This is a genomic window from Kineococcus rubinsiae (genome assembly GCF_011839805.1).
GTDB classification, from domain to species: Bacteria; Actinomycetota; Actinomycetes; order Actinomycetales; family Kineococcaceae; genus Kineococcus; species Kineococcus rubinsiae.
Window position 1 is genome coordinate 1 of the sequence record NZ_VWPY01000010.1, and the last position, 57671, is coordinate 57671.

Genomic DNA, 57671 nt, shown 5'->3' on the forward strand with positions numbered 1-57671 from the left:
CCGGTCTGGTGGCCGGGACGGCGCCGCCCCGGCGACCGGCCGCCGCGCGCGAGGCTCGCCGTCCGGTCGCGGCGCTGAGCAGTCGCGAGCATGTCCGGCTGGTGCACGCCGTGGCCCGCGCGGGCTACGAGGCACCCCGGCCCGCGCCCGCGGCCACCCCGGAGCTCGCCGCGCTCACTTCGGCCGTGCGCGCCGCCGTCCCGCCGGGTGAGGACGGGGCGCTGCTGGTGCGGGTCGGGCCGGGGTCCACGAGCCTGCGCACGACCGGTGCCGTGGACGCGCGCACGATCGGCCGTCAGGTGAGCAGGATGCCGAAGGCCCTGTGCGCCGCCGAGTCCGGCGAGTCCGGCCGCTGGACCTTCCTCGCAGTCGTCGTGCGCGGCGACGACCCCGTGCGGGTCTGGCGCGCCTACGACACCGTCCCGCCGTGGTGGCCCGAGGACGACCTTTGGCCGCAGAGCCCCGACCCGGCCGAGGTCGCGGGTCGCCCCGCGGCGTGGCGCCCGCGGTGGGCGGAGCTGGCGCAGGAGGCGTGCCGCACGGACGGGGTCCCCGCCGCGTGGGCCGGTGCGGCGCGGCGGGTGCTGGGGCGCGAGGTGCGCACCGCGCCCTGACCCGGCCGGCGGTGCCCGGTCGTGGGGTCAGGTCCGGAGGTCGACCGGACCCCGGTGCACGGGGAGCCCGGCGGCTATCCAGGCCTCGACCCCGCCGGCCAGGTCGGTCGCGCGGTGCAGGCCGACGGCCCGCAGCGACGCGGCGGCGAGGCTGGAGCTGAACCCGTGGCGGCAGACGACGACGACCAGCCGGTCGGCGTCGACGGCCTCGGGGATGCGCCACGGGCAGGTCGGGTCCAGGCGCCACTCCAGCACGGTCCGGTCGATGACGAGCGCGCCCGGGAACTCGCCCTGCTCCTCGCGGTGGGCGGGGGTGCGGGTGTCCACGACGAGCGCCCCGGCGGCCTGGGCGGCCAGGAGCTCGGCGGGGGAGAGCCGCCCGGACCCCGCGCGGGCCGCGGCCAGGACCTCCTCGATGCCCACGGTCCCAGTCTGGCGACCCCGCTCCCGGCGTCGCGTCAGGGGGTGAGCACCTGGGTGACCCGGCCCGTGGCCGCGTCCAGGCGGAGCTCCCCGCCGGCGAAGACCTGGCGCGTCCCGCCGGGGACACCGACCTCCTCGGCGGTGGGCATCCCGAGCGCCGAGGCCTCCGAGCCGGCGGCCTCCCACGCCGTGCGGAAGGCGCCGCGGACGGTGGCGAGGCGGGCGACCTCACCCGTCGCCGTCGAGGCGGTCGACGCGCAGAGCACACCCCCCGTGAAGCGCTGCAGCAGTGCGGACCTGCCGCCGGAGGTGACGGACACGGCCTCGGTGGTGGGGTAGCCGAGCACGCCCCGCTCCCAGCCGTGCGCCGCCCAGTAGCTGCGCAGCTGCCAGGGGGAGTCGGGACCCACGCCCTGGTCGGCGACGACGTGGGCGCCGGTGGCCTGCGTCCAGTAGATGCTGGCCGCGGCGGCGAAGTGGTTGTAGCGCCCGACGCCGTCGGGGGTCGCGAGCTCGTCGGTGACGGGCAGCCCCAGGCGGTGGACGGTGACCTCGTCGCTCCAGTACGGACCCTGGTAGCGCTCGGCGATCGCCCCGCCCACCAGGCGGGCGGGGCGGCTGCCGTCCATCGGCGCGTAGAGGGTCCCCGCGTCGAAGCGCTGGCGCCACGTGTCGCCCGGCTTCCCCTCCGCCGTGCGGGCCAGGGCGAACGGCTCGGTGTCCGTGCGCGGCCAGCCCAGCGGACCCCGCTCGGCGCCGGAGGAGAACCACCGCTGCGCGACGGCGCTGTCGTAGACGAACGTCCCCGAGACGCCCTGGTAGTACCAGCCCCGCTCGAAGCGCTGACGGATCGTGCCGGGCCCCAGGGGTTCCGGGTCGGCGGTGGGGTAGCCGGGCACGTCGAAGGGCATGAGGCGGCGGGAGTTCTGCAGGTACGCCACCACGGCCAGGTTCCCGCCCACGGCGTGCGTCCCGGTCGTCGACGTCGACCAGACGCGGGCGTTGGCGAAGGTGGTGAACGTCGCGAGGCCGTCCTGCGTGCCGACCGCGCTGCCGGTCGGGCGGCCCAGGCGCCCCGCCGGGCCCCCGGCGGCGGCCCAGTAGTCGGCGACGGGTCCGCGCACGACGTGCCCGAGCGCGTCCGGACCCACCACGAGCCGCCCGAACTCCGCCGCCCAGGTGCGGGTGCCGTCGGGGTCCGTGGTGGGCGTGGCCGCCAGGTCACCGATGGACTGCGGCTGACCCGGGGCGTTCGAGCCGCTCGCCGTGAAGTTCGCGGCGTCCGACCAGCCGTCGCACGGGGTGGTCCGCACCGTGCGCTGCGCCACCTCCGTCCCGGTGGGCCGCTCGAGCAGCCGCACCGTCGTGGTGCCCACGGGCTCCGTGAGGCGCACCGCGGCCTGGACGGTGCCGACCTCACCCACGGGCGTCAGGTACGTCTCGCCGTCGTGGTCGGCGACGACGTCGTAGCGCTCGGCGGTGCCCGGGCGGCGCCAGGACACCGACAGGGTGGCGCCGTCCACACCGCAGACGGCCCGGACCGTCAGGACGGGGGTGCTGCGCTGGGCCCGCTCGACCAGGGGCACCGGCGGAACCGTCGTCGCGGCGCGCGCCGGCGGCCCGGCCAGGGTGAGGGCGAGCGCCGCGGCGAGGCCGCCGGCCACCCGGGCGGCGGTGAGGACGGGACGGCGGGCGCCAGAGCTGCTGATGACGGGGGTGCTGATGACGGGGGTGCTGATGACGGGAGTGCGGGTCACGGTGGTGCTCCGGGTACGGGCCCGGACGCCGGGCGGTGCGCCGGGACGTCCCGGTTCCCCTCAACGGTAACGGTGCGTCGACTCACCGTGACGCTTTTCGCAAGAGGTTGCCGTGCGGGGAGATCCCTCAGTCGAGGACGACGACCTGCCGCACGGCGCGGCCGTCGGCGAGCTCGTCCATCGCCTCGTTGAGGTCGTCCAGGCCGATCCGGCGGGTGATCAGCCGGTCGATCGGCAGCCGACCCGCGCGCCACCACTCGACGAAGGTGGGGACGTCGCGCGCCGGGACGGCGGAGCCGAGGTAGCTGCCGATGACGGTGCGGGCCTCGGCGGTGACGACGGCCGGGGAGATCTCCGCGCGCGCCGCGGGGTCCGGCAGGCCGACGGTCACCGTCCGCCCACCCGGCCGGGTGGCCGCGAACGCGGTCTCGAAGGCGCGGGGGTGCCCGGCGCACTCCAGGGCGTGGTCCCCGCGGATCCCGAGGTCGGCGACCTCCGCGGGCGTGTGCGCCGAGGTGGCGCCCAGCTCCCGGGCGAGCTCGAGCTTGGACTCCAGGGCGTCGACGGCGATCACGGGGCCCGCGCCCAGGGCGACGGCGGCGAGCAGGGCGGACATCCCGACGCCCCCGAGGCCGACGACGACCACGGACTCCCCGGGCTCGGGGCGCACGGCGTTCAGCAGGGCGCCGCCGCCGGTCAGCACGGCGCACCCGAGCACGGCCGCCACCTCGGGCGGCACGTCGTCGTCGACGGGGACGAGGGAGGCCCGGTCGACGACGGCGTGGGTCGCGAACGCGGACACGCCCAGGTGGTGGTGAACGGGGGAACCGTCGCGGGTGAGGGCGCGCGAGCCGTGCAGCAGCGTGCCGGCGGTGTTCGACGCGGTGCCCGCGGAGCACGGCAGCCGGCCGCCGGTCCGGCAGCCGGCGCACGCCCCGCAGCGGGGGAGGAACGTCATGGTGACCCGCTGCCCGGCGCTCAGGTCGTCGGCCTGCGCGCCCGTGCGCACGACCCGTCCCGCGGCCTCGTGCCCGAGCAGCATGGGCACCGGCCGGGTGCGGTGGCCGTTGACGACCGAGAGGTCGGAGTGGCACACGCCGGCGGCCTCGACCCGTACCAGCACCTCGGTCGGGCCCGGCTCGGCCAGCTCGAGCCGGCTGATCGTCAGCGGGCGCGACGTGGCGTAGGGCCGCGGGCGGCCGATCTCCTCGAGCACCGCACCGGTGATCTGCACGACCGCCTCCTCGCCTGTTGCGCCACGTCCGTCCGCCGCCCGCGTCGGCCGCGGAACTCCGGCGACCGTACGCCCGTGGCCCGAGCGCCCCGGCCGAACCTCAGCGCGCCGCGACGGCCGTCCGCTCCAGCGCCGTGCTCCCGGGGGCGCCGATGCGCAGGCTGTTCACGGCGGTCAGCAGCAGCAGCGCGGCGCACACCAGGAGGCTGGTGCGCAGGCCCGGGAGGAAGCCCGCCGGCTCCGCGATCAGCGCGCCGAACACCGCGATGGCCACCGCCCCGCCGATCTGCCGGAACGTGTTTAACACGGCGCTCGCGGTCCCGGCCCGTTCCGGCGCCACGCCTTCGAGGACGACGCCCGTGACCGGCGGCATGGCCAGCGACCCCCCGGCGCCGACGGGGACCAGGGCCAGGGCGACCAGCCACGGCCAGCCGTCGGCGGGGTCGGTGGCCGCGGTCGCCGCGACGAGCGCCACGAGCCCGGCCACCATCGAGAGCTGCCCGGCCACGACGGGCACCCGCGTCCCGAGGCGGTTCGTCACCGGTCCGCTGGCGAGGTTGCCGACGACGGCCAGCAGCGCCGCCGGCACGAAGACGAGCCCGGCGTGCAGCGGGCTCAGGCCCAGCTGCTGCTGCAGGAACAGGCTGACGACGAACACGTGGCCGAGGTTGGCGACCATGAAGGTGAACCCGACCGGCAGGGCCAGCCGCATCCCGCGGGCGGCGAACAGCTCCAGCGGCAGCATCGGGGCCCGGCCCTTCGCCTGAACCCCCACGAACGCGGCGAGTGCAGCGACCGCGACCGCGAGGGCGGCCAGCACCTCGGGTTCCGCGAAGCCGGAGTGACCACCCTCGATGAGCCCGAACACCAGTGCGGACAGCGCCACGACGGCGAGCACCTGCCCGGCGACGTCGAAGCGGGCCGGGCGCACGGGGGAGGGGGCCACCAGCAGCAGCAGGCCGAGCATCAGGACCCCCACGGGGACGTTGATCGTGAAGATCCACCGCCAGTCGACGCTGGTCAGCAACCCGCCGAGGGGCTGCCCCAGCACGGCCGAGACGGCCCCGCCGACCGCCCAGATGCCCAGCGCCCGGGCGCGGCGGCGGGGGTCGGGGAACGCCTCCCGGATGAGGGCCATCGACGCCGGGAGGACGATCGCGGCGCTCGCGCCCTGGGCGCAGCGCGCGGCGACGAGCGCCCCCGCGCCGGGGGCGAGCGCGCAGGCCGCGGAGGTGAGGGTGAAGGCGACGATGCCGACGACGAGGGCCCGGCGCGCGCCGATGCGGTCGGCGAGGTTGCCCGCGAACAGCAGCAGCGCCGCGAACAGCAGCGTGTACCCGTCGATGATCCACTGCTGCCCGCGGACGCCGCCTCCGAGCTGCTCGCGGATGCTGGCCAGGGCGACGTTGACGATGGACACGTCGAGGGTGATGAGGAAGAACCCCAGCGAGGCGACGGCGACGACGACCCGGGCCCGCGGACCGTCCGGGAGGTGCGCGTCCGAGGCCGGTGCGGCCGAGCTCGCGCGAGGGACGCCACCGCACTGCGCCGGGGTGGTCGGGGAGCAGGAGGACTCGGTGCTGGACAGGTCGACCTCACGGGTGCGGCGGCGGGGGAGGCCCCCATCGTCGCAGCCGGGGCCCCGACCGGCCCGGTGGTCAGCTCGCGGGGGCCTCGTCCGGCCAGGTGATGCCGACCTTCCCGCCGGCCGCGGCGTCCGCGACCGCGTAGGCCTCGCCCGCCCGCGCCAGGGGGAAGACGTCGGTGACGACCCTCTCCGGGTGCAGGCCCCAGCGCGCCAGGTTCCGCAGCAGCTCGCCCATCCGCACCGTGGAGGAGACCCACGAGCCGTGGACGGTGAGCTGGCGGTGGATGAGGACCTCGCTCACGTCGACGCTGAGCTGCCCGCCCTCGCCGACGAGCGCCGCCCGGCCCCAGCGGCGGGTGTGGCGCAGCGCGGTGAGCTGCCCGAACCCGTTGCCGGAGCAGTCCACCGACGTCTCGGCGCCGTCGCCGAGGAGGTCGGTGAGCTCGTCGTCGCCGCCCGCGACGGCGGAGTCGACCGCGCCCAGGCGCAGCGCGAGCTCGCGCCGTTGCGGGCTCGGGTCGGTGCCGACCACGAGGGAGGCGCCCATGGCCTTGCCCAGCAACCCCGCGGCGAGGCCGACGGGGCCCAGGCCGACGACGAGCAGGCGGCCGCGGCCGGACACGTCGAGGCGGCACAGCGCCTCGTAGGCCGTCGCGAAGCCGCACGCGACGCACGCGCCGTCGAGGAACGTCAGCTCGTCGGGCAGGACGAGCAGGTCCCGCTCCTCCGCGAGGAGCAGGTCGGCGTGCCCGCCGTCGCGCTGCCAGCCGTAGGCCGCGCGCGTCGGTGCGGTGCAGCTGATCTGGTACCCGCGGCGGCAGTCGTCGCACTGCCCGCAGCCGCTGATGTGGTAGACGACGACGCGGTCGCCCACCCGGATCCGTCCCACGCCCTCGCCGACCGCGCTGACCCGTCCGGCGGGCTCGTGGCCGCCCACCACGCCCTGGTAGGCCTCCGGCCCCTCGCCCAGGTGCTCGCGGTAGATCGCCCGCAGGTCCGACCCGCAGATCGTCGAGGCGCGCATCGCGACGAGCACCTGCCCCGGGCCGGGCGTGGGGTCGGGGACCTCGCGGAGGTCCACCTCGCGGTGGCCGGGCAGGTAGGCGGCGTGCATCGGGACCTCCGGGGACGGCGTGGAGGCGCCAGTCTGCTCATCCGTGCCGCCCGGTGGTGCGGCGGGGTTGTGCGGTGCCGACCTCGGCACCCCGTACCCGGCTGACGACGCGCTCGGCGCGGGAGTCCGGGCGCGAGGGCCGGTGCCGAGACGGTGCGACTGCGTCCGTTCGGGCGGACCTCGGTAGTTCGCTGCGGACATCGCTGACGCACAGTCACACTGCTGACGTGGACGACACCTCTCTGCTGAAGGGCGCCAACCGGCTGCTCTCCGCCGATTCGCTGCTGCTGCGCGCCGTCATCGGCTGGGACGAGGGCGTCGACGGCGCCGCCGACGTGGACGCGTCGGCTCTCCTGCTGGACGCCGACCGGCGGGTCCGCAGCGACGAGGACTTCGTCTTCTACAACCAGACGACGTCCAGTGACGGCTCGGTCGAGCACACGGGGAGGAGCAGCACCGACTCCGGTGCGGAGGAGCGGATCCGCCTCGACCTCGCCCGGCTGCCGTCCGACGTCCACTTCGTGGTCCTGGCGGCCAGCGTCACCGAGGGCACCGTCGCCGACGTCGCGAGCCTGCGCCTGGACGTCACGTCGGGCGACGGCGTCGTCGCGAGCATCGCGGCGACCGGTGGCGGCACGGAGACGGTGCTCGTCCTCGGTGAGCTCTACCGCCGGGGTGAGGACTGGAAGGTGCGCGCCGTCTGCCAGGGCTGGGAGGACGGGTTGTCGGGTCTGGCCACCGACTTCGGGGTCAGCGTCGCCGACAGCACCGGCGAGGACGACGACGAGGTCGGCGCCCTGGAGCCGGAGGAGCCGGCGGCCCTCGTCGAGCAGGACGTCGACCCCCTGACCGTGGAGCTCGCCGACAGCGTCGACGACCTCCCCGGATCGGAGGAACTCGTCGAGGTGGTCGAGGCGGAACCTCCGACGCCCGCCGCCGCGTCGTCGCCGGACGTCCCGTCGACGTCCTACCTGCCCCTGCCTCCGGCGGCCGTAGAGTCCGAGCCGGGTGCGCCTGGGCCGGCGGCGGCGGACGTGCCGCCGTCCCCCGTGGTGGCTGCGGCGGTCGTCCCGGCCTCGTCGACGGCCCGCGTCGCCGGTCGCGCCGGCGGAGTCCGCACCCGCAAGGCCAAGACTCCGCTGCCGGTCCCGCCTCCGCTCCGCCTGCGCCTGAAGGACTCCTGGCAGCCCGCGCGCCTCTTCTCGATCTCCGGCGTCGGTTCCGGCGAGGAGCAGGAGAAGCGGGCCACCTCGGCCCTGCTCGCCACGATGACGGGGGTTCGCCCCTTCGCCCGCAGTCTGACCACGCACTTCGGTGCGCCGGCCGGTCTCGTGGAGACCTACCTGGAGGTTCCGTTCCACCTGGGCGAGAGCACGGTCATCCCGGACGGGGTCATGCGCGTGCAGCGGGCGAACCGGGACTGGACGGGCCTGCTGGAGGTCAAGACCGGCGACGGTCAGCTGCAGCGCCAGCAGGTGGAGAACTACCTCGACGTGGCGCGGGACCAGGGTTTCGACGCCGTCATCACGTTGTCGAACGAGATCTCCCCCGGCGACGGGGAGCACCCGGTCGAGGTCGACCGGCGCAAGCTCCGCGGCAAGGTCGCCCTGTTCCACCTCTCGTGGTCCGAGGTCCTCCACGAAGCCCGGATGACCCTGACGCATCGCGGCGTCGCAGACGCCCACCAGGCCTGGCTGCTCAACGAGCTGATCCGGTACCTGGAGCACCCGCGCTCCGGCACCACGGGCTTCGAGGACATGGGTCCCGCCTGGGTGACGGTGCGGGAAGCGGTCGCCGCCGGGACCCTGCGGGCCGCTGACCGGAAGGCGCCGGCGGTGGCGCAGTCCTGGATCCGCCTCGTCCGCCAGCTCCGTCTGACCCTCACCGCCGAACTCGGCGTGAGCGTCACCCACGTCCTGCCGCGCAGGATCGCGTCCGACCCGGTCGCCCGCCTGCAGGCCACCACCGCTCAGCTCGCGGGGACGGGGCAGCTGGAGGCGACCCTGCGCGTGCCCGGCGCCGTCGGCCCGGTCACCGTCGTCGCCGACGTCCGCACCAGCCAGGTCCGCACGAGCGTGCGGGTCCCCGCGCCCCAGGAGGGCGGCGCGCAGCGGCGGGTGACGTGGCTGCTGCGGCAGCTGAAGGAGGCCCCCGCGGACCTCCTCATCGAGGCGTCGTTCACCGGACGCCCCGAGACCACGTGCGAGCAGTTGCGCGTCGTCCGCGAGAACCCCCTCGTCCTGGTGTCGGACAAGGGTGCGGACATCGCCGCCTTCACCCTCATCCACGGCGCCGCGCTGGGGACCAAGCGCTCCGGCGTGAAGAACGCGTTCGTCCCCTCGGTCACGGGCGCCGTCCAGACGTTCTACCGCGCGGTGGTGCAGCCGCTGCGGCCCTGGGTGGCTGCCGCTCCCAAGCTTCCCGACGAGCTCACCGGCATGGCGCCCGACGATGCGGACGACGTCCCGGAGGCGGACCCGGCCGACGAGGCGGTGGGCTAGGGCACTCCCTCCAGGCACCCGGCCCGCCGTCCCTCAGGTCGTCTGCGTCACCGGGGTGCCGCCGCGACCGAACGGGCGCGGTACTGCGCGGGGCTCAGGCCCGTGTGCCGGCGGAAGCGGGCGCGGAGGTTGGCGCCCGTGCCCAGGCCGCTGCGGGAGGCGACGGCGTCCAGGTTCGTGCCCTGCTCGATCAACCGGCGCGCGAGCTCGACCCGCTCCCCGGTCAGCCAGGTGAGCGGGGTGGTGCCCAGCTCGGTGCGGAAGCGGCGGTGCAGCGTCGTGACGCTCACGTTCGCGTGCCGCGCCAGGTCGGCCATCGCCAGCGGCTGGTCCAGCCGCTGCTGCGCCCAGGCGAGGGTGCTCGTCAGCGGCGGCACCACCGCGGCGGGGACGGGGCGCTCGACGAACTGCCGCTGACCTCCGTCGCGGTAGGCGGCGAACACGAGCCGCCGGCTGACCGAGTTCGCGGCCTCGGCGCCGTGGTCGAGCCGCACGAGGTGCAGCGCGAGGTCGAGGGCGGCGGCGCTGCCGGCGGAGGTCAGCACGTCGCCGTCGTCGACGAAGAGGACGTCGGGCTGGAGCCGGACGGCGGGGAAGCGGCGCCGGAACTCCTCGGCGAGCTGCCAGTGCACGGTGGCCGGGCGGCCGTCGAGGACCCCGGCCTCGGCGAGGGTGAACGCTCCGGTGCACAGCCCGACGAGGCGGGCTCCGCGGTCGGCCGCGCGCCGGACGGCGGCGATCACGTCGGGGTGGTGCGGCGTGTCCACGTCCGGGCGGTTGGGCACCACCACGGTGTGCGCGGCGTCGAGCTCGCCGAGGTCCCCCGCGTCGGTGAAGGTGAAGAGGCCGTCGCGGGCCGTGGCCCGCCCACCCGGAGCGACCACCCGCAGGTCGTAGAGCTCGCGGCCCAGGTCGGCATGCCGGCGCGCGCCGAACACCTCGCAGACGCAGCCCACCTCGAACGGGTTGGAGTTCTCGTCGACCAGCAGCGCCACCCGCAGGGGTTGGTCGGATCGTTGCGGCACGTGGTGATCCTGGCACGCCGCGGGGCGCCGGCCGCTGCGACGCTCGTCCGGTCCCGCCGTCCGGGTGGGGGATCGGAGGAGGACGTGGCGAAGGTGGACCTCGCGGCCGAGGCGGCCGGGCTGACCGAGTTCTGGTCGCAGCGCGTGGTCGCGTCGGCGAACGGCGACCTGTTCAAGGTGGCCAAGGGCGTCGGCTCGACGACGTGGCACACGCACGAGGACCAGGACGAGACGTTCCTCGTGCTCTCGGGGCGCCTGACGGTGCAGCTGCGCACGGGCGACGTGGAACTCCTGCCGGGGGAGCTGCTCGTCGTGCCCCGCGGCACCGAGCACTGCCCGGTGGCGCACGAGGAGGCCCGGTTCCTCCTCGTCGGGCCGGCGGTCACCTCGACCGCGGCGGGGGGCAAGCCCGACTGGAGCCGGGACGGGGGTTCGCCGCCGGCCCGGTGACCGGGCCGGAGGACGGGCGGCGGCCCGTCGGCCGCGTCAGACGCGGTGGGCGTTGCGCGCCTCGCGGTAGCTGGCCAGGACGCGGGCGGTCTCCAGGCCGACGTGCAGGGCCTGCGACCGCCGGCGCGGGGCGACGATGGAGAACTCGGTGGTCGTCTCGACCTGCTCCGTCCAGCGCAGCTTCGCCTGGTTCGGTCCCGTGGAGAGGTTGATCTGGCGGTGGCCCGCCTCCTGGGCGTCCTTGACCGCCAGGGACAGCAGGTAGGTGACGGCGGAGTAGGGCCAGGCGCGCTCGGAGACACCCGACGTCGAGCTGTAGCCCGCGGAGCTGGTGTGCAGGACGAGCTGGCTGGCGGAGACCTCGTCGCCGATGAGCAGCTCGTAGACGCTGGCCCGGCCGCGCTCCCCGGTGCGGCGGACCACGTCGCGCAGGTACTCGCGCACCCGGGGGTCGGCGAAGATGTCGGCGTGCACGGGCCGGCCGTCGCGCAGCCCGGCGCGCTCGCTGTGCAGCGCGGCGAGGCGGTCGTAGGCCGCGGGCACGTCGGCGGCCCCGGTGACCCGGCGCACGGACCAGCCGTCGGCCCCGAACTCGCGGGTGAGGCGGTTGCGGGCGCGGCGCAGGGACTCCTTGAGGTTGCGCCGGCCCGTGTAGACGTCGACCTCACCGCCGAGGTGCAGGACGGCGGCGGCCTTCGTGCGGCGCTGCAGCAGGGTGAAGGAGTGGTCGGGCAGCCACTCGGGTTCCAGCCACGGGGCGGCGGTCCCCAGCACGAGGCGCGAGCAGTCCCAGGCGCCCTCCTCGGCGCACAGGTGCCCGACGACGGCGCGGGCGACGTCGCGGCCGCACTCGGGGGCGGCGAGCAGCGACGGGAGCTCGTACGGCCCGATCCAGGCGCCGCCGGCGCCGATGGACTGCACGATGGTGGCCAGGCCGCGCAGCTCGGACCGGCGGTAGAGCGGGGCGACGCCGACGAGGCGCGCCCCGTCCCGGACCTCCAGGACGAACGGCTCCGAGCGCGGGTCGTCGGTGAAGTGCTCCAGCCAGGTCACGGCCCAGTCGGGGCCGCTGAACGGGTTCGGGTCGCCGGAGGCGTCGTGCAGCGCCTGCCAGTCCGCGACGAGTGCCTGCACCGAGCTCAGGTGGCGGTGCTCGGTGATCTGCAGGTCCATGGGCCAACCGTTCCTCGGGGACGTCGTCCTGACGGGATCGGCGGGCACCGCTCACGCCTTGAGGTCCCGCCCCGGGCGGGCGCACCCGGGCGGGTGAGCCGGGGCCCGCCGGGGCGGTGCGGGCCGCGCGCCGCCTACAGCGGGTGCTCGCCGCACCCGATGGGAGGGCATGAAGATCGCCGTGGTCGGCGCCGGGCCGTCGGGCCTGAGCACCGCAGCCGTCCTGCAGCAGTTCGGTCACGACGTCGTCGTGTTCGAGAAGGCGCCGGACGTCGGGGGCGTGTGGAGCGCGACCCGCGCCTACCCCGACGTGGCGACGCAGGACGACCGGGTCTCCTACGCGTTCTCCGACGTCCCCCACGCGGGCGACGCCCCCGTCCACCCCACCGGCGCGCACGTGCGCGCCTACCTGGAGCGCTACGCGCAGGCGAAGGGGATCGCCGCCCACGTCCGCTGCGGCACGCGCGTGGTCGCCGCCGCGCCCGGGCCGGACGGCGGCTGGCTCGTCGACGTGGTCGACGCGGCCGGGCCGGCGCGCCACGCGGTGGACTGGCTCGTGGTGGCCAGCGGCGTCTTCTCCACCCCGCACGTGCCCGCCTGGCCCGGCCGCGCGGAGTTCGAGGCCGCCGGCGGGCGGGTCGTGGAACCCACCCAGCTCGGCGACGGCGCCGTCCTCGCCGGCCGCGACGTCGTCGTGGTCGGCTGGGGCAAGACGGCCTGCGACGTCGCGGTGGCCACCGCGCGCACGGCGCGCTCGACGACCGTGGTCGCCCGCGCGGTCCGCTGGAAGATCCCCAAGCGCATCGTCGGGGGCCTCACCTTCCGCCACCTCCTGCTGACCCGCCTCGGCGAGCACGTGATGGCGCCGGAGCGGACGTCGCCCGCCGCGCGCCTGCTCGCCGTGGGCAGCCTGCCGCTGCGGCGCGCGTCGCTGTGGTGGCTCGAGCAGGTCATCGCCCGCCGCACGGGCCTGCGCGCGGTCGGGCTGCTGCCCGACGTCCGTCTGCCGCAGTCGGACAGCCTCGTCACCGACGGGTTCTTCGAGGCCGTCGCGCAGGGGCGCGTCGCGGTCCGCCGCGAGCGCTCCGTCGCGGCGCTGGAGGTCGTCGACGGGGTTCCCGGTGTCCGGCTCTCCGACGGCGCCCGCGTGCCCGCCGACGTCGTGGTCGCCGCGACCGGGTTCGACCAGGAGCTGTCCGTGTTCGGCCCCGCGGTGCAGGCGGCCCTGCTGGACGAGGACGGCGTGCTCGCGCTGCACCGCCGCATCCTGCCCCTGGACGTCCCGCAGCTCGCCTTCGCCGGCTGGGGGAACACCTACCGCAGCCCGCTCAGCGCCGAGGTCGGGGCCGTGTGGCTCGCGGGTCACCTCGCCGGCGTCGTCCCCCTGCCGGGGCGCGCGGAGTTCCTGCGCACCGCCGAGCGCTACCACCTGACCCACGCGCAGGCCGCGGCCCACGGGCAGCCGCAGCTGCCGTCGGGCTCGTTCGCCGCGCTGGACCAGCTGCTCGACGACCTCGGGCTGCCGCTGCCCGTCGCGGTGCGGCGCGGGCAGTGGACCCGCCCGCTGCAGCCCGCCAGCTACGCCGACCTCGTCCCGCGGCTGCGCGAGCGTCTCGCGGCGCCGGCCCGCTCGGCGGGCAGCACCCCTGCGCCGCAGCCGGTCCGCTGACGGGACACCGGTGCGCGGGGGCTCCGCGCACCGGTGCGCGGGGGGCTCCGCGCACCGGTGCCCGCCCGTCAGAAGGGGTAGGCGGGCAGGTCGCCCCGCACCGTCACCCACTGCGTCTCGGTGAACGCCTCGATGTTCGCGCCCGGACCGCCGTGGCGGGACCCGGTGCCCGAGGCGCCGACCCCGCCGAACGGGGCGACCGCCTCGTCGTTGACCGTCTGGTCGTTGATGTGGACGAGCCCGGACGGGATGCGCTCGGCCAGCTGCAGCCCCGCGTAGACGTCGCGCGTGAGGATGCCCAGGGAGAGGCCGTAGTCCGTGCCCGCGGCCAGGTCGGCGACCTCGTCGAGGGAGGAGAACGGCGTCACCGGGGCGACGGGGCCGAAGATCTCCTCCTGGTAGGCGGGGTGGTCGACCGTGACGTCGGCGAGCACCGTCGGCCGGTAGAACAACCCCTCGAACGTCCCGCCCGTGCGCACGCTGGCCCCCGCCGCGACGCTCGCGGTCACGAGGCCGTGCACGCGGTCGCGCTGCCCGGCGTCGATGAGGGGGCCCAGGGCGACCTGGTCGCGGAACGGGTCGCCCACCGGCAGGTGCGCGACCTTCTCGGCCAGGACCTGCGTGTACTCCTCCGCGATGGACTCGTGCACCAGGTGGCGCGAGGTGGCCATGCAGATCTGGCCGGAGTGCGAGAACGTCCCCCACGCCCCCACCGACGCGGCCGCCGCCACGTCCACGTCGCCGAGCACGATGAGCGCGGAGTTCCCGCCGAGCTCCAGGTGCGCCCGCTTGAGGTGGCGCCCGGCGAGCTCGCCCACGGCGCGCCCGGCCCGGGTGGAGCCGGTGAACGCGATGACCCGGACGGCGGGCTCCGTCACCAGCGCCGCACCGACGTCCGCGCCGCCGGGCAGCACCTGCAGCACGCCTGCGGGCAGGCCCGCCTCCTCGAACACCCGCGCGAAGAGCGCCCCGCCGCTGACCGCCGTGCGCGGGTCGGGCTTGAGGATCACCGCGTTGCCCAGCGCCAGCGCCGGGGCCACCGCCCGGATCGCGAGGATCGTCGGCACGTTGAACGGGGCGATGACCCCGACGACGCCCACCGGCACCCGGCGCGCGAAGGACAGCCGGGGGGAACCGCTGCGCAGCAGCTCGCCGTAGGGGTGCCCGGGCAGCGCCGACGCCTCGTAGCACTCCTGCGCGCTCGTGTGCACCTGGAAGCCGCCGAAGGGGAGGATCGCCCCCGACTCCCGCGCCAGCCAGCCGGCCACCTCCTCGCCGTGCGCGCTCAGGACGTCCCCGGCCCGGCGCAGCACCGCGGCGCGCTCCTCGAACGACGTCGCCGCCCACGCCCGCTGCGCCGCCACGGCCCGCACGGCCGCGTCGTGCACGTCCTCGGGGGTCGCCGCCCCCACCTCGCCGAGCGTGTCGCCCGTGGCGGGCTCGACGGCGCTGTAGGTGCCGCCCCGCCCCGGCGTCCACGCACCCGTCCAGACCTTGCCCTGCCACGCGCCGTCGTCCAGGAGTGCCACGTCGTTCCTCTCTGCGGGCCGCCTCGCTGGGGCCCTCTCCGCCGGATCACAGCAGGTCCGCGCCCGCCCCGCCAGTGCCCTTGCGCCGGGCGGTGGACGCGGCGCCCCTCAGGAGGTCCGGTAGCGGCTGCTGGCGTAGCCGGGGAACGGCGCGGGCGCCACGACCGCGCGGACCTCCACCTGGCGGTGGGGTTCGACCTGCGGCTTGCGGGAGTTCGGCTCCTCGCCCCACACGACGACGACCTCGCTGCCGTCCGCCAGGTCCGCCGCCACCGTGGCCAGGGACAGGAACGAGCGCTCGTTCGCCACGTAGCCGCAGTCCAGCGACAACCCGGCGTGCGCGCCCTCGTGCCGCACCTCGTCCACGTGGTGCAGGGCGTAGCGGGCCTTCGGCAGCTCGATGAACTTCGCGGGCAGCTCCTCGTCGAACAGCGTCGCCTGCGCGGCCGCCACGTCCCGCCGGTCCCACACCAGGGTGACCTTGCGCCGCCGCGGTGGGGCGGCCGCGACGGCCTCCAGCGCGCTGCGGCCCAGGAAGTCGTGGTCGAAGGCGACGCTGCGCCCGTAGCCCAGGTCGTCCGGGGACAGCGAGTAGTCCTCGATGTCGGGGGAGGCGAAGCTGCCGCCCAGCGACCCCGCCCGGGCCGCCGGCAGCCAGTCCCGGTACGCGGCCGTCGAGGCCGAGGTGAAGACCGCGGGCAGCGGCGCCGGCACCCACCCGGACTCCAGGTTGGCCGTCGAGTACCCCTTGGCGCCCACCTCGACGAGGTCGTGGTCCGCGCCCGCCCGCAGGATCGCGTCGTGGACCGCCTCGCCCTGCGCCCACGGCCCGAACAGCTCGAACCCCGGCTGCCCCGCCATCCCGTGGCGCAGCGCCCGCACCCGGTGCCCCGCGACCTCGAACTCCGCCGTGCGGAAGAACCTCACCTCCGGCACCGGCCCGCCGATCAGCTGCTCCACCACGGCCAGCGCCGTGGGGCCCTGCAGCTCGTAGCGGTACAGCGTCGGCGCGCCGCGGCGCACGATCGAGTTCCCGTCGCGCTGCAGCTGGACCCGGTACCCGCCCGTCTCGGCGTGGAACTGGACCCAGTCGATCACCATCGGGTGCCCCACCAGGTCCAGGTGGTCCTGCTCCAGGTGGAAGAGGATCGCGTCGCCCACCAGGAGGCCCTCCTCCGTCACGGCGACGAACTGCTTGGCCCCGCCGGGTGCGAACCGGGCGAAGCTGTTCACCCCCGTGTCCGCGAGCAGGCGCAGCGCGTCCGGCCCCGTGAGGAACAGGTCCGTCATGTGGTGCGACTGGTCCAGCAGCGCGCACGAGCGCCGCCACGACAGCTGCTCGCTGCGCCAGTTGCTGAACTCCGCCGTCACCGGGAAGACGGTCGGGCGGGCCGGGGAGTGCCGCAGCAGCTGCTCGGCGCTGCCGGCGCGGGCGATGCCCTCCGCGAGCGTCTCGGAGGCCGGCGCGGGCACGGGGGAGGCGGTCACCACGCCACGCTAGGGGCGGCACCCCGCGCCCGGAGGGGACGGACGACCGCCCCCGCCCACCCCCGCGCGGCGCCTGCCGCCACGACGGATGACGTACCCGCCGACGGCGGAGGCCGCTCCCGCGGAACCGGACGGGACGGGTCCCGCTCGCGTAGCGTCGGGGCATGACGCCGGTGCACCCGTGACCCCGGAGGAGCTCGCGACCCTGACGTGCCTGCGCCGCGCGCGCGACCTCATGGACCGCGAGTACGCCCAGCCCCTCGACGTGCCCGCCATGGCCCGCGCCGCCCTCATGTCGCCGGCGCACTTCTCCCGCCGCTTCCGCGCCGCCTACGGCGAGACGCCCTACGCCTACCTCATGACCCGCCGCATCGAGCGGGCCAAGGCCCTGCTGCGCGCCGGGGCCTCGGTCACCGACACGTGCATGGCCGTCGGCTGCACCTCGCTGGGCTCCTTCAGCTCGCGCTTCACCGAGGTCGTCGGATTGACCCCCTCGCAGTACCGGGCCCGCGACCACCGCCACCTCGAGGGCGTCCCGTCCTGCGTGGTCCGCGTCGCGACCCGACCGCGGCGCAGCCGGGTGCCCGCCGGGCGGGCCTGACCCGACGGGGCCCGACCCGACGGGGCCCGACTGGACAGGTCCGGATCGAGCAGGATCGGAGAAGCGCCCGGGCCGTCGCGGCGCCTAGCGTCGACGCCATGCCCGTCACCGTGTCCTCCACCTTCGTCCCCGTCTCCGACCCCGACGCCGCCCTGGGGTTCTACCGCGACACCCTCGGCCTCGAGGTGCGCAACGACGTCGCCTACGGCGGCTTCCGCTGGGTCACCGTCGGGGCCCCCGGCCAGGACGTCGACATCGTCCTGTTCCAGCCGCACGGCGGGCGCTCGCAGACCGAGGGCGACGCGCTGCTGACGCTGGTCGCCCAGGGGTCGCTGCAGGCGGCGATCTTCCGCACCGACGACCTCGACGCGACCTTCGAGAAGGTCCGCGCCTCGGGGGCGGAGGTGCTGCAGGAACCCGCCTCCCAGTCCTGGGGTGCGCGCGACTGCGCGGTCCGCGACCCGTCCGGGAACCTCGTCCGCATCGCCCAGGCGTGAGGCGCCCAGGCATGATGCGCCCAGGCATGATGCGGACAGGCGTGATGCGGCCAGGCCCGCTGCGGCGGAGCGGACGAGCGTGACCGGGGTCCCCGCGGCCCGGGAGGCCGGGCCGCGGCACCCCGCCGACGGCCACGACCTGATCCGCGTGCTCGGGGCGCGCGAGAACAACCTGCGCGACGTCACCGTCGAGATCCCCAAGCGCCGGCTCACGGTGTTCACGGGGGTGTCCGGCTCCGGCAAGAGCTCGCTGGTGTTCGCGACGATCGCCGCGGAGTCGCAGCGGATGGTCAACGAGACCTACAGCGCGTTCGTGCAGGGGTTCATGCCGACGCTCGCGCGCCCCGACGTCGACGTGCTGGAGGGGCTGACGTCCGCGATCGTCGTGGACCAGCGCCGACTGGGGTCGGACCCCCGCTCCACGGTGGGCACGGCCACCGACGCGAACGCGCTGCTGCGCATCCTCTTCAGCCGCCTCGCCACGCCCCACCTGGGCTCCCCGCAGGCGTTCGCCTTCAACGTCGCCTCGGTCAGCGGCGCGGGTGCGGTCACCGTGCAGCGGGGCGGGCGCACGGTGAAGGAGCGCAAGGAGTTCCGCGTCACCGGGGGCATGTGCCCGCGCTGCGAGGGCCGGGGTTCCGTCTCCGACATCGACCTCACGCAGCTCTACGACGCGGAGAAGTCGCTGAGCGAGGGGGCGCTCACGATCCCCGGCTACAGCATGGACGGGTGGTTCGGCCGCATCTTCGCGGGCTCGGGGTACTTCGACATGGACCGGCCGATCGGGCGGTTCACGAAGCGGCAGCTGGAGGACCTCCTGCACCGGCCGCCCACGAAGATCACCGTCGACGGGATCAACCTCACCTACGAGGGGATCATCCCGAAGCTGCAGAAGTCGGTGCTGTCCAAGGACGTCGAGTCGCTGCAGCCGCACGTGCGGGCCTTCGTCGAGCGGGCCGTGACGTTCGCGACCTGCCCGGACTGCGCCGGGACGCGCCTGAACGAGGGCGTCCGCTCCGCCACGATCGCGGGGGTGAGCATCGCCGACGCGTGCGCCTGGCAGGTCAGCGACCTGGCCGCCTGGGTGCACGGCCTCGACGAACCCCCGCTGGCCCCGCTGCTCGCGACGCTCGCCGCGACCCTGGACGCCTTCGTGGGGATCGGGCTCGGCTACCTCTCCCTCGACCGCGCCGCGGGCAGCCTCTCGGGCGGCGAGGGGCAGCGCATCAAGCTGATCCGGCACCTCGGCTCACCCCTGACCGACGTCACCTACGTCTTCGACGAACCCACGACGGGCCTGCACCCGCACGACGTGGCCCGCATGAACGACCTGCTGCTCGCGCTGCGGGACAAGGGCAACACCGTCCTGGTCGTCGAGCACGAACCGGAGACCATCGCGATCGCCGACCACGTCGTCGACCTCGGGCCGGGCGCGGGGACGGCGGGCGGCACCGTGTGCTTCGAGGGCACGTTCGCCGAGCTGCGCGCGAGCGGCACGATCACGGGCCGCCACGTCGACGACCGGACCCCGCTGAAGCCGGCGGTCCGGCGCAGCACCGGCGCGATCGCCGTGCGGGGCGCGAGCACCCACAACCTGCGGGGCGTCGACGTGGACCTGCCGCTCGGGGTGCTGTGCGTGGTGACCGGCGTCGCCGGGTCGGGCAAGAGCTCGCTGGTGCACGGTTCCCTGCCGCCCGGCAGCGACGTCGTCTCCGTCGACCAGACGCCGATCCGCGGGTCGCGGCGCAGCAACCCGGCCACGTACACGGGCCTGCTGGAACCCGTCCGCAAGGCGTTCGCGAAGGCCAACGGCGTGAAGCCCGCGCTGTTCAGCCCGAACTCCGAGGGCGCCTGCCCGACCTGCGGCGGGGTGGGGGTCGTGTTCAGCGACCTGGCGCTCATGGCCGGGGTCGCCACGACGTGCGAGGAGTGCGACGGCAAGCGGTTCTTGGCCGCCGTCCTGGAGCACCACCTCGGCGGGCGCGACATCAGCGAGGTCCTCGCCATGCCCGTGGCCGAGGCCCGGGAGTTCTTCGGGGCGGGGCCGGCGCACACCCCGGCGGCGGCGGCCGTCCTGGACCGCCTCGCCGACGTCGGCCTCGGCTACCTCGGCATCGGCCAGCCGCTCACGTCGCTGTCCGGCGGGGAGCGGCAGCGGCTGAAGCTCGCCACCCACCTGGGCGGGCGGGCCGGCGTCTACGTCCTGGACGAGCCCACCGCGGGCCTGCACCTCGCCGACGTCGAGCAGCTGCTCGCGCTGCTGGACCGGATCGTCGACGGGGGCACGTCGGTGGTGGTCGTCGAGCACCACCTCGCGGTGATGGCCCACGCCGACTGGATCGTCGACCTGGGCCCGGGCGCGGGCCACGACGGCGGCCGCGTCGTGTTCGCGGGGACACCCGCGGACCTGGTCGCGGACGGCTCCACCCTCACGGGCCGCCACCTCGCGGCCTACGTCGGCGGCTGAGGCCCGGCTTCTAGGGACCCGGCTTCCAGGGACCCGGCTTCCAGGGACCCGGCCTCCACGGGAGGCGTCGGCCCGGCGACCTCCGGGCCGGCGTCGGGGGGCCGCGGGCGGTCCTCGGCGTGCAGCCGGACGGCGACGAGCGCGACGTCGTCCTCGGCGCGGGCCGGGATCATCCGGGCCAGGACGCCGTCGCAGAGGTCCTCCAGCGTCGCCCCGGCCAGCTCCGCCACCGCGGCCCGCAACCGGTCCAGGCCCGTGTCGATCGCCTCCCCGCGCCGCTCGACGAGACCGTCGGTGTAGAGCAGGACCGTCGACCCGCTCTCGACGAGCCGCACCGAGTCCGCGCGCCGGTAGCCGGGGTCGATGCCCAGCAGCAGGTCGGGGCGGTCCTCGTCCAGCGTCGAGACGGTCCCGTCCGCGCCGAGCAGCAGCGGCGGCAGGTGCCCCGCGCTGGAGAACCGCAGCTGCCGAAGCCCCTGCTCGTGCTCCGCGGGCGACTGCTCGATGCGGGCCACCAGGGCCGTCGCGGTCGTGTCGACCTGCAGGCCCTGCATCGCCGCGTCCAGGCCGCTGAGCACCTCGGCGGGGGTGCCGCCCGTGGTGTAGGCGATGCCCCGCAGCAGCCCGCGCAGCTGCCCCATCGCCGCGGCCGCGTCGTTGTCGTGGCCCATGACGTCACCGATGACCAGGACGGTCGCGCGGTCGGGCTGCAGGAACGCGTCGTACCAGTCGCCGCCGACCTGCGCGGCCTCGGCCGCGGGCTGGTAGCGCACCGCGACCTGGGTGTGGTCCGGCTCCACGGGGGCCGTGAGCAGGCTGCGCTGCAGGCCCTCCGCCATCCGGTGCTGCTGGGTGAACAGGCGGGCGTTGTCCAGGGCCAGCCCGGCGCGGTCGGCGATCTCCGTGGCCGTCAGCAGGTCCTCGCCGGCCAGCGGGGGGCGGTCCGCGCCCCGGAACAGGGTCACGAGCCCGCACGTGCGCCCGCGGGCCCGCACGGGCAGGACGGCCGCGCTCTCGGGCGCCAGCCGCTGCAGCACCGCGCGGGCCTGCGGGGAGGCCAGGACCTCCGAGATGGCCGGCACCGCACCGGAGGGGATCAGCACCTGCCGGCCCCCGCGCAGCGCCCGGTCGAGGAACGAGCGCGAGCGCAGCGCCCGCATCCGCAGGTCCTGGTAGCCGCCGACCAGCCCGCGCAGGTCCGGGTCCGCGTGCCAGGAGCCGAGGTCGCGCAGCTGGCCGTGGTCGTCGACGAGGCTGACCAGGCACCAGTCCGCCAGGGCGGGCACGAGGTTCTGCGTCAGGCGGGCCACGGCCTCCTCGGCGTCCAGCGTCGACGTCAGGTCCTCGCTGACCCGCGCCAGCAGCTGCAGCCGCTGGGCGGTCGCCTCGGCCGCGTCCTGGTTGGCCCGGGCCCGCTGCAGGGCGGCCTCGAGCTCGGCGCTGGCCGCCTCGGCGGCCTCGCGGGCGGCCTCCGCCTCGGCCTGCGCGCGGCGGCGGGCGGTGACGTCGAGGAAGTACACCGACACCCCGTCGGGGTCCGGCCAGGCCCGCACCTCGTACCAGGCGTCCAGCGGGGGCGGGTAGTACGCCTCGAAGCTGCCGGGTTCACCGCCGGCCGCGACCGCCCGGTAGTGCGTCTCGAAGTCCGAGCCGAGCGCGGCGGGGAACAGCGCCCACACGTCGCCGCCGAGCAGCTCGGCGGCGGGTCGCCCCAGCAGCCGCTCCGCCTCGGCGTTGACGTAGGTGAACCGCCACTCCCGGTCCAGGGAGAAGAACGCCGTGGTCATCGACTCCAGGACCCGCGCCACCCGGGCGTCGGAGTCCCGGGCGGCCGTCGTGTCGTAACCCGCCCCCAGGACGCGGACCGCGCGGCCCGCGGCGTCGGGCACGGCCCGCCCCCGCGCCTGGACCCAGCGGGTCGCCCCGCCGGGCAGCAGGACGCGGTACTCGGCGGCGAACTCCCCGCACCCGTCGATGCACTGCTGGAGGTTCTGCAGGACCCGCGGCAGGTCCTCGGGGTGCAACCGCGCCGTGAACGCCTCGAACGTCGGCTCGAAACCCGCTGCGTCGTAGCCGAACAGCTCGACCATGCGCTCGTCCCAGGTCAGCACCCCGGTCCGCAGGTCCCAGTCGAAGCCGCCGACCCCGGCCGCGGCGATGGCGACCTCCCAGCGCAACCGCCGGGCCCCCTCGTCCGGGGACGCCGGCGCACCGTCGTCCCGGGCCGTTCCGCTCACCACCACGCCGCACCCCGCGCACCCGCGCTGCCGGCGGGCTTGGCTCACCGCCTGCGGCCGCGGCGGGACCGCGACCGACGGCGTCATCCTTCCACGCCCGCGGGCGGGCACGGACCTCCGACGGTCAGCGGTCCCCGACGGTCAGCGCGCCGCGTGCTTGACCGCGTACATGCGGCTGTCCGCGAGCTGCAGCAGCTGCGGCAGGCCGCTGGCGGCCGCGGAGTCGGCGGGGAACGTGCTGACCCCGATGCTGGCGGTCACCTCGACGGGGGTCCCGTCCAGGTCGAACGGCGCCGCGATGGCCTCGGCGAGCTCGCCCGCGACGCGGTGCGCCACGTCGGCGGCGGTGTCGACGTCCAGGCCGGTGAGGGCGACGAGGAACTCGTCGCCGCCCAGGCGGGCCGCGAGGTCGCTGCGGCGCAGGCGGGACTGCAGCCGGCGCGCCACCTGGACCAGGAGGTCGTCGCCGGCCGCGTGCCCGAGGCGGTCGTTGACGGCCTTGAACCCGTCGAGGTCCATGAAGAGCACGGCGAAGGCGTCGTCGCCCGAGGACGCGTTCCACAGCGCCACCTCGACGCGGTCCTCGAACCGGCGCCGGTTCATCAGGCCGGTCAGGGAGTCGGTGAACGCGAGCTGCTCGATGCGGGAGAGGTAGCTGCGCGCCCGGTCGCGCTCCTGCACGAGGGCCTGCTCGGCGTCCACGCGGGCGGTGACGTCGTTCTGGACCCCGATGTACTGCACGACGCGGCCGGCCTCGTCCACGACGGGAGCCATGTGGATCTCGTTCCACCACGGCGTGCGGTCCGCGCCGCGGTAGTTCAGGAGGGTCTCGCGGCACTCGCGCCCTTCCGCGATCGCGGTGCGCAGGCGGCTGATCGCGTCGTGGCCCGTGTCCTGGCCCTGCAGGAAGCGGCAGTTGCGGCCCAGCAGCTCCTCCGAGCGGAACCCGGCGAGCTCCTCGAACGCGCGGTTGACGAACACGAGGGGCTGGTCCGGCTGCGTCATGTCCGCGATGGTGATGCCGCTGGTGGAGGCGGCCAGGGCGCGGTGCAGGACGGGGTCGCCCACCGACGCCGGCCCGTGCGTCGCGGTGGTCGTGGCGACGGGCGCGGACGGGGCCGTGGCCGTGGCCGCGGGGTGCGCTGCGGCGCTGCGGCTCAGGGGCGTGTCGATGGCCGGCGCGACGCGGGAGAGCAGGCTGTGCGCCGCGGCGACCACCGTGTCCCGGCGGTAGGTCAGGGCGTACTCGTAGGTGCGGTCCATGTCGGGGCCGTCGTCGCCGAGGTCCCGCGCGAGCAGGGCCGCGCTGAAGTGGGGGCTGACCACCACGACGTCCCACTCCCCGCGGATCGGGTCGTCGGGGGAGAGCGCCGCGCCCCGCACACCGGGCACGGGTTCCACGGGCAGGTCCTCGCCCAGCGCGCACACGAAGCCCGTGCGGGCCACGAGGTCGCGGTAGCGCAGCGAGGTCGCCGGCGTGAAGTGGCGCGCCTCCTGGAACGTCGAGGCGACCACGCAGGTCTCGCCCAGGCGCATGGCCTGGCGCTCCAGCTGCTTGCTCAGCTCCACGAGCAGGCGCTTGGGGGAGCGGCGCAGCGGCACCGCCGGCGGCAGGCACGCGAACGGCGACGGCGCCGTCTCGCGCGACGGGGGCGCCTCGGGCAGCCGGAGCTCCTGCACGGGGTACTGCGCCGCGGGCCCGGCCGCGGGCCGGCCGAACAGCCAGCCCTGCCCGAGGCTCGCGCCCAGCGCGCGCGCGATCGTCAGGTGCTTCGGCGTCTCGATGCCCTCGGCGAGCACGAGCGCGCCCGTGCGCTCGGCGTAGTCGTTGACGGCGTTCATGATCTCGGCGATGACGGGGGAGGGGCGGTCCTGCACCAGGCGCAGGTCCAGCTTCACCACGTCGGGACGCAGCAGGGGCATGAAGGCCAGCGAGGCGGCGTCGGCCCCGACGTCGTCCAGGGCGACGCCCCAGCCGAGCGCCCGCACGCGCTCGACGGTCCTCAGCAGCTCCGCGGGCCGGGTGGCGAGCGCGCGCTCGGTGATCTCCAGGACGATCCGCAGCTCGCCGGGGGCGCCCTCGGCCAGCGCGAGCAGGTCGTCGACGGGGGCGGTGTCCAGCACCTCGGGCTCGACGTTGACGAACACCGTGAGCGGGGCCAGGAGCCCGTGCTCGATCGCGCCCCGGAAGGCCGCGGCCCGGCAGGCCTGGTCGAGCTCGGCGAGGAGCCCCGCGGCGCGGGCCGCGGCGAACAGCTGGTCCGGGCTCGCGAGCGGTCCCTGCGGGCCGCGCGCCAGCGCTTCGTAGGCCACGACCGCGCCGCTGTCGAGGTCGATGATGGGCTGGAAGACGCTCACGACCGCGTCGGCCGCCAGCACCTGCTCGATGGGGGTGTTCACGTCGACTCCTCAGGCTCCGACCGGGGACGGCGCCGCCCTGTTCGGGCACCGCTCCACGAGACTCCCGTCCCATCGGCAGTCACCCCTGCGGGCTGAAGGAGGTGGCCCGGGGTCCCCACCGCGGGGTGGTCCGCGGCCCTCGCCCGGTCACCGTCGAGGCGGTTCACTCCTGCGCGGCGACGACGACCTTGCCGATGGTGGCCGACGTCTCGACGAGGCGGTGCGCCTTCGCCAGGGTCGCCGCGTCCAGCGGGCTCAGCCGCGTCGTCATCGTGGTGCGCAGCCGCCCGGCGTCCACCAGGCGCGAGATCTCCTCCAGCACCTCGTGCTGGGCCGTGCTCTCCGGCTCGAACAGGGGCCGCGTGAACATGAACTCCCAGTGCCACGTCTGGCTCTTCGCCTTCAGCGGCGCGAGGTCCAGACCCTCCGGGTCGTCGATGGCCACGACGGCGCCGCGCACCTTCAGCACGTCGGCGAACACCTGCGCGTTCCCGTCGGAGTACGCGCTGAGGACGTGGTCGACGCCCTCGGGAGCCAGCGCCAGGACCGCGTCGCGCAGGTCGTGGTGGTCGACGACCTCGTGGGCGCCCATCCCGCGGACCCACTGCGCCGACTCGGGCCGGCTCGCGGTCGCGACGACCCGCATCCGGGTCAGCGCCCGCACCAGCTGCACGAACACCGAGCCGACCCCGCCCGCCGCCCCCACGACGAGGACCGTGCCCTCGGCGTCGCGCTCGACGCCCAGGCGGTCGAACAGCGCCTCCCAGGCCGTGATGGCGGTCAGCGGCAGCGCCGCGGCCTCGGCGAAGTCCAGGCTCTGCGGCTTGTGGCCCACGATCCGCTCGTCGACCAGCTGCAGGCCCGCGTTGCTGCCCGGGCGCTCCAGCGAGCCGGCGTAGAACACGTCGTCGCCGACGGCGAAGGCGCCGACCTCCGCACCCACCGCGACGACGGTGCCCGCGGCGTCGAAGCCCAGCACCGCCGGGCGGCCCTCCGGGTCGCGCGAGGCCCGGACCTTCACGTCGACCGGGTTCACCGACACCGCCCGCACCTCGACCAGGAGGTCGTGCGGGCCGGGGGCGGGGACCTCGAGGTCGACGTCCAGCAGCGCCCCCGGCCCGTCCAGCGGGCCGGCGTTCAGGTGCGCCACCGCCCGGGTCGTGCGCCCGGGGGCGGTGCGGTCGTCGTGCGCGCTCGTGGTCATGGTCGCGACGCTAGAGCGCGCGGTGCGCCGCCGCGGTGGCGGGGCGCCCGAGGTGTGCGGGACGGCGCGATCAGCTGGCCGCGACCACGGCCCCGTCGGTCACGGTCACGGGGTAGGACTCCAGCGGCTCCGTCGCCGGACCCTTCAGCACCGCACCGGTCAGGGCGTCGAAGCGCGAGCCGTGGCACGGGCAGTCCAGCTCGGCGTCGTTCACGGCCACCGCGCACCCGGAGTGCGTGCACTTGTTGGTGAACGCCACCGCCTGGCCCGCCGTCGGCTGCGCCACGATCACCCCGGTGCCGTCGGCCGCCTCGACCGCCAGCGCCGAGCCGACCGGCACGTCGGCGAGCTGCGCCAGCGCCGCGGACGTCCCCCCGCCCGCGGACGAGCTCCCCGACGACGAGCTCCCCGACGACGAGCTCGACGAGGACGAGGTCCCCTCCGCGCTGTCGTCCGCGCCGCACGCCGCGAGCGTCAGCCCACCGCCCACGACGATCGCGCCGCGCGTCGCGAGCGATCGCCTCGTCATGCCACCTGCAGGGTCCACGGTCAGCTCCTCCGTCGGGCCTGCGCGAGCTCCGGTGCCGCGCCTGCTGACCCGACAACGGAGCGCTCCGGGAGATCGTTCACCGGCCCCAGGGACCGCGTCAGCGGGAGCGGGCCCGGGGCACGTCCCCCGGACCCCGCCCCCACCCGCTCACTTGCGGCGCTGGCCCGTCACGCTGTCGGCCACCGCGTCGGCCGCGCTGCGACCGGCGGACTTCGCCTTCTTGTCCACCCGCTTCTCCTTCAGGGACTTGCCGGCGGACTTCTTCGTGCTCGACGGGCGCGGGGACTTGTCCATGGGTCGACTCCTTCTCGTCCGGTCTCCCGGGACGTGCGCGCCGGCGGCGCGCGGGGCACCGCGCGACGTCGGCGGCGGTCGGGGGGACCCCTCTGTCGGACGACCGGGCCGGCGACGGGACCGGCCGGTCCCGTGCGGTGCCGGAACAGTACGCGCCCCCACCCGGCAGCGGGAGGGAGTTCTCCACCGGTGCCCCGCCGCTGCCCGCCCGCCCCGGCCGCACGACCGGCACCGGTGTCGGCACGCCTGCCTAGGGTGGGTCCGCACCCGGAGGGAGCCGACGGGGACGACACGACGACGAGGAGGCCCCACCCGTGCCCACGCTGGTCCTGGAGGTGGCGCTCGCGGTCCTGGCCGCCGCCGTCGGCGCCGCGCTCGCCCTCGAGCGCACCGAGCTGTGGGAACCCCGCCCAGCGGTGACCGTCGCCCTCGTCGTCCTCACGGCCGTCCTCGCCGCGGCCTCGACGACGTCGACGGCCGTGCGGCGCTTCCGGGCCCGCCGCCGCGGCGCGCGCCGCGACCTCCTCGACGACGTCCTGACCGGCACCCTGTGGGCCGTCGCCGACACCACCGCGCTGGACCCCCGCGACCTCTCCGTCGCCGCCTACCGCCTCGACGCCCTGCCCTGGCGGGCCCCGCGCCTGGCCCGGCTGCACCGCGTGCGCGCAGCCCGCCGGCCCGGCGCCACCGGCATCGTCTGGGCGCCCGGCAAGGGCGTCATCGGCGAGTGCGTCGCCAGCGGCCTGGTCGTCGCCCGCGACGTCCGCGCCACCTGGGCCGGCCTCGGGACCCCCGACCGCGCCGCGTGGGACGCCCTGCCCCCGGACACCCGCTCCGGGGTCACCCACGCCGAGTTCCTCGCCGTGCGCGACACCGTCGACGTCGTCGTCGCGCTGCCCGTCGTCGACGACACCGGCCCCACCTCCCGCGTGACCGGGTGCCTCGCCCTCGACGGGCCCACCGGCTCCCTGCAGACCCTGACCACGCCCGCCGTCCTCGGCCTGCTCGAGGCCACCACCCGCGTCCTGCGCGGGCTCGACGTCGCCGCGCCCCAGGCCGTCGCCCGCAGCGCCGGCCCCGGCGCGAGCACCTCCCCGCAGGACGCGCTCACGGCCGCGTGGCGCCGGGCGGGCCTCCCGCCCGAGCGCGTCGAGCGCCTGCTGCACGGGCGCTGACCCCCCGGCTGGCCCGCAGCCGGGCCGCTGGGGGAGGGTGGGCCGGCAGCGGTGCCGGGCGGCACCGCGCCGCCCGGGGGAGACCGCTCCGGGAGGACGAGACGTGGAACAGCCCGAGCGCGACGACCAGCAGGCCCCGGCGCTGCCCCGCCGGTGGCTGGTGATCGCCGCCTACACCTTCGGCGTCACCATGCTCGGCACCACGCTCCCCACCCCCCTCTACGCGATCTACCAGCGCGAGTGGGGGTTCTCCGGCCTCGTCTCCACCGTCGTCTTCGCCACCTACGCCGTCGGCGTCATCGCCGCCCTCGTCCTGCTCGGCCGCAGCTCCGACACCGCCGGGCGACGCCCCCTGCTCGCCGTCGGCCTCGGGTTCTCCGCCGCCAGCGCCCTCTGCTTCCTCCTCGCCGACAGCCTCCCCCTGCTCTTCGCGGGCCGACTGCTGTCCGGGCTGTCCGCGGGCGTGTTCACCGGCACCGCGACCACCGCCGTCGTCGAGCTCGCCGGCCGCGTGCCCCGCGCCCGCGCCGCGCTCGTCGCGACCGCGGTCAACATGCTCGGCCTCGGCGCCGGCCCCCTCCTGGCCGGGGCGCTCGCGGAGTGGGCCCCCGCACCCCTGCGCACCCCCTACCTCGTGCACCTCGCGCTCCTCGTGCCCGCCGCCGTCGGCCTCACCCGGATGCCCGAGACCGTCCGCGACACCGGCCCCCTGCGGGTGCGGCCCCTGCGCCCCACCGTCCCCGAGGCCGTGCGCGCCGCCTTCTGGCCCGCCGCCCTGTCCGGCTTCGCCGGGTTCGCGACCCTCGGCCTCTTCACCGCCGTCGAGCCCCGCTTCCTGTCCGAGGTCCTCGGCGTCACCGACCACCTCGCCGCCGGCGCCGTCGTCTTCGGCGTCTTCGCCGCCTCCACGCTCGCCCAGGTCCTCACCACGCGCGCCGCCCCCGCCCGGGCCCTGCCCCTGGCCTGCGCGGCCCTCGTGCTCGGCATGCTCCTCGTCGTCCTGGCCCTGCGCTCCTCCAGCGCCCCCCTGCTCATCGCCGGCTCGCTCGTCACCGGCGCCGGCCAGGGCACCGCCCTGCGCGCCGGGATCGGCGCCCTCACCCGCCTCAGCCCGCCCGGACGCGGCGGCGAGGTCACCTCCACCCTCTTCGTCGTCCTCTACGTCGCCATCTCCCTGCCCGTCGTCGGCGTCGGCCTGCTCGCCGCGAGCATCGGCATCGTGGATGCTGCCCTGGTGTTCGCCCTCGCCGTGGCCGTCCTCGCCGTCGTCGCGACCCTCCTGCTCTGGCGCCGGCCGGTGACCGCGTGAGCCCGGCGCACGAGCCCCTCGTCGCCCCCGGCCCCGAGCTCACCGCCGACGAGCGCCGCCGCTACGCCCGCCACCTCCTGCTCCCCGAGATCGGCGAGACCGGCCAGCGCCGCCTCAAGAACGCCCGCGTCCTCGTCGTCGGCGCCGGCGGCCTCGGCTCCCCGGCCCTGCTCTACCTCGCCGCCGCCGGCGTCGGCACCCTCGGCGTCGTCGACGACGACGTCGTGGAGGAGTCCAACCTCCAGCGCCAGATCGTCCACACCACCGCCGACGTCGGCCGCCCCAAGGTCGACAGCGCCGCCGAGGCCGTCGCCCGCACCAACCCCCTCGTCACCGTCATCCGCCACCACGAGCGCCTCACCGCCGCCACCGCCACCCGCCTCGTCGCCGGCTACGACCTCGTCCTCGACGGCTCCGACTCCTTCGCCACCCGCTACCTCGTCAACGACGCCTGCGTCCTCGCCGGCCTCCCCTGGGTCTGGGGCGCCGTCCTGCGCTTCGACGGCCACGTCGCCGTCTTCCGCGACGGCTCCGGCCCCACCTACCGCGACCTCTTCCCCACCGCCCCGCCCCCCGGCACCGTCCCCGGCTGCGGGGAGGCCGGGGTCCTCGGCGGCGTCTGCGCGAGCGTCGGCTCCGTCATGGTCACCGAGGCCGTCAAGCTCATCACCGGGGCCGGGCGCACCCTCCTCGGCCGCGTCCTCGTCCTCGACGCCCTCGCCGGCAGCTGGCGCACCCTCGACGTCCGCCCCGACCCCACCCGCGCCCCCGTCACGGCGCTCGCGGACGAGGTGGCTCCCGCCCCCGCCCCGGTGGTCCCGGCCGTCGCGGCGGCCGACCTGCTGCGGGAGCTCGCGTCCGCGGCACCCCCGGTCGTCGTCGACGTGCGCGAACCCGGGGAGCACGCGGCCTCCGCGCTGCCCGGCGCCCGGCTCGCGCCGCTCGCCACGGTGCTGGACGGCACGGCGGACCTCCCGCGCGACCGGCCCCTGGTGCTGCACTGCGCGTCGGGCAACCGGTCCGCCCGGGCCATGCAGGCGCTGCTCGCGGCCGGCTACGGCGACGTCCGGCACCTCGACGGCGGGCTGTCGGCGTGGTTGCGCGCCGGCGGCCCCGTCGTCGCGGGGACCTCCGTCAGCGCCTGACGCGGTCGCGGGCGGCGCGCTCGAGGTCGAGCACGTCGCGGCCGAAGGAGACGACCAGCGCGGCCAGGGCCACCGCGACGACCCCGCGGGCCAGGTCCGGAGGGGTCGGGGGCAGGAGCGCCAGCACGACGGCGACGGCCTGGGCACCCGCCACCACCCGGCGGGCGCGACGGGGCCGCAGGGCGCCGCGCAGCGCGGGCCGGAGCGCACCGGCCACCACGAACGCGTAGCGCAGCGCCCCGATCCCGGCGGCCCACCACCCGACGGTCGGGACCAGCGCGAGGGAGGCGACGGCGAGGAAGGCCGCGTCGGCCTCGACGTCGAAGCGGGCGCCCGCGGGGGAGGCGGTGCCGCTGCGGCGGGCGACCGGCCCGTCCACGGCGTCGAGGACGGCCGCGGCGGCCGCGAGTCCGGCGACCGTCGCCGTCCGCACCGGGGACCCGGTGACCAGCAGGCCCGCGACGTGCCCGGCCAGCACCGCCGTCAGCAGAAGCCGGGTTCCCGTCACGCGGTCGCCGGGGCGCAGCACGCCGGGTGCGCCCAGGGGCCGGAGCAACCGCGGCAGGCCGGGGGCTCTCGGCGGGCGTGGGGCTCGGGGAGGGCCCGAGACACCCGGGAGGACGGCAGCCGTCGCCGCGCCCGGGGTGGTCGAGCCGCTGCCGGGCGGCGGCGAGGGGACGGTGTCCACGGCGGTCCTCCTCGTCGTCGCGTGAGACGGGAACCCGGTGACGCCGTCCCGTGCCGCGGTCAGGATGAGGCCTGTGACGACCTCCCCGCGACCCTCCCTGCCCGGCACCCCGGCGCCGGGTGACCTCGAGCTCACCGCGGGGGACGACCTCGTGCTGCGCCGGCACCGCGCGGACGACGTGCCGGGCATCGTCGCCCAGTGCATCGACCCTGTGTCCGTCGAGTACACGATCGTCCCGACGCCCTACGGGACCGAGCAGGCCGAGGCCTTCGTCGCGATGTGCCGCCGGGACTGGGAGGCGGGGACGGCGGCCGCCTTCGCCGTCGTCGTCGACGGCCGCTTCGCGGGCACCGTGGACCTGCAGCTGCGCGAGGCCGGCTGGGCCGAGGTGGGCTTCGGGCTGGGGCCCTGGGCGCGGGGGAGGGGAGTCGGGGTGCGGGCGGTCCGCCGCGTCCTGCGGTGGGGCTTCGACGACCTCGGCCTCGAGGGCGTGCACTGGCGGGCGCACGTCGGCAACCACGCGACGCGCCGCACGGCCGAGCGGTGCGGCGTCCGCGTCGAGGGCGAGGTGCGCGGGCTCCTGGTCCAGCGGGGGAGGCGGCGCGACGGGTGGATCGGCTCGGTCCGCAGGGGCGACGACCTCGAGCCGGCCGTCTAAGTGGATGGTCCTTGTTATACTATAGCCGTTGGCCGTGCCGGATGGCTTCGGGGCCCTGGGGAGGGGGCGAGACTGCTCAGGACCACGAGGTCACGTCGCCGTGGGGAACCGGTCCGCCGGCCGGTCCGGCAACCGAACCCGCAGTCCAGTCGGCGGTGGGGGAGCGGTTGAGCGCGACGCGGCCGAGCACTGACACCCCGCCCCACGGCTCGCCCCCGGTCCGTGCTCCGCACCTCGAGTCGAGGTCTTCAGCGACCGGCGACGCGGTCCGCCCCGCCGGCGCGAGGCCTGCAGCGGTCGGCTGTCATCTGTAGATCATCAGATACTATAGCCGCCTGCCTTGCAGTTGACGCGACTCACGACTCCGCGTCGGGAACAACCGCCCCCAGAGAGCGGGGTCCGCGACCCAGGGTCCGGCGCCGCACCTGCTCGAGGTGGTTCCGCATCAGCTCGCCTCCGCGGTCGGCGTCCCCGTCGACGAGGGCGTCGAGGATCTGCTGGTGCTCCACGGCGCTGTGGTGGGGGTCAAGCGCGGGGGCCCCGGCGGCGACGCGCACGCGCTGCAGCTGTCCGCCGAGGGCCGCGTAGGCGTCGGCGAGGAACGTGTTGCCGCTGCGGCGGGCGAGGAGGGTGTGGAACGTCTCGTCGGCCGTCCACCACTCGCGGGCCGTGCGGCGGTCCTGGACGGCCGAGGACGCGAGGACGAGGACGTCGACGCTGCGCTGGAGGTCGTGCAGGAAGTCGCCCGAGGCGCGGCGGCCCGCCGCGACGGTCAGCGGGGGTTCCAGGACGAGGCGGGCGTCGAGCAGCTGCCGGACCTCGTCCTCTGAGGGCAGGGGAGCGACGCGGTAGCCCTTGAGGGCCTCCCGCCGCACGAGGCCCGTGTGCTCCAGCCGGGCCAGCGCCTCGCGCAGGGGGGTCTGGCTGACGTCGAGCTCGCGAGAGAGCGTCGCGATGTTCAGGTCGTCGCCGGGGACACGCGTGCCGTCGAGGAACTCCTCGAGCAGGACGCCGTACATCTTGTCCGCCAACGGCAGACGGCCGGACCGCTCGCGGGTCACGCGTCTCCTCCTCGGGCGGCGCGCCGGGTGCGCGCGACCGCCGTCACGCTACCGCGACGGCCGCACGCACCCGGGGAGGTCAGGAGGCCAGCGGCGAGGGGCCGAGGTCCTCGAGCAGCTCGGCCATCTTCTTGTAGGCCTTGTTGCGGTAGTCGATGAGCTCGGCGAGCTTCTCGGGCGCGAGCTCCAGGAACCCGGAACCCGTCTTCGTGCCGTACTTGCCCGCGTTCACGAGCTCGGTGAGGTTGCCCGGCGCGGACATCCGGTCCCCGAAGTGGCCCTCGAGGACGGCGAAGCCCTTGGCGTAGATGTCGAGGCCGGCCATGTCGGCGATCGCGAACGGCCCGAAGAAGGGCAGCCGGAACCCGAAGGTCGTCGAGACGATCGTGTCGACGTCGGTGGGGGTGGCGACACCCTCCTCGACGATCGTCATGGCCTCCTTGAGGAGGATGTACTGCAGGCGGTTCAGGACGAACCCGGGGACGTCCTTGACCTGGGCGCCCTTGCGGCCGGCGCGGGTCAGCAGGTCGTCGATGAGCGGCAGGACGGCGGGGTTCGTCGCCTCGCCCATGACGAGCTCGACGCCCGGGATGAACGGCGCCGGGTTCGAGAAGTGCACCGTGAGGAACAGCGACGGGTCCTCGAACGCCTCGGCCAGGACCTTGACGGGGATCGTCGAGGTGTTGGTGCCGATGATCGTGCCGGGGGTGACGGCCTTCTCGACGCGCGCGAGGACGTCCTTCTTGACCTGCGGGTCCTCGAAGACGGCCTCCTCGACGAGGTGGACGTCGGCGACGGCCTCCTCGATGCTCTGCGCCGGGTGCAGGCGCTGCTCGAGGATCTCGGTGCTGCCCGGGGCGAACAGGCCCTGGCCCTCGAAGAGCTTCGACTCCTTCAGGAGCCGCTCGTAGTTGCGCTGCGTCGACTCGGCGTCGGCGTCGGCGAGCCAGACGTCGGCGCCGGCCAGGGCGAGGGACTGGGCGATGCCGCCGCCCATGTACCCGGTGCCGACCTGGGCGACCTTGGTGATCTTGTCCGTGCGGGGTGTGGCCACGAGGGTGTCTCCGGTTCTCAGTCGAGGGGGGTTCTGCCGTGCCGCGGAGGGTCAGGCGTCGTGCGTGCCGGGACCGGTGCCGCGGGTGGCGCCGATCTCGGAGATGACGGTGCGGAAGTTCGCCACGTCGTGGGCGAACCGGCCGAGGAAGAGGCCGTCGACACCGTCGGCGACCTGGGCGAAGAGCCCGGGGCCGGCGCTGCCGCCGTAGAGGATGCGGGTGGTGCCGGTGCGGTGCGCGACCGCCTCGCGCAGGCGCGTGGTGACGCCGACGACGTGCTCGGCGGAGGCGGGCTCGGACGCCCCGATGGCCCAGTTCGGCTCGTAGCCGAGGACGACCTCCGCCTCCGGCGGGACGTCCTCGAGGGCCGCGAGGACCTGGGCGATCGTGACGCGGGCGGCGTCCTCGACGTCGACGCGGGTGTTCTCGCCGAAGCAGATGAGCGGGACGAGCCCGTTGCGGGCCACCGCCGCGGCCTTGCGGGCCGTGACGATGTCGTCCTCGGCGAACATGCGCCGGCGCTCCGCGTGGCCCAGCTCGACGTAGCGCACCCCCGCCTCCGCGAGCGCCGCGGGGGACACCTCGCCCGTGAGGGCGCCGAAGTCCTCCCACGACGCGTCCTGGGCGCCGACGGCGATGCCCGTGCCGCGCAGCAGGTCGATCCCGGTGGTGATGGACAGGAAGTCCGGGATCACGAAGGCGTCGACGCCGCAGGCCTCGGCGTGCGCGCCCAGCGCGGCCACCTCGGTGAGGTAGCTGCGCGTGCGTGCCAGCCCGAAGTACATCTTCAGGCTGACGCCGACGAGGGGGCGCTGGCGGGAGGTCATGGTCGTGCAGTGTCCTCGGTGCTCAGGAGCGGGGCGGCGGCGGGGTTCGCGCCGGTGCGGTCGGGGTCGCGCTCAGGTGGCGGAGGCCGCCGCGGTGTCCGCGTCCTCGTTCGCGTCCGCCGTGCCGTTCTCGTAGCTGGTGATGGCGTCGACCTTGGCGGCGGAGGCGCTGGAGGTGTCGAACGTGTAGCCGAGGAACTCCTTGGCCAGGCGGCGCGCCAGCTCCAGGCCGATGACGCGCGCACCCAGGGCGAGGACCTGGGCGTTGTTCGACAGGACGAGGCGCTCGACCGAGAACCCGTCGTGGGCCACGGAGGCCCGGATGCCGGGGACCTTGTTCGCCGAGATGGCGACGCCCATGCCGGTGCCGCACACGAAGATGCCGCGGTCGGCCTCGCCGGCGGCGATCTTGCGGGCACCCGCGACGGCCACGTGCGGGTAGGCGGTGTCGTCGTCGCCGTTCACGCCGACGTCGATGACCTCGCTGACGCGGGAGTCCTTGAGCAGGTCGGCCTTGATGGCGTCCTTGTACTGGACGCCGGCCTCGTCGGCGGCGAGCACGATGCGCAGCTGGGTGTCGGTCACGTGGTCCTCCTGGGGTGGGTCGGGAGCGGGTGGCTCAGGTGAGGGAGCCGGCGACGGTGCGCGTCACCAGCGCGAGGGAGACGGCGCCCGCGTCGGGGTGGCCGAGGGAGCGCTCCGCGAGCGGGCGGGCGCGCCCGATCTGCGGACGCAGGTCCTTGGTCGCCTCGGCGGCGGCCGTGGCGGCCTCCGCGGCGGCCTGCCAGGCGGCGGCCAGGTCGTCGCCGGCCTCCACGCGGGCCGCGAGGGTCTCGGCGAAGGGGACCTGCGCGTCGAGCATGGTCTTGTTGCCGACGCGGGCCCCGGCGAGGCGCATGACGGCCTCGACGGAGGCCGTGGCGCCCGCGGCGACCGCGGCGGCGTCCGGGGTGCCCTCGTCGCCGAGGGCCTCGGCGAAGGCGCGCAGCAGCACGCCCCAGATGACGCCGGAGGTGCCGCCCGCGCGGTCCGCCCAGGCGTCGCCCGCGGCGGCCAGGGTGGAGGCCGCGCCCGCACCGGCGTCGGACGCCTTGCGGGCGGCCTCCGCGGCGGCGGTGGACCCGCGGGCCATGCCGACGCCGTGGTCGCCGTCGCCGGCGACGGCGTCGATGCGGCCCAGCTCGTCCTCGGCCTCGTGCAGCGCGTCGCGGACGAGCTCGATGAGCCCCGCGATGCGGGCGCCGGACGCGGCGGCGTCGGCGGACGTCCCGTCGTAGCTGACGGTCGCCTCCTCGGGCACCACGTAGGGCTCGGCCGGGGTGGTCTCGATGATCGCGCCGGTCGAGAACGCCGGGGTCTGGGCCGGCGCGGTCCAGAGGGTCTCCAGCTCCTCGTCCAGCCAGGTCACGGTGAGCGAGGCGCCGGCCATGTCGAGGGAGGTGACGAGCTCGCCGACCTGCGGGGCGACGATCTCGTAGCCCGCGGCGCGCAGCTTCGCGGCGATGGGCGCGTAGAGGAGGAACAGCTCCTCGTACTTGGTGGAGCCGAGGCCGTTGACCAGCACGGTGATGCGACCGGAGTCGGGCGCCTCGTCGGGCTTGCCGCCGAGGACGCGGTCCACGAGCAGGTCCGCGATCTCCTGCGGGGTGCCGATGGGCTCCTCGGAGATGCCGGGCTCGCCGTGGATGCCGAGGCCGACCCCCATGTGGCCCTTGGTGACGGTGAACAGGGGCTCGGTCTCGCCGGGCAGCGTGCAGCCCTCGAACGCGATGCCCATGGAGCGCGTCACGTCGTTGCAGAAGCGCGAGACGCGCACGACGTCGTCGAAGGAGTAGCCCGCCTCGGCGGCCGCCCCGGCGATCTTGAACGCGACCACGTCGCCCGCGATGCCGCGGCGCTGGTTGTTCGCGCCCTGGCCCTCGCTGGCCACGTCGTCGGTGACGACGAGCAGCTCGGCGGGGATCCCCTCGGCGCGCAGCCGCTCGGCGGCGAGGCCGAAGTTGAGGATGTCGCCGGCGTAGTTGCCGAAGCCGAGCAGGACGCCGCCGCCGTGGTCGGCGGCCTTCGCGACGTCGTAGGCCCAGCGGGTCGACGGGGACGCGAACACGTCACCGCACACCGCGCCGTCCGCGAGCCCCGGGCCGACGTACCCGGCGAAGGCCGGGTAGTGGCCCGACCCGCCGCCGACCACGACCGCGACCTTGCCCTGCGGGCTGGTGGTCGAGCGGACGACGCCGTGCGGCACGGTCTGGACGTAGGACGAGTACAGGTCCACGAACCCCTCGAGCGCGTCCGGGACGAACGACGACGGGTCCCCGAAGATCCGGGTCATGGAGTGATCTCCCTCGATCGGTAGGGCGGCTGGTGCGGTGGGCGGAAGGGTCTCAGACCGCGAGCGGCGTGCTGCGGGGCAGGACCCTGCGGATGTACTCGCGGTTCGTGGCGCCGACGCTGATGCTGTCGCCGCCGTAGTGCTCGACGCAGAAGGCGCCGCGGAAGCCGGAGTCCAGGGCGACCTGGATCGCCTTGCGGTAGTTGATGGTGCCGAACTCGAGCGGCGCGGGGTGGGTGCGCACGGAGCCGGTGCTCGGCTCCTCGTCCCGGTAGTAGTTCTTCAGGTGCCAGTAGTTCGTGTGCGGCAGCATCTTCTCGGCGATCTCGAGCCAGGGCTCGACCTCCCGGTGCAGGCGCAGGATGTTGCCGAAGTCGGGGTTGAGCCCGACGTTGTCCATGCCCACCTCGTGGATGAACTGCACGGCGGAGTCCGCGGTGCCGAGGTAGGTGTCCTCGTACATCTCCAGCGCGATCTGCACGCCGACGCCCTGGGCGTGCTCGGCGAGCTCCTTGATCCGCGAGACCGCGAGCGCCCGCGCCTCGGGGCCGAGGTCGTCGCTGTAGCCGGGCTCCAGCCAGAACCACAGGGCCTTGGCCTGCGCCGGCGTGAAGCCGCGCATGAAGCCGAAGTTCACGAGCGGGATGCCGATCGCGGCGCAGGCGTCGATCGCGCGGTGGGAGTAGGCGAGGTTGTCCTGCCAGTGCTCCGGGTCCATCACGCTGCGGCGGGAGGTGGAGAAGGCGGGGATGCTCAGCCCGGCGCCGCGGACGGTGCGGGCGAACTCCTGCAGCCGCTCGGGGGAGAGGTCCGCGATGCGGATCCAGGTGTCGGTCGGGTCGATGCTCGTGTAGCCGGCGTCGACCATGACGTCGAGGGTGGCGGCCCACCCCTCGGCGGACTGCTCCTGCACCGTCGTGCCGTCCTTCAGGACGTGCGGGTGCGGCATCATCGGGACGGTGATCGGCCAGTTCTCCCGCGTCAGGACGTCGGGGTAGCCGTCGAAGACCGTGGTGGCGGGCGCGGTGGCGTCGTCGCTCGTGCTCAAGATCGCTCCATCGGTGGGGTCTTGGTCGGTCAGATTCTATAGAAAATCATGTTCCGCTCGCCGGTAAGGGTGCATCACCGTCCGGGCGGGTGTCAACGCCGACACCCGGCGGGCTGCCGGGGGAGGGCGCGGGCCCAGCCTGCCCGCCTCAGCCCGGCGCCGCGCGTCGCAGCACCCGTTCGAGGTGCAGGCGCATCGCCTCGCCGGCGGCCTCGGGGTCGCGCGCCTCGAAGGCCCGCACGATCGCCTCGTGCTCGGCGACGCTCTCGGCCGCGTCCGGCACCTCGTCCTCGACCTGGTGCAGGCGCTGCACGAAGCCGCGGAAGGAGTCCAGCGTCCGCACGATGAAGGGGTTGCCGGTGCCCTCGGCCACGAGCTCGTGGAAGGACCAGTCGGCCTGCAGGTAGTCCTTGAAGCCCGCGTAGCCCGGGCCGGTCGGGGCCGTGCGCTGCGCCTCGACCGCGGCCCACAGGCGCCGCACGAACGCGTCGTCGGAGCGGCGGCAGGCGCGGTCGGCGTTGCCCGGCTCGACCAGCAGCCGCACGTCCACCAGCTGGCCCAGCTCCTCCGGCGTCAGCAGCGGGGCCGCGCGGTAGCCGCGGCGGGCGGAGCGGACCACGAGCCCCGTCGCCTCGAGGCGGGCCAGCGCCTCGCGCACGGGCGTCGCGGAGACGCCCAGGCGGTCCGCGAGCGCCTGCGTGCGCAGCGCGGCGCCCGGTTCCACCCCGCGGGCCATGAGGAGCTCCAGCAGCGCCTCGTGGACGCTGTCGGACAGCCCGCGGTGCTCGCCCGGCGAGGGGGCGGTGGCGGCGTCGGCGCGTCCGGTGTCCGTGGAGTGGTCCATCGCGTCCGGACGCTACCGCTCCACCCCGCCGCACGTGCCGGTCGGCGCCCAGTGACTACCGTGGCGGCGTGAGCGAGGACACCGGAGCAGCTGCAGGCGGAACGGCCGAGCGGGAGGTCGTGGACATCTGCCGCGACCTGCTGCGCATCGACACGTCGAACTACGGCGACGGGTCGGGCCCGGGAGAGCGGGTGGCGGGCGAGCACGTCATGGGCCTGCTGCACGAGGTCGGGCTCCAGCCCGAGTACCTCGAGGGCTTCGACCGGCGCGGCAACGTCGTGGTCCGGATCCCCGGGGACGAGCGCGGCACGGCGGAGCGCGGGGCGCTGCTGCTGCACGGGCACCTGGACGTGGTGCCGGCCCAGGCCTCGGACTGGAAGGTCGACCCGTTCTCGGGCGAGATCGCCGACGGCTGCCTGTGGGGCCGCGGCGCGGTCGACATGAAGGACATGGACGCGATGCTGCTGGCGGTCGCGCGCGACCTGGCCCGCACCGGCACGCGCCCGCCGCGGGACCTCGTGTTCGCGTTCATGGCCGACGAGGAGGCCGGCGGCGTCCAGGGGGCGAGCTGGCTGGTGGACGAGCGCCCGGACCTGTTCGAGGGGGTCACCGAGGCCGTCAGCGAGGTCGGCGGGTTCTCCGTCGACATCGACGGCCAGCGCGCGTACCTGCTGCAGACGGCGGAGAAGGGCATCGCGTGGCTGCGGCTGGTGGCGCACGGGCGCGCCGGTCACGGCTCGCAGGTCGGCACCGACAACGCGGTGACGCGGCTGTGCGCCGCCGTGGCCCGCATCGGGGCCTACGGCTGGCCGCTGGAGTACACGGCGACCGTGCGCCAGTTCCTCGAGGGCGTCTCGGAGATCACCGGGATCGCCTTCGACGAGACCGACCCGTCGCTGCTGCTGGCCAAGCTGGGCACCACCGCGCGCTGGGTGGGGGCGACGCTGCAGAACACGTCGAACCCGACGGCGCTGGACGCGGGCTACAAGCACAACGTGATCCCCGGGACCGCGACCGCCCTGATCGACACCCGGTTCCTGCCGGGTCGCCAGGAGGAGCTGCTGTCCACGATCCGCGAGCTCGCGGGCGAGCGCGTGGACGTGGAGGAGGTCCACGTCGACCGCGCGCTGGAGACGGAGTTCGGCGCGCCCCTGGTGGACCGCATGAAGAACGCGCTGGCCGCGGAGGACCCGGACGCGGTCGTGCTGCCGTACTGCCTGGCGGGCGGCACGGACAACAAGTCCTTCGCGCGCCTCGGCATCCGCGGCTACGGATTCGCGCCGCTGCGGCTGCCCGCGGGCCTGGACTTCGCGGGGATGTTCCACGGCATCGACGAGCGCGTGCCGGTCGACGCGCTGGAGTTCGGCGTCCGGGTCCTGCAGCGCTTCGTCGCGGACTGCTGAGCGGACGCCCGGCCGGCGTCCGCCGGCCGGGCGCCCCGGTCAGGCCGTGAACTCCCGCACGAGCGGCGGGAGCGCGGGGGAGTCGAGCACGTCGTGGTGGGTGCGTCCGGGCAGCACGGCCAGGCGGTGGCGCGGGCGCCCGGAACCGTCCCACCCGCCGTCGCGCAGGCCCCCGCCGAGGAGGCCGAAGAACTCCGCGGCGTGGGTCACGGGGACGCTGTCGCCGTCGGCGTAGACGAGCAGCGTGTCGGGCACCAGGTCCGCGACCTCGGCGGTCCAGTCGTAGTCCGAGCCCAGCAGGACGCCGAGGGCGTCCATGAGACGGGGGAAGTCGTCGACCACGGGGGCGACGGCCGCGTAGGCGTCGTAGAGCGGGGTGCGCCGCATCATCTCGAACGCAGCGCGGCTCACCCCGCCCATGCCCTCGGCGATCTCCGGGTACCAGCCGGTGCGCCGGCAGGGCACCGCCACGAGGACGAGGCGCCGCACGAGGCCGGGGTGGAGCAGCGCCGTGCGCAGGCTCGTCAGGCCGCCCAGGGAGTAGCCCAGGACGTCGGCGGGCTGCCGCACGACCTCCCGGACCACCGCGGCGACCTGGTCGCCCAGGGCGTCGAAGCTCAGGGGAGCCGTGCCCAGCGCCGTGTGCCCGTGACCCTGCAGCTCGACGGACACCACCCGCCGGTCCGCGGCCCAGCCGGGGGCGGTGCCCGCGAACATCGCGGTCGTGCCGAACCCGCCGTGGACCAGTACCAGCGGGGTCCCGCCGGTGCCGCGGGACTCCCAGTGCACCTGCACCCCCGCCGCGTCCACGGACCCGCTCTCCAGCCCGCCGGGCACCGCGGTGGTCTCGTCGTCCGTCGTCGTCATGCCCACCAGACTGCACCCCGGGCGGGAACTCATCGGCGCGGTGCGGCGATCACCCCCCGCTCGGGCCGCGCGGCGCGGGCGTCGCCCCGCCGGGCCGGGCGCGGACCCCGGCCGGGGCGGGGAACCCGGACCGCGTCCCGTCGACGTGCTCGACCTCGTCCTCCCAGGGGAGCCGGTAGGTGCCCGCCACGAGGTCCTGCATGAAGGTGTACGGGCTGTCGGTGGCCCCGCCCTCGACCGCGACGTACCCGCGGTGCCCGAGCTGGTAGAGGTTGTTCTCCACGCCCCAGCTCCGCCGCGCCTCCCGGGCGCGGGCGGGCACCACCTCGGCGGTGACGATCCGGTCGGGGGTCCCGTCGCCCTGCTCGAGGACGGTGCCGTCCACGTCGCACACCATGGCCTCGCCCATGGAGCGGATCCCCGTGCTGTCGGCGCCCGCGAGGCAGACGGACGCGGTGTAGGCGAGGTTGTGGAAGGCGTTGGCCTGGTTGGTGATCCGCCACGACGGGCGGATCGGGTAGGTGTACCCGGCCGTGCGCAGGACCACGTCGGCCCCGCGGTAGGCGGCCTCGCGGGCCATCTCGGGCAGCATCCCGTCGTGGCAGATGATCAGGGCCAGCCGCGAGCCCTTCGGGCCGTCGCAGACGGGAACGCCCAGGTCGCCCGGCTGCCACGGTTCCAGCGGTGTCCAGGGGTGCATCTTGCGGTAGTACAGCTGCACCTCGCCGGCGTCGTCGACGATGATCCCGCTGTTCCAGGGGGCGCCGTCGGGGTTGCGCTCCATCAGGGAGAAGCACCCCCAGACGCCTGCCTCGGCGCACGCCGCGCGCAGCAGGGCGATCTCCGGGCCGTCCAGGTCGCAGAGCAGGTCGTCGTCGAGCCACGTCGCGGGGTCGAGCCCGTTGAGGCTGTACTCGGGGAACACGACGAGGTCGAGGGTCGGCATCCCGCGCTTGGCGCCGCGCAGCAGCCCCGCCAGGTGCTCCGCCGCCCGCAGCAGGTCCTCCGGACGGGCGACGACGGGCACCTGCGCCTGCACGAGCGCGAGGACCAGGGCGCCGGGGGACGGGTTCAGCCCGCCGAGGCCGCTCACGCCGGCACGCCCGCGGTCGAGGTCACGTCGAGGACGCGATCGGCCAGGCCCAGCGGCCAGTCCTGCGCCCAGGGGGCGGCCTCCTCGTAGGCGGCCGAGGCCCGCAGCACGGTGGCGTCGGCGAGGTGCCGCCCCACGATCTGCAGACCGACCGGCAGCCCCGCGGCGGTGAACCCGGCCGGCACGCTGGCGGCGGGCTGGCCCGTGAGGTTCAGCGGGGAGACGAACCCGAGCCAGGCCGAGGCCGGCACCATCCGCCCGTCGATCCGCTCGGGCCCCTGGACGTCGACCGGGAACGCCGGGACGGCGAGGGTCGGGGTGAGCAGCAGGTCGACGTCGGCCATGAACCGCCACATGCGGTTCACGAGGCGCTTGCGCGCCACGACGGCGTCGGTGAACTCCTCGGCCGTCCAGTCGCGCCGCAGCGCCTCGACGAGGTGGGGGGACATCCGGTCGCCGAACTCGTCCGCCATGCGGCGCATGCCCCGCAGGTCGGTCTCGTTCATGACGAGGGCCCAGTGGGTCCGGGCCGCGTCCTGCAGCCCGGGGTCGCGCTCCTCGACGGAGCACCCGATCCGGTCGGCGAAGACCCCGGCCGCGCGCTCCGCGATCGCCCGCACCTCGGGGTCGACGGGGACCCCGCCGAACTCCGCGCTGAACGCGACCCGCAGGCCCGCGACCCCGCCCCGGGGGGCCGCGAGCCAGTCGACGTCGTCGCAGGGGATCGAGTGCCGGTCGCGCGGGTCGGGGCCGGCGAGGACGGACATCATCAGCGCCGCGTCGGCCACCGTTCTCGTCAGGGGCCCGATGTGCTCCAGGGCCTCCCAGCTGGAGAACCCGGGGTAGCGCTCGTCGCGAGCGCCCGGGTACAGCGGGACCCGCCCCATGGACGCCTTGAACCCGTAGATCCCGCAGTGGGCGGCGGGGATGCGGACCGACCCGCCGCCGTCGCTGCCCAGGGCCAGCGGCGCCATCCCGGTGGCGACGGCCACGGCGGACCCCGCGCTGGAACCCCCGGACGTCATGGCGAGGTTCCACGGGTTGCGCGTCGTCTCGGAGATCGGGTTGTGGCTCGCGCCGCTGTAGCCGAGCTCCGTGACGTTGGTCTTGCCCAGCACGACCGCGCCCGCGGCCCTCACCCGCTCGACCACGACGTCGTCCTCGTCGGGGACGAAGTGCTCGTAGGCGGGCGAGCCGGACCGGGTCGGGATCCCGGCCGTGGCGATGAGGTCCTTGACCGCGAGGGGCACCCCGGCCAGCGGGCCCGGGTCCTCCCCGCGGGCCAAGGCGGCGTCGACCTCCGCCGCCCGGGCCCGCGCCGCGTCCGCCGTCACCTCCACGAAGGCGTGCAGGTCTCCGTCGAGCTCGCTGATGCGCTGCAGCGCAGCGTCGGTCGCCTCGGAGGCCGTGGTGCGACCCGTCCGGATGCGGTGGGCGAGCTCGGTGGCGGGCAGCAGGGTGGGGTCGACGGTGCCTCCGGCCACGCTCACACCCCCGCCGTCGCGTCGGCGACGTCCGTGGAGGAGTCCCGGGCGGCCGTGCGCTGCCCGGTGAGCAGCTGCAGCGCGACGTAGGCGATGGCGCCCACGACGATGCCGGCGATCGCCTCGCTCAGCTGCGGGGCGGCGACGTGCACGACGTAGGCGCCCGCGGCGCCGATCGCCCACGCCGCGAACGGCTGGACGCGCCACGCGACGTCGGCGCGGCTGCGCGACCACCGGGTCAGGAGCTGGTCGACGACGAGGACCGCGCCGATGGGCGGCACGAAGATGCCCAGCAGGTTCAGCCAGGTCGCGAAGTGGCTCCACACCCCGGCGAGCGCGGCGATCGTGCCCACGGTGCCGAGCACGATCGTCAGGACGCGCATGCGGCCGCGGGTCAGCTGGCTCCAGCCGACGGCGCCGTTGTAGAGGCAGTGGGTGCACACGGAGCCGAGGTTGACGAAGACGAACACGACGGCCAGCGCGGAGAGCACCTGCCCGTGCGAGGTGAGCAGCGGCAGGAAGTCGCCGCCGTTGGCGGCGGGGGCCACGGCCGCGCCCGCCGCGACGATGATGCCGCCGGCGAGCAGCGAGATGACGTTGGCCAGCGGGAACGCGGTGAACGTGGCGGCCACGGCCTCGCGGCCCGAGCGCGACCAGCGCGTGAAGTCGGCCGTCATCGTCCCGGAGTCCGCGAAGCCGGCGATGACGATGGTGATGGCCGCCCCGACGCTGAGGACCCCGGCGTCCGGCGCGCCACCCGCGTAGGACGTGACGCCGGAGAGCCCGCCCTCGCGGGAGGCGATGACGAGCGCGACGCCGCCGAGCACCAGGAACATCGGGGCCGCGACGAGCCCGATGACGGTGAGCGCCCGGATGCCGATGAACGTCACGGCGACGTACAGGACCCCGGCGAGCAGGATCATCCACTTCTCGCTCCAGCCGAGCGAGGTGTGCAGGGTCGCCCCGGTGAGGCCGGTCTGGAACGCGAACCAGCCGATGACGACGGTGGACAGGAACCCGGCCGCGATGGGCGCACCCCGGCGGCCGAACGTCTCGGCCGCGGTGAGGGCGAAGTTCTTGCCCGTGCGCCCGGCGACGTAGCTGAGGGCGCCGACGTAGGCGAACAGGACGGCGTTGCCCGCGAGGATGGCGCCGATCCCGCGCCAGAAGCCGAGGCCGTAGACGATGGTGCCGCCGAAGATGGCGTTCGTGATGATCATCGGGAACCCGAACCAGACCGCGGAGACGGATCCCAGGGACCGTCGGCGGGTGGGCGGGACGGGCTCGTGCTCGAACTCCGACGCCAGCGCGTGGTGCTCGGTGGGGACTCCGGTCGTGGTGGCCACAGTGCGTCCTTCCAGGGGTGACGGCGGACCGTCGGGGTGAGGACGTCCCGCGCCGTTGCGGAACCAGGGGGGTCGTGCCCGGCCCGGGGGCCGGTGGGTCAGCGGTGCGTCCGCCGGCCCGGTGGTGCCGGCACGCAGCCCTCGTCGAGGAGCCGCTGCCGCACCGCGGAGAGCAGCGCGGGTGCGCCCGGGGTGTCGCTGTGGACGCAGACGGTGCCGAGGTCGGCGCCCCGCCCGGGGTCGGCGAGCGCCGCCACGGTCCGCTCGGCGGCGTCGGCGGGGGACCCGACCTCCGCCGGGGAGAAGCCGAACATCCGCACCCGCCCGTCGCGGTAGGGCCGGTCGGCGAAGAACTCCGCGACCACCCCGAGCCCCGAGGCTTCGGCGCGGGCCGCGAGCGCCGAGGACGGCAGCGCCGTCACCAGCAGTCGCGGGTCGAAGGCCTGCACCGCACGGCACACGGCGTCGGCGAGCTCCTCGTCGGCGTTGGCCATGACGTACAGCGCCCCGTGCAGCTTCAGGTGGGCCATGGGCACCCCGGCCGCGCGCAGGAACCCGTCGAGGGCCCCGAGCTGGGCCAGGCAGAGGTCGTGGACCTCCTGCGCCGAGGTGGGGATGAGGCGCCGGCCGAAGCCCTCCCGGTCGGCGAGCCCGACGTGGGCGCCGACCGCGACGCCGTGGTCGGCGGCCAGGGCGACGCTCTCCCGCATCGTCCGCGGATCGCCGGCGTGCGCGCCGCACGCCACGTTGGCGGACGTGAGCAGCGGCATCAGCTCCGCGTCGGCGCCGTGGCGGTACACGCCCCAGCTCTCGCCGAGGTCGCCGTTGAGGTCGATCGTGCGCCCGGCCAGGCGCTGCTCGTCCGTCCGCGCGGGGGCGTCCAGGCTCACCGGACGAGCTCCGGCGCGGGCCGCTCGGGCGCGGGCTCCTGCAGGCGGGGCGGGCGGCGCGGGGAGGCGGTGAGCTCCCAGCCGCGGGCGAAGCGGAGCAGGTCCACCTCCGCGAGCGGCTTGCCCAGGACCTCCAGCCCGACGGGCAGCCCCTCCGGGGTGAAGCCCGCGGGCACGGACACGGCCGGCAGCGAGGACTGCGAGGCGATGACGGTGTTGGTGGGGAACGTCAGGGCCGTCCACCGCCGCGCGGCGAGGTCCGCGCGCGTGGGCGGCGGCACCTGGACCGTGGGGTAGACGAGGAAGTCGACGTCCGCATCAGCCATGAGGACGAGCAGCCGGCGCCGGAACTCCTCCTGCCGCAGCCGCATGCGCAGGTACTCCGGATCGTCGAACGGGTCGGCGGGCCCGGCCGCGATGTCGTCCACGAGGTCGGTGAGCGGGTGGGCCCCGTGGCGGTGGACCTCGTCGAAGCTGTGCGCCGGCGCGTCCGGGCGGGCCGCGAGGAACGCGGTGATGTCGTGGCGGGACTGGGTCGTGTAGAGCGAGGTGCCGGCGACCCACCCGGGGAGGTCCCCGAGCTCGACGCCCTCGACGACCCCGACCCCGGCGGCGGCGAGGGCGTCGACGGCGGCGCGCACGACGTCGTTGACCTCACCGGCGGCCGGGTCGGTGCCGAAGGCGTCGGCGAGGACGCCGACCCGGTAACCGCGCACGTCGGCCCCCGCCAGCGAGGCGGTGTACGTGCCGGGCGCCGTGGTGGTCGCGCACACCGCGGTGAACTCGTCCGCCGGGTCGTAGCCGACGAGGACGTCGAGCAGCGTCGCGACGTCGGTGACCGTGCGGCCCATCGGTCCCGGGGTGTCCTGGAAGTGGACCAGCGGGGAGAAGCCGGTCCGGCTGACGAGGCCCGTGGTGGGCCGCAGGCCGACGAGGTTCGTGAACGACGACGGCAGCCGGATCGACCCGCCGGTGTCCTCGCCCAGGCCGACGAGGCCGAGGTTCGCCGTGATGCCGGCGGCCGTCCCGGCGCTGGACCCGCCGGGTTCGCGGTCCAGGTCGTAGGGGTTCTTGGTGTGGTCGCTGCGGGAGGAGAAGGAGAACCAGCCCGCGGCGAAGTCGCACATCGCGGTCTTGGCCAGCACCACCGCGCCCGCCTCCCGGAGCCGGGTCACCGCGGTGGCGTCGCGGGCCGGGACGAAGTCGGCGAACACCGCGGAGCCGAAGGCCGTGGGGATGCCCGCGGTCTCGGCCTGGTCCTTCACCAGCACGGGCACCCCGTGCAGGGGCCCGCTCAGGCGGCCGGTGCGGGCGAACTCCGCGTCGAGGGCTTCGGCGTCGGCGACGGCGGCGGGGTTCACGGTGACGACCGCGCCGAGGGCGGGGCCGTTCGCGTCGAGCGTCTCGATGCGGTGGAGGTACCAGCGCACGAGTTCCGCGCTCGTGAGGGTCCCGGCCTGCAGCTGCTCGTGGAAGGAGGAGATGGTGAGTTCTTCGAAGGGCATGGGGGATCGTCCTCACCGTGCCCGCGCGCTCGGCGGCGGGTCACGTCGGGGTGGTGGGCGGGTTCCTGAGGTGGAGTCCCTGCAGTGGAAGTTCCTGGGACGGAGTTCTCGGGACGGCGTTCTCGAGACGGAGTTCTCGAGACGGGGTTCCTCAGGCGGGGGGCGGGGGCCAGCCGTCGAGGTCGGAGGGCACGGCGTTCTCCGCCGCGTCGGACAGGGCCCGGGCGACGGTCCGGCTGGTGTGCTCGAGGTGCCAGCGGGTCTCCGCGAGGAGCCCGGGGAGGTCGCGGGCCTCGATGAGGGCGAGCATGGCGAGGTGCTGGCGGTGCGCCTCGCCGAAGTCCTCCACGGTCGAGGCGTAGATCGACATGTAGGGCTCGACCCGGCTCCACGTGCTGTGGATCAGGTCGAGCAGGTGGGGGCTGCGGGCGCACGCGTAGAAGCGCTCGTGGAAGCGGCGGTTCAGGGCCCGCCACTGCGCGGCGGGCAGGTGCTCGTCGGCCATCTCGGTCAGGACGGCCCGCAGGTCGTCGACGTCGGCCGCCGTCAGGTGCTTCAGGGCCCACTCCGCGGCCAGCTGCTCCAGCCGCAGGCGGATCTGGAACACCTGGCCGAGCTCCTCGGGGCTCAGCGCGACGACCGTCACGCTGCGGCGCTCGAAGACGACGAGCCCCTCGGCCTGCAACCTCTTCAGCGCCTCCCGGACGGGCATGGTGCTGACCGAGAAGGCACTCGCGATGGAGCGCAGGGAGATCCGGGCTCCCGGCCGGACGGCACCGCTCGTGATGGCGGCCCGGACGCGGTCGTACACCGCGTCCGCCACCGTCGCCACGACGATCGCCGTCTCCGTCACCGAGCACCTCCCGCTGTGATGTGTGATCACACTAGGGAGCGGCGCCGGGCACGGGCAAGGGACGGGTGTTACCTCTGTGTGAACTCTGCCGGCGGCGACGTCGACGGCATCCAGGAGGCGCCGCCCGGGGTGAGCGGAGCTCAGGCGGTGGGCGTCCGGCGGTAGCGGATGTGCGTGGCGAGCGGCGAGTGCAGCACCTCGACGGGCTCGAACCCGAAGGAGCCGACGTCGTCGAACATCCGCTCGCCGGCACCGAGGAGGGTCGGGGCGATGTCGAGGGTGAGCTCGTCGACCACCCCGGCTTGGAGCGCCTGCCGGGCCGTGGACGCGCCGCCCGCGATGTCGACGCCCCGGTCACCCGCGGCCTCGATGGCCTGCGCGTACGCGGCCGCGAAACCTCCGGTGACGAAGTGGAACGTCGTGCCGCCCTCCATCTCGATCGGCTCGTGCGCGTGGTGGGTCAGCACGAACACGGGTGCGTGGTAGGGCGGCTCCGCGCCCCACCAGCCGCGCCAGTCCTCGTCCCACGCGCCCCGGACGGGGCCGAACATGTTGCGGCCCATGACGTAGGCCCCGCGGGGGCGCATCAGCCACCCGGTCGCCACGGCATCGGCCTCGTTGGCCCGGGGGTCCCCGATGTGCCACGCGTGGACCTCGAGGCCGCGCCGGCCGAGCGGGTCCTCCCGGCTCTGGTGCGGCCCGGCGACGTAGCCGTCGACGGAGATCGACATGTGGCAGGTGGTGTCCGGCACCAGGACTCCCGAAGGGGCGACGAGCGAAGCAGGTCCCGGCACGCTAACAGCCGGCGCCCCGCGGCGGCGGGTCTCCCGTCAGCTGCCGCAGGGCGGCGTAGGAGGCGTTCCCGGCCGCTGCGGATCGCAGCTCCTGGGCGCCCGCGTCGACGTACTGCTGCGACGTGGTGAGGCTCTGGTGGCCGAGCAGGCGCATGACCTCCACGGCGCTTGCACCGCTGGCCACGACCCGGGTCGCGAACGTGTGCCGCAGGGCGTGGACGAGCGAGCCGCGGTGCACGCGGTCGTGGATGCCCGCGGAGCGGTAGCAGCTGCGCACGAGGTGCTGCAGCTGGTTGCGCGTCAGCGGTCGCCCCGCGGTGTCGACGAAGAGGGGCGCGTCCAGCCGCGGCGGCCGGCCGCCGGAGAAGCGCGCCGAGCGGCTGCGCCCGTAGGCGCGGATCAGGTCGGCCAGCGCGGGTTCCACGGGGACGCTGCGCTCGGCGTTGCCCTTGCCCAGCACGTGCAGCCGCTCGTCGCCCGGGGTCCCCACGAGGTCGCCGACGCGCAGACCTGTGAGCTCCGCGCTGCGGATCCCGCTGACCAGGAGGGTCGCGATGAGGGCCAGGTCCCGCTCCGGCCACGGCTGCCGCGCCGGCCGCGCCCCCGCGGCCACCGCCGCCAGCAGCACCTCCGGCGTGTCCTCACCGCGCAGCGGCTTCGGCGCCGAGCGCGCCGGCCGGGGCCGGGCGACTCCCGCCATCGGGTTCCCCGGCAGGGCCTCCTCGGCGACGAGGAAGTCGCACCAGCCGTTCCACGTCGACCAGCAGCGGGCGATGGAGCTGCGGGCGTGCGTCCCGGCGAAGTCCGCGAAGGCGCCGCGCAGGCCGCGGACGGTCAGGTCGGCGACGAGCAGGTCGTCGGCGGGGGAGCCGACGGCCACGGCCAGGCGGGGCAGGACGCCGGCGACGTCGCGGCGGCGGGCGGCCACGGTGTGCGGGGAGTCCTTGCGGGGGAGCCGCGCCACCTCGTAGGCCGCCAGCGCCTGCGTCAGGGGGGTCGCCTCGACCACCTGCTCGGGAACCCCGGGGGGCGGGGGAGTCATGGGGAGAGGATACCCCGCGGTCACCGAGCGTGTCTAGTCAAACCCGTTGCAGCGCAACGAGGATGGGGGAGTCCGGCCGGAACGTCAGCATATTCGCCGTTATGCGTGCTTCGGCCGGAGGAAAGCCTTCGTGGTCACTCGACGACGTGCCGTACGGACGTCGGCGGTGTGACGTGGCGGACAGACGTCGAGTTCGAGGTTCCGCGGAAGCTGGTGCACGGCCTGCTGAGTGATGTCGTCGTCGTTGCGGGGGACTTCGGCCCGGCGGGTCCGCCAGGACGCCGGCCCGGTCATGGCGGACACGGCGGACACGGCGGGCGCCCGGACCACGGCTCAGCCCGCCGGGCAGATCAGACGTCGTCATCCAGCTGGCCGCGCCGCCGCGACGTCCCGGCTGACGTCGACCGCCGGCCCGGCCGCACCGGACGACATCGCGACGCAGACCGTCAAGGCGATTGAGCGTCCGAGGTCGTCTCCGATGAACTGCGGGTCGACGGTCGTCGAGGCGTTCCTCGTCGAGGTGTCGTCGACGGTGGAGCTGACCATGCAGCCCACACTGTGGACGTGGTCCTGCGAGGCGAAGGCCTCGCTCGGGGCCCTTCCAGGTTCGCCGATAATACTCATTATGTCACTCAGCACTCGGGTAGCCAGTTGCAGGCGCTCCCCTATGCTGCTGTCGTCTCTCATCCGATCTGTCGCAGTCTCATGAGACCTGTCGCAGTTCTCACGTAGCCTGTTCCGGCCTCTCAGCGGATCTGTCACAGCCTCGTAGCGCCTACCGAGCGGGTACCGCTGTGATCACGGGTGGCTGTGCACTTCCACAGCGAACACCTCATGGAGATCAGGTCACGGGATGGGCCTCGCAACGGACCTGGGGGCCGTCGCCAGCGCAGCCCGCGCGCAGGGTGACCCACTCCCCCCGCCGGGGACGACTTCACGGTCATGCCGATCTGCGAGCGGTCGCCGAGATGTCGGGGGGTTCCGACAGGCTGCGCTCCATGAGCGATGAGACCCGCCAGTACTGGGACGAACAGGCCGCGACCTTCGACGACGAAGCCGACCACGGTCTGCGCGACCCCGCGGTACGACGGGCGTGGGCCGAGCTCCTCCTCCCCCTCCTCCCCGCCGCCCCTGCACGGGTCGCGGACCTCGGCTGCGGCACGGGCAGCCTGTCCCTGCTGCTGGCCGAGGCCGGATACGACGTCCACGGTGTCGACCTGTCGCCGCGGATGATCGACGCCGCCCGCGCCAAGGCGGTGGCCACCGGTGTCCAGGCTCGTTTCAGCGTCGCCGACGCAGCTGTGCCGCCGATGGAGCCAGGATCGGTGGACGTGGTCCTGGTGCGCCATGTCTTGTGGGCCTTCGAGGAACCAGCCGACGTGCTCGTCTCCTGGATCAGCCTGCTGGCTCCTGGCGGGCGGTTGCTCCTCGTCGAAGGACGCTGGTCCACCGGAGCCGGGCTTGCCGCTACCGACTGCGAAGCGCTGGTGCGCCAGCACCGTCAGCAGGTGCGGGTGCAGATGCTGAACGAGCCGTCCTACTGGGGCAAGGAGGTCACCGACGAGCGCTACTTGCTGGTCAGCTCCCACTGAGTTCGCCTCGTCGATGACCGCTGACATCGACTGGGCTGCCTCGAGGCCGCGGTCTGCTCAGTGCTGCGCGGGGTAGGCGTGGATCAGCGCCTGGCTCAGCTTGGGCACCGCGTGGGTCAGGGAGTGCTCAGCGCGGTGCGCCAGGGCGTGGGCCTCGGTCAAGGACGTGGCGGGGTCGATGTCGAGTTCGGCGTCGGCGTGCAGCTGGTGTCCGATCCAGCGCAGGCGTACGGCCCGCACCTCACGCACGCCCGGCTCAGCGGCCAGCGTGGCTTCCGCGGTGGTGACCAGGTCGGGGTCCACCCCGTCCATCAGGCGGCGGAAGACGTCGCGGGCGGCGGTGCGCAGCACCGCCAGGATCGCCACGGTGATGAGCAGTCCCACGATCGGGTCGGCCAACGGAAAGCCCAGCGCGACGCCACCGGCACCGGCCAGGACGGCCAGGGACGTGAACCCGTCGGTGCGCGCGTGCAGGCCGTCGGCGACCAGCGCGGCTGAGCCGATCTGACGCCCCACCCGGATGCGGTACTGGGCCACGGCCTCGTTGCCGGCGAAGCCGACCAGTCCCGCGATGGCGACCCAGCCCAGGTGCTCGACGGCCACGGGGTCGATGAGGCGGCGCACCGCCTCGAAGGCCGCCACGAGCGCGGACAGGGCGATCATGGCGACGACGAACAGGCCGGCCAGGTCCTCCGCGCGGCCGTAGCCGTAGGTGTAGCGGCGGGTCGCGGCCCGTCGGCCCAGGACGAAGGCGATCCAGAGCGGGATCGCGGTCAGGGCGTCGGAGGCGTTGTGGATGGTGTCGGCCAGCAGCGCCACCGACCCCGACGCTGCGGCGATGACGGCCTGGGCGATGGCGGTGACTCCCAGCCCGACGAGACTGATCTTCACCGCGCGGATGCCGGCGGCGCTCGAGGTCAGGGCGTCGTCGATGGAGTCGGCGGCGTCGTGGCTGTGGGGGGCGAAGATGCCCAGTACGAAGCCCTTCACCCCACGCGGGTGGTCGTGGCCGTGGCCGTGGCCGTGGCCGTGGCCGTGACCCGACTCGTGGTCATGACTCGGCTCGTGCGCCACCGCGTGATCGTGGCGGCGCGTCTCGTGCTCGTCGTGGTCGTGGTCGTGCGAGGCGGTCATCAGCCGGCCTCGACGTCGTGCAACGCGGCCAGGCCGGTGCTGTCGCGGTGGTGACCAGGCACCCCCGGGCCGGCGTGCTCGGCGTTGTGGATCGCGTCGGTCACCAGCTGGGCGACGTGGTCGTTCTCCAGCCGGTAGAAGATCCGAACGCCCTCGCGGCGGGTGGCGACCAGCCGGGCCATGCGCAGCTTGGCCAGGTGCTGGGAGACCGACGGTGTGGCCTTGCCCACCCGCTCGGCCAGCTCGCTGACCGCGAGCTCCTGGTCGATGAGAGCCCACAGCAGCTGCACCCGGGTGGCGTCGGCCAGCATCCGGAAGACCTCCACGGCCAGGTCGACTTGGTCGGCAGGGAGGCGTCGTCGGCACGGCTTACTTGCGTCCATGCGCAGATAATAGACCTGCACTCACGACGCGATGCGCACAGTCGTGCCCCCGCCATGGGGCCGCAGCGCAGCGACCTTCGACTAGGACAGGTCGGGTGAGAACGAACATCCGCGAGGGGTCGCGAGAGGCACTCAGAACGACGGGGCACCTTCCACCGTCGCGTGGGACCGGGCATCGCGGCCTGGCCCGCTGGTGTCGTGTTGGCGCGGTCCGTCCTGGCTCGGCTGCGGCTCTGACGCTGCTGACCTCGCGACTGGGCATCGCCGTCGTCGACCCGGCCGCTTCCGCCGTCACCCTCGCCATCGTCCCGAGTGCTCGCGCCCGCGCCGACCGCTGCTGCGGCCCCCGAGCCGAGGCCGCACAGCGTCGTCCTGCGACGGGGACCTGGGGTAGTCAGGGTGCTGCTCCCCCGCGTCCACATCGCGACGACCTGGGGCCGGCGCTCGTGGCGGCTGTGGTCGACGCGGTGACCCCGGCCGGCGGTGGTGCTCAGCTGGCGGTGCAGCCAGGACCGCTCCGAGTGCAGCGCACCGGCAACGATGGCCCGGCGAGCCCGACGGACGAGGTAGCCCGCGCTGCACGTCCGACCCACCTCCCACCCGGACGCTCGCGCGCCCAGGTGGGAGGTGGCGCTCATCAGACCGGGTCGCCGAAGTCCGGGACGGGAAGCCGTGCGCCGTCCTGCTTGGCGGACTCGTTGGCGATGATCCCCGGGAGGGTGAACCGGGCCGCGACCCACGCGTTGACGGGCGGGTGGACGCGGTCGCGCACCGCCACGACGAAGTCGTCGGCCAGGAAGTGGTGCGCCCCCTCGTGGCCGTTGGGCGCCCCCTCGTACTCCTTCGGCAGCCGGCTGCGGTCGTGCACCTTCGCGGTACCGGAGCGGAAGCTGCTCAGCAGCGCAGGGTCGATGTCGCTCAGGTCTTCGGGGACGTCGGAGTGCTCACCGGCCCGCAGCTCGTCGCTGATGTCGAGGGTCTTGCCCTTGCGGTAGTCCTCACCCTCGGTCTTGATCGTGACGACCGTGCTGGTGACGGACTGCTCCATGACCTGCTCGGTGCCGTAGAAGCGGAACCGCGACTCGGGACCGTTCCAGTACCCGACCCGGCGGAACTCGTTCGTTCGCATCACCCCGCCGTCGGCGAGCTCGAAGAGCGCCGACATGTTCGAGAAGTCGTTGTCCCAGCGCGAGACGGACTTGTCGAAGACACCGTCGTCCCGGGTGTCGCTGATGCCCGTGCAGCTGACGCTCACGGCGTAGGTCGGCCACGCCCCCAGCACCCCACCGATGGCGTGGGTCGGGTAGAGCATGGGCGGGTAGCTGGCCGTCTCCTTCCAGTCCTCCCCGCCGCTGTACTGGTAGGCGGCGTAGAACCCGTTGTCCATGTCGTGGACGTAGTCGCCCTCGCCGTAGAACACCCGGCCGAACTCACCGGTCGCGATGTGCTCGCGGGCCCAGACGGTCGCGGGGTTGTAGTAGCTCGTCTCGCCCATCATGTAGACGAGCCCCGTCTCGCGCACCGCGGCCACGATGGCCTCCACGTCGTCGACCGTGGTCGCCATCGGCACAGCGGAGTAGACGTGCTTGCCGGCGGCCAGCGCCTGGCGGACCAGCGGACCGTGCGACCAGCGCTGCGTCATGATGGCGACGGCGTCGACGTCGGAGGCCAGGGCGTCCTCGAAGCTGTCGAAGGACCCGGCGAGCCCGTGGGTCTCGACGTGCTGCTGGGCGCGTTCGGGCACGACATCGGTGACCCACACCTCCTCGACGTCGGGGTGCAGCTGCCACAGAGCGATGAAGCTCCGGGCGAACTGGCCGGTGCCGATGACAGCGATCTTCACGAAGGACTCCCTGTGAGCCGGAGGTGCGAACGGTGGGCCCCAGCATGATCCCCCGCGACGCCATCGGCGACGTGAGGTGCCCGGTCCGCGTCGACGGCCTGCAGCCTCACAGGACTCGTCCCGCCGCCGGTCCCTGACGCGGGTCTGCGACAGGTCGGGTGAGAACGGACTGCGGCGCTGCAGCTGCGTCCTCCGGGCACAGGTGCCCGGTCTCAGCGAACTCGCCCCCACCACGACCTTGGTGCCTCGATCGAGGCCGCGGCCGGGTGCGGGTCAGAGCCCGCTGATGAGGGCTTCGAGGCCGATCTCGCCTTCACGGGTCTGCATGCCCGCCTCGAGCAGCTCCAGGGCCAGCTCGGCGGCGTCGGGGGTGAAGAGGGGACCGAGGAGGGCGTTCTCGGTGGCCAGGCCCTGGTGGGTGATGGAGCTGGGGGTGGCGGCCACGGCCTGCTTGACGGCCGCGACGATCTGCGGCTTCAGCGCGCCGATGCGGCGGGCGAGGGCGTCGACGAACGCGTCGATCCGATCGGCGGGCAGGGCCCGGTTGACCAGGCCGTAGCGTTCGGCGAGTTCGGCGTCGATGAGCTCAGCACCCAGGAGGATCTCCAGGGCCCGGGCGCGTCCGACCAGGGAGGTCAGGTACTGCGTCCCGCCGCCGCCGGCCATGATGCCCATGAGGACCTCGGGCTGGGCCTGACCGGCGGTGCCGATGGCGGCGAAGCGCATGTCCAGGGCCATCAGGAACTCGTTGCCGCCACCGCGGGCCAGCCCGGTCAGCTTGCCGATGGTGACCTGGGGCAGGGCGCGGACCTCCTCGTGCACGACCTGCATGAGGTTGAGGTCGGCGGGGAAGTCGGCGTCGGGGTCGGCGGCCACGGTGGCCGCCGCAGCGGCGGCGAGGGTTTCGGGTTCGGTGATGAAGCGGGTGTCGCCGTGGGCGATGAACAGGTCGGGGTCGGCGCTGTCGAAGACGATGACCCGCACGTCCGGGTCGTGGCGGACCTGGGTGACGAAGCGGCGCAGGGAAGGCAGCAGGGTTCCGTCGAGGAGGTTCAGCGGGGGGTTGTCGATGCCGACGGTGGCGACGCCGTCGGCGACGGTGATGCGCAGGGCGGGCAGGTCGTAGGACACGTGAGGCTTCTCTCTCGAGGTCGGTGACGTTCCTGGAACGGGGAGCACGTAGATCGCCGTTCCTCATGTGGAACTGAGTGTCAGGTTACGAAGTGAGTTCCAGATGCGCAAGCGAGCGCGTCCTCCTCGTAGGCTGGGCCGGTGAGCGGACTGAGCACGCGGGCCATCAGCCGCGCCGCGGTGCGCCGGGAGCTGGCCGCCGTCGCGCTGCCCCGCTTCGTCGACGTCGGCTTCGACGCGGTGACCTTCGAGGACCTGGCCGGCGCGGCCGGGGTCTCGCGCAGCACCTTCCTGCGCTACTTCGCCAGCAAGGAAGACGTCGTCCTGCACGTCTTCGACCCGCTCGGGGAGCAGCTGGCCGCCGCCCTCGCCGCCCGGCCGCAGGCGGAGGACGACTGGACGGCGTTGCGGCGCGCAGTCGACCCGGCGGTGCAGCTGATCGCGGCTGACCCGGAGGCGGGTCTGACGCTGCTGCGCCTGGTGTGGTCCACCCCGGCGTTGTGGGCTCGACTGCACGAGAAGCACGGCAGCTGGCGTCCGCCCCTGGTGGACCTGCTGGTGCGACGCTCGACGGCGTCAGCGGCGAAGGCCCCGGCGCTGCTCGCGGTGCGAACCCGGGTCATGGCCGCCCTGGGGTGCCTCATGGTGGCCTTCGACGCGTGGATCGAGAGCGGCGGGGCGCAGCCGCTGGAAGCGCTGACCGACGACGCGTTCGCCGCCCTCGCCCCGAGCGGGGCGCAGCCGTCGCGGCGGTGACGGGCGCGGTGCTCGCAGCGTCGCGCGGCACGGGCAGCGGCCGTGGATCGACGGCAGTCGTCACGGCCGGTGGGCGAACGCGTCCCGGAACGGCCTCGGTGAGATCAGGGCTCGATCGGCTGTGCCGCACGTCGTGACGTGTCGCGGAAGTGCCGGGGTGAGGTTCCCACCACGCGGCGGAACGCCGTGCTGAACGCGCTCTCGGACTCGTAACCGGTGGCGGACGCGAGTTCGGAGATGGGTCGGGTGCCGCGGCGCAGGACGTCACGGGCCAGGCTCATCCGCCACTGGATCAGGTAGTCCAGGGGGGCGGTTCCGACCTGGTCCTTGAACGCGGCGGCGAACGCCGAGCGTGACATGTGGCTGATGCCGGCGAGCTCGTGGAGGGTCCAGCGGTGCGCGACGTCGGCGTGCATGGCGCGCAGGGCGGCACCGACCCCGTCGGCGCCGAGAGCGGCCAGCCAGCCGGCCGGTCGTCCGGCCTGGTCGGCGTGGGCGCGGAGCATGTGGACGAGCATGATCTGGGCGAGGTGGTCCAGCACCAGCGAACCGCCGACGGCGTCCGCGTCGACCTCGCTGACCAGCAGTTCGCTCAGGT

At 75.0% G+C, this 57671-nt stretch carries 50 protein-coding genes and 1 pseudogene (1 of these 51 running past the window's edge); 14 read left to right on the top strand and 37 right to left on the bottom strand.

The window, feature by feature from the left end:
- A pseudogene (locus F1544_RS07780) lies at positions 1–614 on the top strand (hypothetical protein); the annotation flags it as partial.
- A gap of 27 nt (positions 615–641) precedes the next feature.
- On the opposite strand, the gene F1544_RS07785 reads toward F1544_RS07780, so the two are convergent.
- The 5 genes from F1544_RS07785 to F1544_RS07805 form a co-directional block, all read right to left on the bottom strand.
- A complete protein-coding gene (locus tag F1544_RS07785) occupies positions 642–1037 on the bottom strand; it encodes a rhodanese-like domain-containing protein (protein WP_167583949.1) in 396 nt (131 codons plus the stop codon).
- Positions 1038–1072: 35 nt separating this feature from the next.
- Positions 1073–2794: a hypothetical protein gene (locus F1544_RS26235; RefSeq protein WP_167583951.1), complete on the bottom strand. Its 1722-nt coding sequence runs from the start codon at positions 2792–2794 to the stop codon at positions 1073–1075.
- Positions 2795–2921: 127 nt separating this feature from the next.
- On the bottom strand, positions 2922–4028 hold the full coding sequence (locus tag F1544_RS07795; RefSeq protein WP_167583952.1) for an alcohol dehydrogenase catalytic domain-containing protein: 1107 nt from the start codon (positions 4026–4028) through the stop codon (positions 2922–2924).
- Between the two features lie 100 nt (positions 4029–4128).
- Entirely contained in the window at positions 4129–5616 is a 1488-nt protein-coding gene (locus F1544_RS07800; RefSeq protein ID WP_306668950.1) for an MFS transporter, read from the bottom strand.
- Between the two features lie 70 nt (positions 5617–5686).
- Positions 5687–6730: a zinc-dependent alcohol dehydrogenase family protein gene (locus F1544_RS07805; RefSeq protein WP_167583954.1), complete on the bottom strand. Its 1044-nt coding sequence runs from the start codon at positions 6728–6730 to the stop codon at positions 5687–5689.
- A gap of 227 nt (positions 6731–6957) precedes the next feature.
- Between F1544_RS07805 and F1544_RS07810 the strand changes: the two genes are divergently transcribed.
- Positions 6958–9231, top strand: a complete 2274-nt coding sequence (locus F1544_RS07810; RefSeq protein ID WP_167583956.1) for a TerD family protein — start codon at positions 6958–6960, stop codon at positions 9229–9231.
- Positions 9232–9278: 47 nt separating this feature from the next.
- Here F1544_RS07810 and F1544_RS07815 read toward each other — a convergent pair whose 3' ends face one another.
- The gene (locus tag F1544_RS07815; RefSeq protein ID WP_308469944.1) at positions 9279–10256 is read right to left on the bottom strand and encodes a GlxA family transcriptional regulator; all 978 of its coding nucleotides are present in this window, start codon (positions 10254–10256) and stop codon (positions 9279–9281) included.
- Between the two features lie 84 nt (positions 10257–10340).
- On the opposite strand from F1544_RS07815, the gene F1544_RS07820 reads away from it, so the two are divergent.
- Positions 10341–10706 (top strand): cupin domain-containing protein, encoded by a 366-nt coding sequence (locus F1544_RS07820; protein WP_167583958.1) that lies wholly within the window; start codon positions 10341–10343, stop codon positions 10704–10706.
- Positions 10707–10742: 36 nt separating this feature from the next.
- On the opposite strand, the gene F1544_RS07825 is transcribed toward F1544_RS07820, so the two are convergent.
- Positions 10743–11879, bottom strand: a complete 1137-nt coding sequence (locus F1544_RS07825; protein ID WP_167583960.1) for a GNAT family N-acetyltransferase — start codon at positions 11877–11879, stop codon at positions 10743–10745.
- Positions 11880–12048: 169 nt separating this feature from the next.
- On the opposite strand from F1544_RS07825, the gene F1544_RS07830 reads away from it, so the two are divergent.
- Positions 12049–13548 (top strand): flavin-containing monooxygenase, encoded by a 1500-nt coding sequence (locus F1544_RS07830; protein ID WP_167583962.1) that lies wholly within the window; start codon positions 12049–12051, stop codon positions 13546–13548.
- Positions 13549–13616: 68 nt separating this feature from the next.
- Here the strand turns inward: F1544_RS07830 and F1544_RS07835 are convergent, their stop codons facing one another.
- Together F1544_RS07835 and F1544_RS07840 are read right to left on the bottom strand one after the other, a co-directional pair.
- The gene (locus F1544_RS07835) at positions 13617–15077 is read right to left on the bottom strand and encodes an aldehyde dehydrogenase family protein (RefSeq protein ID WP_167583964.1); all 1461 of its coding nucleotides are present in this window, start codon (positions 15075–15077) and stop codon (positions 13617–13619) included.
- Positions 15078–15185: 108 nt separating this feature from the next.
- The gene (locus F1544_RS07840; protein WP_208971472.1) at positions 15186–16565 is read right to left on the bottom strand and encodes a hypothetical protein; all 1380 of its coding nucleotides are present in this window, start codon (positions 16563–16565) and stop codon (positions 15186–15188) included.
- A gap of 181 nt (positions 16566–16746) precedes the next feature.
- Here F1544_RS07840 and F1544_RS24155 point away from each other — a divergent pair, with 181 nt between their 5' ends.
- The 3 genes from F1544_RS24155 (at position 16747) to F1544_RS07855 (ending at position 20130) form a co-directional block, all read left to right on the top strand.
- Positions 16747–17166 carry a helix-turn-helix transcriptional regulator gene (locus tag F1544_RS24155; protein ID WP_167583966.1) on the top strand — a complete coding sequence of 140 codons (420 nt, stop codon included), beginning with the start codon at positions 16747–16749 and terminating at the stop codon, positions 17164–17166.
- A 98-nt stretch (positions 17167–17264) separates the two neighbouring features.
- Entirely contained in the window at positions 17265–17663 is a 399-nt protein-coding gene (locus tag F1544_RS07850; RefSeq protein ID WP_167583968.1) for a VOC family protein, read from the top strand.
- 79 nt (positions 17664–17742) lie between these two features.
- Positions 17743–20130, top strand: a complete 2388-nt coding sequence (locus tag F1544_RS07855; protein WP_167583970.1) for an ATP-binding cassette domain-containing protein — start codon at positions 17743–17745, stop codon at positions 20128–20130.
- On the opposite strand, the gene F1544_RS07860 is transcribed toward F1544_RS07855, so the two are convergent.
- From F1544_RS07860 to F1544_RS07880, 5 genes are all read right to left on the bottom strand, one after another.
- Positions 20115–22367 (bottom strand): SpoIIE family protein phosphatase, encoded by a 2253-nt coding sequence (locus F1544_RS07860; RefSeq protein ID WP_308469945.1) that lies wholly within the window; start codon positions 22365–22367, stop codon positions 20115–20117. The two genes, F1544_RS07855 and F1544_RS07860, sit on opposite strands and share 16 nt — an antisense overlap.
- 141 nt (positions 22368–22508) lie before the next feature.
- Positions 22509–24767 carry an EAL domain-containing protein gene (locus tag F1544_RS07865; protein ID WP_167583973.1) on the bottom strand — a complete coding sequence of 753 codons (2259 nt, stop codon included), beginning with the start codon at positions 24765–24767 and terminating at the stop codon, positions 22509–22511.
- Between the two features lie 163 nt (positions 24768–24930).
- A complete protein-coding gene (locus tag F1544_RS07870) occupies positions 24931–25971 on the bottom strand; it encodes a zinc-binding alcohol dehydrogenase family protein (protein ID WP_167583975.1) in 1041 nt (346 codons plus the stop codon).
- Positions 25972–26041: 70 nt separating this feature from the next.
- A complete protein-coding gene (locus F1544_RS07875) occupies positions 26042–26518 on the bottom strand; it encodes a QcrA and Rieske domain-containing protein (RefSeq protein ID WP_208971474.1) in 477 nt (158 codons plus the stop codon).
- A gap of 150 nt (positions 26519–26668) precedes the next feature.
- Complete coding sequence (locus F1544_RS07880) at positions 26669–26815, bottom strand: hypothetical protein (RefSeq protein WP_167583977.1); 147 nt, start codon at positions 26813–26815, stop codon at positions 26669–26671.
- Positions 26816–27129: 314 nt separating this feature from the next.
- Here F1544_RS07880 and F1544_RS07885 point away from each other — a divergent pair, with 314 nt between their 5' ends.
- From F1544_RS07885 to moeB, 3 genes are all read left to right on the top strand, one after another.
- Entirely contained in the window at positions 27130–27990 is an 861-nt protein-coding gene (locus F1544_RS07885; RefSeq protein WP_167583979.1) for a hypothetical protein, read from the top strand.
- 103 nt (positions 27991–28093) lie between these two features.
- A complete protein-coding gene (locus F1544_RS07890) occupies positions 28094–29299 on the top strand; it encodes an MFS transporter (protein WP_208971475.1) in 1206 nt (401 codons plus the stop codon).
- Positions 29296–30444: a molybdopterin-synthase adenylyltransferase MoeB gene (gene moeB, locus F1544_RS07895; protein WP_308469946.1), complete on the top strand. Its 1149-nt coding sequence runs from the start codon at positions 29296–29298 to the stop codon at positions 30442–30444. Before F1544_RS07890 ends, moeB begins: the two co-directional genes overlap by 4 nt.
- Here moeB and F1544_RS07900 read toward each other — a convergent pair.
- The gene (locus F1544_RS07900; protein ID WP_167583981.1) at positions 30434–31000 is read right to left on the bottom strand and encodes a CDP-alcohol phosphatidyltransferase family protein; all 567 of its coding nucleotides are present in this window, start codon (positions 30998–31000) and stop codon (positions 30434–30436) included. The genes moeB and F1544_RS07900 overlap by 11 nt on opposite strands.
- 205 nt (positions 31001–31205) lie before the next feature.
- Here F1544_RS07900 and F1544_RS07905 point away from each other — a divergent pair, with 205 nt between their 5' ends.
- A complete protein-coding gene (locus F1544_RS07905; RefSeq protein ID WP_167583983.1) occupies positions 31206–31790 on the top strand; it encodes a GNAT family N-acetyltransferase in 585 nt (194 codons plus the stop codon).
- A 356-nt stretch (positions 31791–32146) separates the two neighbouring features.
- On the opposite strand, the gene F1544_RS07910 is transcribed toward F1544_RS07905, so the two are convergent.
- The 7 genes from F1544_RS07910 to F1544_RS07940 all read right to left on the bottom strand — a co-directional run bounded on the left by F1544_RS07910 (position 32147) and on the right by F1544_RS07940 (position 38957).
- The gene (locus F1544_RS07910) at positions 32147–32851 is read right to left on the bottom strand and encodes a GntR family transcriptional regulator (RefSeq protein ID WP_208971476.1); all 705 of its coding nucleotides are present in this window, start codon (positions 32849–32851) and stop codon (positions 32147–32149) included.
- A 79-nt stretch (positions 32852–32930) separates the two neighbouring features.
- Complete coding sequence (locus F1544_RS07915) at positions 32931–33905, bottom strand: 3-hydroxyacyl-CoA dehydrogenase family protein (protein ID WP_308469947.1); 975 nt, start codon at positions 33903–33905, stop codon at positions 32931–32933.
- 51 nt (positions 33906–33956) lie between these two features.
- Positions 33957–34733 carry a triose-phosphate isomerase family protein gene (locus F1544_RS07920; protein WP_167583985.1) on the bottom strand — a complete coding sequence of 259 codons (777 nt, stop codon included), beginning with the start codon at positions 34731–34733 and terminating at the stop codon, positions 33957–33959.
- A 72-nt stretch (positions 34734–34805) separates the two neighbouring features.
- On the bottom strand, positions 34806–35318 hold the full coding sequence (locus tag F1544_RS07925; protein WP_167583987.1) for a ribose-5-phosphate isomerase: 513 nt from the start codon (positions 35316–35318) through the stop codon (positions 34806–34808).
- Positions 35319–35352: 34 nt separating this feature from the next.
- The gene (locus F1544_RS07930; RefSeq protein WP_167583989.1) at positions 35353–37065 is read right to left on the bottom strand and encodes a dihydroxyacetone kinase family protein; all 1713 of its coding nucleotides are present in this window, start codon (positions 37063–37065) and stop codon (positions 35353–35355) included.
- 52 nt (positions 37066–37117) lie between these two features.
- Positions 37118–38017, bottom strand: coding sequence for a sugar phosphate isomerase/epimerase family protein (locus F1544_RS07935; RefSeq protein WP_167584116.1), 900 nt, complete (start codon positions 38015–38017; stop codon positions 37118–37120).
- Between the two features lie 244 nt (positions 38018–38261).
- Entirely contained in the window at positions 38262–38957 is a 696-nt protein-coding gene (locus tag F1544_RS07940; RefSeq protein ID WP_167583991.1) for a GntR family transcriptional regulator, read from the bottom strand.
- A gap of 68 nt (positions 38958–39025) precedes the next feature.
- Between F1544_RS07940 and F1544_RS07945 the strand changes: the two genes are divergently transcribed.
- Complete coding sequence (locus tag F1544_RS07945) at positions 39026–40360, top strand: M20/M25/M40 family metallo-hydrolase (RefSeq protein ID WP_167583993.1); 1335 nt, start codon at positions 39026–39028, stop codon at positions 40358–40360.
- A 39-nt stretch (positions 40361–40399) separates the two neighbouring features.
- Here the strand turns inward: F1544_RS07945 and F1544_RS07950 are convergent, their stop codons facing one another.
- The 10 genes from F1544_RS07950 to F1544_RS23415 form a co-directional block, all read right to left on the bottom strand.
- Positions 40400–41227 (bottom strand): alpha/beta fold hydrolase, encoded by an 828-nt coding sequence (locus F1544_RS07950; RefSeq protein ID WP_167583994.1) that lies wholly within the window; start codon positions 41225–41227, stop codon positions 40400–40402.
- 49 nt (positions 41228–41276) lie between these two features.
- Positions 41277–42320 (bottom strand): formamidase, encoded by a 1044-nt coding sequence (locus F1544_RS07955; RefSeq protein WP_167583996.1) that lies wholly within the window; start codon positions 42318–42320, stop codon positions 41277–41279.
- Positions 42317–43804, bottom strand: a complete 1488-nt coding sequence (locus F1544_RS07960) for an amidase (protein WP_208971478.1) — start codon at positions 43802–43804, stop codon at positions 42317–42319. The genes F1544_RS07955 and F1544_RS07960 overlap by 4 nt, the downstream gene beginning before the upstream one ends.
- A gap of 2 nt (positions 43805–43806) precedes the next feature.
- Positions 43807–45150: a cytosine permease gene (locus F1544_RS07965; protein ID WP_208971479.1), complete on the bottom strand. Its 1344-nt coding sequence runs from the start codon at positions 45148–45150 to the stop codon at positions 43807–43809.
- Between the two features lie 98 nt (positions 45151–45248).
- The gene (locus F1544_RS07970) at positions 45249–46040 is read right to left on the bottom strand and encodes a 5-oxoprolinase subunit PxpA (protein WP_208971480.1); all 792 of its coding nucleotides are present in this window, start codon (positions 46038–46040) and stop codon (positions 45249–45251) included.
- Positions 46037–47545, bottom strand: a complete 1509-nt coding sequence (locus F1544_RS07975) for an amidase (protein ID WP_167584000.1) — start codon at positions 47543–47545, stop codon at positions 46037–46039. Before F1544_RS07975 ends, F1544_RS07970 begins: the two co-directional genes overlap by 4 nt.
- Positions 47546–47696: 151 nt before the next feature.
- Complete coding sequence (locus tag F1544_RS07980; RefSeq protein WP_167584002.1) at positions 47697–48398, bottom strand: GntR family transcriptional regulator; 702 nt, start codon at positions 48396–48398, stop codon at positions 47697–47699.
- A 140-nt stretch (positions 48399–48538) separates the two neighbouring features.
- Complete coding sequence (locus F1544_RS07985; RefSeq protein ID WP_167584004.1) at positions 48539–49150, bottom strand: dihydrofolate reductase family protein; 612 nt, start codon at positions 49148–49150, stop codon at positions 48539–48541.
- Positions 49151–49193: 43 nt separating this feature from the next.
- The gene (locus F1544_RS07990) at positions 49194–50234 is read right to left on the bottom strand and encodes a tyrosine-type recombinase/integrase (RefSeq protein WP_167584006.1); all 1041 of its coding nucleotides are present in this window, start codon (positions 50232–50234) and stop codon (positions 49194–49196) included.
- Between the two features lie 360 nt (positions 50235–50594).
- The gene (locus tag F1544_RS23415) at positions 50595–50780 is read right to left on the bottom strand and encodes a hypothetical protein (protein WP_208971481.1); all 186 of its coding nucleotides are present in this window, start codon (positions 50778–50780) and stop codon (positions 50595–50597) included.
- A gap of 452 nt (positions 50781–51232) precedes the next feature.
- Between F1544_RS23415 and F1544_RS08000 the strand changes: the two genes are divergently transcribed.
- A complete protein-coding gene (locus F1544_RS08000; protein ID WP_167584010.1) occupies positions 51233–51826 on the top strand; it encodes a class I SAM-dependent methyltransferase in 594 nt (197 codons plus the stop codon).
- Positions 51827–51883: 57 nt separating this feature from the next.
- Here the strand turns inward: F1544_RS08000 and F1544_RS08005 are convergent, their stop codons facing one another.
- The 4 genes from F1544_RS08005 to F1544_RS08020 form a co-directional block, all read right to left on the bottom strand.
- Positions 51884–52960, bottom strand: a complete 1077-nt coding sequence (locus tag F1544_RS08005; protein WP_167584012.1) for a cation diffusion facilitator family transporter — start codon at positions 52958–52960, stop codon at positions 51884–51886.
- Positions 52960–53343 (bottom strand): ArsR/SmtB family transcription factor, encoded by a 384-nt coding sequence (locus F1544_RS08010; RefSeq protein WP_167584014.1) that lies wholly within the window; start codon positions 53341–53343, stop codon positions 52960–52962. Before F1544_RS08010 ends, F1544_RS08005 begins: the two co-directional genes overlap by 1 nt.
- Before the next feature lie 637 nt (positions 53344–53980).
- Positions 53981–55186: a Gfo/Idh/MocA family protein gene (locus F1544_RS08015; protein WP_167584016.1), complete on the bottom strand. Its 1206-nt coding sequence runs from the start codon at positions 55184–55186 to the stop codon at positions 53981–53983.
- Between the two features lie 273 nt (positions 55187–55459).
- Positions 55460–56317, bottom strand: a complete 858-nt coding sequence (locus F1544_RS08020) for an enoyl-CoA hydratase/isomerase family protein (RefSeq protein ID WP_167584018.1) — start codon at positions 56315–56317, stop codon at positions 55460–55462.
- A 141-nt stretch (positions 56318–56458) separates the two neighbouring features.
- On the opposite strand from F1544_RS08020, the gene F1544_RS08025 reads away from it, so the two are divergent.
- Positions 56459–57073 (top strand): TetR family transcriptional regulator, encoded by a 615-nt coding sequence (locus F1544_RS08025; RefSeq protein ID WP_208971482.1) that lies wholly within the window; start codon positions 56459–56461, stop codon positions 57071–57073.
- 104 nt (positions 57074–57177) lie between these two features.
- Here F1544_RS08025 and F1544_RS08030 read toward each other — a convergent pair whose 3' ends face one another.
- On the bottom strand, positions 57178–57671 hold the 3' portion of the coding sequence (locus F1544_RS08030) for an AraC family transcriptional regulator (RefSeq protein WP_208971483.1). It continues 490 nt past the right edge of the window; the window shows 494 of its 984 coding nt (coding positions 491–984); its start codon lies off the right edge, out of view; the stop codon is at positions 57178–57180.

What these genes read in the sequence shown, in the direction of transcription:
- F1544_RS07950 (WP_167583994.1), bottom strand. Translation starts at nt 41,227, where the DNA reads ATGACGACGACGGACGACGAGACCACCGCGGTGCCCGGCGGGCTGGAG.
- F1544_RS07830 (WP_167583962.1), top strand. Translation starts at nt 12,049, where the DNA reads ATGAAGATCGCCGTGGTCGGCGCCGGGCCGTCGGGCCTGAGCACCGCA.
- F1544_RS07870 (WP_167583975.1), bottom strand. Translation starts at nt 25,971, where the DNA reads ATGACCACGAGCGCGCACGACGACCGCACCGCCCCCGGGCGCACGACC.
- F1544_RS08000 (WP_167584010.1), top strand. Translation starts at nt 51,233, where the DNA reads ATGAGCGATGAGACCCGCCAGTACTGGGACGAACAGGCCGCGACCTTC.
- F1544_RS08005 (WP_167584012.1), bottom strand. Translation starts at nt 52,960, where the DNA reads ATGACCGCCTCGCACGACCACGACCACGACGAGCACGAGACGCGCCGC.
- F1544_RS07975 (WP_167584000.1), bottom strand. Translation starts at nt 47,545, where the DNA reads ATGCCCTTCGAAGAACTCACCATCTCCTCCTTCCACGAGCAGCTGCAG.
- F1544_RS07940 (WP_167583991.1), bottom strand. Translation starts at nt 38,957, where the DNA reads ATGGACCACTCCACGGACACCGGACGCGCCGACGCCGCCACCGCCCCC.
- F1544_RS07805 (WP_167583954.1), bottom strand. Translation starts at nt 6,730, where the DNA reads ATGCACGCCGCCTACCTGCCCGGCCACCGCGAGGTGGACCTCCGCGAG.
- F1544_RS07850 (WP_167583968.1), top strand. Translation starts at nt 17,265, where the DNA reads ATGCCCGTCACCGTGTCCTCCACCTTCGTCCCCGTCTCCGACCCCGAC.
- F1544_RS07930 (WP_167583989.1), bottom strand. Translation starts at nt 37,065, where the DNA reads ATGACCCGGATCTTCGGGGACCCGTCGTCGTTCGTCCCGGACGCGCTC.
- F1544_RS23415 (WP_208971481.1), bottom strand. Translation starts at nt 50,780, where the DNA reads ATGGTCAGCTCCACCGTCGACGACACCTCGACGAGGAACGCCTCGACG.
- F1544_RS07880 (WP_167583977.1), bottom strand. Translation starts at nt 26,815, where the DNA reads ATGGACAAGTCCCCGCGCCCGTCGAGCACGAAGAAGTCCGCCGGCAAG.
- F1544_RS07990 (WP_167584006.1), bottom strand. Translation starts at nt 50,234, where the DNA reads ATGACTCCCCCGCCCCCCGGGGTTCCCGAGCAGGTGGTCGAGGCGACC.
- F1544_RS08010 (WP_167584014.1), bottom strand. Translation starts at nt 53,343, where the DNA reads ATGGACGCAAGTAAGCCGTGCCGACGACGCCTCCCTGCCGACCAAGTC.
- F1544_RS07920 (WP_167583985.1), bottom strand. Translation starts at nt 34,733, where the DNA reads ATGACCTCCCGCCAGCGCCCCCTCGTCGGCGTCAGCCTGAAGATGTAC.
- F1544_RS07825 (WP_167583960.1), bottom strand. Translation starts at nt 11,879, where the DNA reads ATGGACCTGCAGATCACCGAGCACCGCCACCTGAGCTCGGTGCAGGCA.
- F1544_RS07935 (WP_167584116.1), bottom strand. Translation starts at nt 38,017, where the DNA reads ATGATGCCGCACCCGCACGTCCTGAAGGACGGCACGACGGTGCAGGAG.